The 57,671-nt window shown below is 41.6% G+C and carries 47 protein-coding genes and 1 pseudogene (1 of these 48 running past the window's edge); 14 read left to right on the top strand and 34 right to left on the bottom strand.

The features are described 5' to 3' along the window. Positions 1–5,349 (bottom strand): Rib/alpha-like domain-containing protein (locus QM867_RS04245; RefSeq protein ID WP_414315227.1); only part of this gene is annotated, 5,349 nt, incomplete at its 3' end. A gap of 293 nt (positions 5,350–5,642) precedes the next feature. Between QM867_RS04245 and QM867_RS04250 the strand changes: the two genes are divergently transcribed. After that, a complete protein-coding gene (locus QM867_RS04250; RefSeq protein WP_414315228.1) occupies positions 5,643–7,112 on the top strand; it encodes a M protein trans-acting positive regulator PRD domain-containing protein in 1,470 nt (489 codons plus the stop codon). 751 nt (positions 7,113–7,863) lie between these two features. Then, the gene (locus QM867_RS04255) at positions 7,864–11,559 is read left to right on the top strand and encodes a pullulanase (protein WP_414315229.1); all 3,696 of its coding nucleotides are present in this window, start codon (positions 7,864–7,866) and stop codon (positions 11,557–11,559) included. A 389-nt stretch (positions 11,560–11,948) separates the two neighbouring features. Here the strand turns inward: QM867_RS04255 and tnpA (QM867_RS04260) are convergent. The 3 genes and pseudogenes from tnpA (QM867_RS04260) to QM867_RS04270 form a co-directional block, all read right to left on the bottom strand. After that, positions 11,949–12,413: pseudogene (gene tnpA / locus QM867_RS04260) on the bottom strand (IS200/IS605 family transposase). Between the two features lie 282 nt (positions 12,414–12,695). Continuing rightward, positions 12,696–13,133: an Rrf2 family transcriptional regulator gene (locus tag QM867_RS04265; RefSeq protein WP_414315230.1), complete on the bottom strand. Its 438-nt coding sequence runs from the start codon at positions 13,131–13,133 to the stop codon at positions 12,696–12,698. 71 nt (positions 13,134–13,204) lie between these two features. Further along, positions 13,205–14,044, bottom strand: coding sequence for a metallophosphoesterase family protein (locus tag QM867_RS04270; protein ID WP_414315231.1), 840 nt, complete (start codon positions 14,042–14,044; stop codon positions 13,205–13,207). Between the two features lie 145 nt (positions 14,045–14,189). Here QM867_RS04270 and QM867_RS04275 point away from each other — a divergent pair, with 145 nt between their 5' ends. Next, positions 14,190–14,642 (top strand): universal stress protein, encoded by a 453-nt coding sequence (locus QM867_RS04275; protein WP_049504821.1) that lies wholly within the window; start codon positions 14,190–14,192, stop codon positions 14,640–14,642. 115 nt (positions 14,643–14,757) lie between these two features. On the opposite strand, the gene QM867_RS04280 is transcribed toward QM867_RS04275, so the two are convergent. Continuing rightward, entirely contained in the window at positions 14,758–16,149 is a 1,392-nt protein-coding gene (locus QM867_RS04280) for a Cof-type HAD-IIB family hydrolase (protein WP_414315232.1), read from the bottom strand. Positions 16,150–16,214: 65 nt separating this feature from the next. On the opposite strand from QM867_RS04280, the gene QM867_RS04285 reads away from it, so the two are divergent. Further along, positions 16,215–17,177 (top strand): asparaginase, encoded by a 963-nt coding sequence (locus QM867_RS04285; protein WP_414315233.1) that lies wholly within the window; start codon positions 16,215–16,217, stop codon positions 17,175–17,177. Between the two features lie 304 nt (positions 17,178–17,481). Here QM867_RS04285 and ccpA read toward each other — a convergent pair whose 3' ends face one another. Continuing rightward, on the bottom strand, positions 17,482–18,489 hold the full coding sequence (ccpA, locus tag QM867_RS04290; protein WP_301559553.1) for a catabolite control protein A: 1,008 nt from the start codon (positions 18,487–18,489) through the stop codon (positions 17,482–17,484). 205 nt (positions 18,490–18,694) lie between these two features. Here ccpA and QM867_RS04295 point away from each other — a divergent pair, with 205 nt between their 5' ends. Then, the gene (locus QM867_RS04295) at positions 18,695–19,012 is read left to right on the top strand and encodes a DUF960 domain-containing protein (RefSeq protein WP_315640517.1); all 318 of its coding nucleotides are present in this window, start codon (positions 18,695–18,697) and stop codon (positions 19,010–19,012) included. 44 nt (positions 19,013–19,056) lie between these two features. On the opposite strand, the gene folK is transcribed toward QM867_RS04295, so the two are convergent. The 8 genes from folK to QM867_RS04335 form a co-directional block, all read right to left on the bottom strand. After that, entirely contained in the window at positions 19,057–19,869 is an 813-nt protein-coding gene (gene folK / locus QM867_RS04300; protein ID WP_414315234.1) for a 2-amino-4-hydroxy-6-hydroxymethyldihydropteridine diphosphokinase, read from the bottom strand. A gap of 40 nt (positions 19,870–19,909) precedes the next feature. Next, positions 19,910–20,464, bottom strand: coding sequence for a GTP cyclohydrolase I FolE (gene folE / locus QM867_RS04305; RefSeq protein WP_000380917.1), 555 nt, complete (start codon positions 20,462–20,464; stop codon positions 19,910–19,912). A gap of 1 nt (position 20,465) precedes the next feature. Next, positions 20,466–21,764, bottom strand: a complete 1,299-nt coding sequence (locus tag QM867_RS04310; RefSeq protein ID WP_414315235.1) for a bifunctional folylpolyglutamate synthase/dihydrofolate synthase — start codon at positions 21,762–21,764, stop codon at positions 20,466–20,468. Position 21,765: 1 nt separating this feature from the next. Continuing rightward, complete coding sequence (folP, locus tag QM867_RS04315) at positions 21,766–22,710, bottom strand: dihydropteroate synthase (protein WP_414315236.1); 945 nt, start codon at positions 22,708–22,710, stop codon at positions 21,766–21,768. A gap of 150 nt (positions 22,711–22,860) precedes the next feature. Continuing rightward, positions 22,861–24,060 (bottom strand): phosphoglycerate kinase, encoded by a 1,200-nt coding sequence (locus tag QM867_RS04320; protein WP_001096781.1) that lies wholly within the window; start codon positions 24,058–24,060, stop codon positions 22,861–22,863. Positions 24,061–24,434: 374 nt separating this feature from the next. Continuing rightward, positions 24,435–24,968: a hypothetical protein gene (locus QM867_RS04325; protein ID WP_414315237.1), complete on the bottom strand. Its 534-nt coding sequence runs from the start codon at positions 24,966–24,968 to the stop codon at positions 24,435–24,437. A gap of 294 nt (positions 24,969–25,262) precedes the next feature. Then, positions 25,263–25,727, bottom strand: a complete 465-nt coding sequence (gene tnpA / locus QM867_RS04330) for an IS200/IS605 family transposase (protein ID WP_371560965.1) — start codon at positions 25,725–25,727, stop codon at positions 25,263–25,265. A gap of 228 nt (positions 25,728–25,955) precedes the next feature. Beyond that, positions 25,956–30,959, bottom strand: coding sequence for an endo-beta-N-acetylglucosaminidase (locus QM867_RS04335; protein ID WP_414315238.1), 5,004 nt, complete (start codon positions 30,957–30,959; stop codon positions 25,956–25,958). Between the two features lie 304 nt (positions 30,960–31,263). On the opposite strand from QM867_RS04335, the gene QM867_RS04340 reads away from it, so the two are divergent. Further along, positions 31,264–32,895: a Na/Pi cotransporter family protein gene (locus QM867_RS04340; protein ID WP_414273921.1), complete on the top strand. Its 1,632-nt coding sequence runs from the start codon at positions 31,264–31,266 to the stop codon at positions 32,893–32,895. A 96-nt stretch (positions 32,896–32,991) separates the two neighbouring features. On the opposite strand, the gene QM867_RS04345 is transcribed toward QM867_RS04340, so the two are convergent. The 12 genes from QM867_RS04345 to QM867_RS04400 all read right to left on the bottom strand — a co-directional run bounded on the left by QM867_RS04345 (position 32,992) and on the right by QM867_RS04400 (position 40,662). Beyond that, entirely contained in the window at positions 32,992–33,288 is a 297-nt protein-coding gene (locus QM867_RS04345) for a bacteriocin immunity protein (RefSeq protein ID WP_414273922.1), read from the bottom strand. Positions 33,289–33,312: 24 nt separating this feature from the next. Beyond that, a complete protein-coding gene (gene pepA, locus QM867_RS04350; RefSeq protein ID WP_414273923.1) occupies positions 33,313–34,377 on the bottom strand; it encodes a glutamyl aminopeptidase in 1,065 nt (354 codons plus the stop codon). Positions 34,378–34,480: 103 nt separating this feature from the next. Next, positions 34,481–34,735, bottom strand: a complete 255-nt coding sequence (gene yidD, locus QM867_RS04355) for a membrane protein insertion efficiency factor YidD (RefSeq protein ID WP_414273924.1) — start codon at positions 34,733–34,735, stop codon at positions 34,481–34,483. Then, the gene (locus QM867_RS04360) at positions 34,735–35,460 is read right to left on the bottom strand and encodes a pseudouridine synthase (protein WP_414273925.1); all 726 of its coding nucleotides are present in this window, start codon (positions 35,458–35,460) and stop codon (positions 34,735–34,737) included. The genes yidD and QM867_RS04360 overlap by 1 nt, the downstream gene beginning before the upstream one ends. Next, positions 35,447–36,016, bottom strand: a complete 570-nt coding sequence (gene scpB / locus QM867_RS04365) for an SMC-Scp complex subunit ScpB (RefSeq protein WP_371608208.1) — start codon at positions 36,014–36,016, stop codon at positions 35,447–35,449. Before scpB ends, QM867_RS04360 begins: the two co-directional genes overlap by 14 nt. Before the next feature lie 12 nt (positions 36,017–36,028). After that, positions 36,029–36,763 carry a segregation/condensation protein A gene (locus tag QM867_RS04370; protein ID WP_371608209.1) on the bottom strand — a complete coding sequence of 245 codons (735 nt, stop codon included), beginning with the start codon at positions 36,761–36,763 and terminating at the stop codon, positions 36,029–36,031. Continuing rightward, positions 36,763–37,497 (bottom strand): site-specific tyrosine recombinase XerD, encoded by a 735-nt coding sequence (gene xerD, locus QM867_RS04375; protein WP_414315239.1) that lies wholly within the window; start codon positions 37,495–37,497, stop codon positions 36,763–36,765. Before xerD ends, QM867_RS04370 begins: the two co-directional genes overlap by 1 nt. Further along, a complete protein-coding gene (cbpB, locus tag QM867_RS04380) occupies positions 37,494–37,955 on the bottom strand; it encodes a cyclic-di-AMP-binding protein CbpB (RefSeq protein ID WP_075231968.1) in 462 nt (153 codons plus the stop codon). Before cbpB ends, xerD begins: the two co-directional genes overlap by 4 nt. Further along, positions 37,952–38,473: a metallophosphoesterase gene (locus tag QM867_RS04385; RefSeq protein ID WP_006151436.1), complete on the bottom strand. Its 522-nt coding sequence runs from the start codon at positions 38,471–38,473 to the stop codon at positions 37,952–37,954. Before QM867_RS04385 ends, cbpB begins: the two co-directional genes overlap by 4 nt. Continuing rightward, a complete protein-coding gene (locus QM867_RS04390; protein WP_414315240.1) occupies positions 38,449–39,420 on the bottom strand; it encodes a nucleoside-triphosphate diphosphatase in 972 nt (323 codons plus the stop codon). Before QM867_RS04390 ends, QM867_RS04385 begins: the two co-directional genes overlap by 25 nt. Then, positions 39,417–40,211, bottom strand: a complete 795-nt coding sequence (gene racE / locus QM867_RS04395; RefSeq protein WP_414315241.1) for a glutamate racemase — start codon at positions 40,209–40,211, stop codon at positions 39,417–39,419. Before racE ends, QM867_RS04390 begins: the two co-directional genes overlap by 4 nt. A 205-nt stretch (positions 40,212–40,416) precedes the next feature. Further along, the gene (locus QM867_RS04400; protein ID WP_153224876.1) at positions 40,417–40,662 is read right to left on the bottom strand and encodes a YneF family protein; all 246 of its coding nucleotides are present in this window, start codon (positions 40,660–40,662) and stop codon (positions 40,417–40,419) included. A 283-nt stretch (positions 40,663–40,945) separates the two neighbouring features. On the opposite strand from QM867_RS04400, the gene QM867_RS04405 reads away from it, so the two are divergent. Further along, the gene (locus tag QM867_RS04405; protein WP_414315242.1) at positions 40,946–46,579 is read left to right on the top strand and encodes an SIALI-17 repeat-containing surface protein; all 5,634 of its coding nucleotides are present in this window, start codon (positions 40,946–40,948) and stop codon (positions 46,577–46,579) included. A gap of 110 nt (positions 46,580–46,689) precedes the next feature. Here QM867_RS04405 and QM867_RS04410 read toward each other — a convergent pair whose 3' ends face one another. From QM867_RS04410 to QM867_RS04420, 3 genes are all read right to left on the bottom strand, one after another. Continuing rightward, positions 46,690–47,352 (bottom strand): hypothetical protein, encoded by a 663-nt coding sequence (locus tag QM867_RS04410; RefSeq protein ID WP_248034830.1) that lies wholly within the window; start codon positions 47,350–47,352, stop codon positions 46,690–46,692. A gap of 190 nt (positions 47,353–47,542) precedes the next feature. Then, positions 47,543–48,238, bottom strand: coding sequence for an LrgB family protein (locus QM867_RS04415; protein WP_248034829.1), 696 nt, complete (start codon positions 48,236–48,238; stop codon positions 47,543–47,545). Then, the gene (locus QM867_RS04420) at positions 48,235–48,609 is read right to left on the bottom strand and encodes a CidA/LrgA family protein (RefSeq protein WP_000781321.1); all 375 of its coding nucleotides are present in this window, start codon (positions 48,607–48,609) and stop codon (positions 48,235–48,237) included. The genes QM867_RS04415 and QM867_RS04420 overlap by 4 nt, the downstream gene beginning before the upstream one ends. Before the next feature lie 279 nt (positions 48,610–48,888). Here QM867_RS04420 and QM867_RS04425 point away from each other — a divergent pair, with 279 nt between their 5' ends. The 7 genes from QM867_RS04425 (at position 48,889) to queF (ending at position 52,438) form a co-directional block, all read left to right on the top strand. Then, positions 48,889–49,269, top strand: a complete 381-nt coding sequence (locus QM867_RS04425; protein ID WP_125411151.1) for a MarR family transcriptional regulator — start codon at positions 48,889–48,891, stop codon at positions 49,267–49,269. Positions 49,270–49,369: 100 nt separating this feature from the next. Beyond that, the gene (locus tag QM867_RS04430; RefSeq protein ID WP_000570255.1) at positions 49,370–49,591 is read left to right on the top strand and encodes a DUF4649 family protein; all 222 of its coding nucleotides are present in this window, start codon (positions 49,370–49,372) and stop codon (positions 49,589–49,591) included. Between the two features lie 15 nt (positions 49,592–49,606). Continuing rightward, a complete protein-coding gene (trxA, locus tag QM867_RS04435; protein WP_296174180.1) occupies positions 49,607–49,921 on the top strand; it encodes a thioredoxin in 315 nt (104 codons plus the stop codon). Between the two features lie 201 nt (positions 49,922–50,122). Next, positions 50,123–50,776 (top strand): 7-cyano-7-deazaguanine synthase QueC, encoded by a 654-nt coding sequence (gene queC, locus QM867_RS04440; protein WP_414315243.1) that lies wholly within the window; start codon positions 50,123–50,125, stop codon positions 50,774–50,776. Next, positions 50,776–51,219 (top strand): 6-carboxytetrahydropterin synthase QueD, encoded by a 444-nt coding sequence (queD, locus tag QM867_RS04445; protein ID WP_125415378.1) that lies wholly within the window; start codon positions 50,776–50,778, stop codon positions 51,217–51,219. Before queC ends, queD begins: the two co-directional genes overlap by 1 nt. Beyond that, positions 51,212–51,928 (top strand): 7-carboxy-7-deazaguanine synthase QueE, encoded by a 717-nt coding sequence (gene queE, locus QM867_RS04450; protein ID WP_075231901.1) that lies wholly within the window; start codon positions 51,212–51,214, stop codon positions 51,926–51,928. Before queD ends, queE begins: the two co-directional genes overlap by 8 nt. A gap of 18 nt (positions 51,929–51,946) precedes the next feature. Further along, positions 51,947–52,438 carry a preQ(1) synthase gene (gene queF, locus QM867_RS04455; protein ID WP_248034826.1) on the top strand — a complete coding sequence of 164 codons (492 nt, stop codon included), beginning with the start codon at positions 51,947–51,949 and terminating at the stop codon, positions 52,436–52,438. 217 nt (positions 52,439–52,655) lie between these two features. Here queF and QM867_RS04460 read toward each other — a convergent pair whose 3' ends face one another. From QM867_RS04460 to prmA, 5 genes are all read right to left on the bottom strand, one after another. Further along, a complete protein-coding gene (locus tag QM867_RS04460; RefSeq protein WP_315640473.1) occupies positions 52,656–53,324 on the bottom strand; it encodes an MIP/aquaporin family protein in 669 nt (222 codons plus the stop codon). 109 nt (positions 53,325–53,433) lie between these two features. Continuing rightward, on the bottom strand, positions 53,434–54,225 hold the full coding sequence (locus tag QM867_RS04465; protein WP_075231898.1) for a DUF2785 domain-containing protein: 792 nt from the start codon (positions 54,223–54,225) through the stop codon (positions 53,434–53,436). Positions 54,226–54,460: 235 nt separating this feature from the next. After that, on the bottom strand, positions 54,461–56,257 hold the full coding sequence (pepF, locus tag QM867_RS04470) for an oligoendopeptidase F (RefSeq protein ID WP_414315244.1): 1,797 nt from the start codon (positions 56,255–56,257) through the stop codon (positions 54,461–54,463). Positions 56,258–56,267: 10 nt separating this feature from the next. Beyond that, positions 56,268–57,011, bottom strand: coding sequence for a 16S rRNA (uracil(1498)-N(3))-methyltransferase (locus QM867_RS04475; protein WP_075231896.1), 744 nt, complete (start codon positions 57,009–57,011; stop codon positions 56,268–56,270). 1 nt (position 57,012) lies between these two features. Next, positions 57,013–57,671 carry the 3' portion of a 50S ribosomal protein L11 methyltransferase gene (gene prmA, locus QM867_RS04480; RefSeq protein ID WP_153224903.1) on the bottom strand. It continues 292 nt past the right edge of the window, so only the last 659 of its 951 coding nucleotides appear in the window; its start codon lies beyond the right edge, outside the window; it ends in the stop codon at positions 57,013–57,015.

Raw genomic sequence — 57,671 nt, forward strand, 5'->3', positions numbered from 1 at the left:
TGTGTCTACTGGATCCTTGAAGGCTACTGTTGTACCCTTAGGAAGATCTTTCAAGTTACCGATTGAATCTTCTGCTTTTGGTTCAGTTCCTTTATCTACAGTTTGAGCTTTTGGTGTTGGCTCGTTCTTATCTGCATCTGTTGGTTTTGAACTTGGGTCTGTAACAGTTACTTTAACTGGAACTTCTTCCTTAGAACCATCTGGGTAAGTTACAACTGCTGTCGCAGGTTTTTCACCTGGTGTTGTTGTGTCTACTGGATCCTTGAAGGCTACTGTTGTACCCTTAGGAAGATCTTTCAAGTTACCGATTGAATCTTCTGCTTTTGGTTCAGTTCCTTTATCTACAGTTTGAGCTTTTGGTGTTGGCTCGTTCTTATCTGCATCTGTTGGTTTTTTAGTTACAAATTCTGATAATGGTTTTGTATCTGTAGAACCATCTGTATAGGTTACTACAAGATTTCCTTTGTCATCTTTTGTGACTGATTTAATCTTACCATCTTTATCAACTGGAGTATCTTTTGCGATGTTCGCATCATCGTTATCTTTTTTGTACTCAAGTTGTAATTTTTCTTTGATTTTATCTAACTCAGCATCTGTTACTTTATCTGGATCTGCTACTTCAACTTTATCAGCTGGAGCTGGAGTTGCAATATCGTACTTATCTGTTTGAGATTTAACGATAAAGTGAACATATCCTGGTGTCTGAGTTGCATTAGGGTTTTGATCCAATGCTCTAAAATCAGTAGTTGATGGTGCATTATCATTGTCATTAGCAACAACAAAGCTTGTCCAATGGTTTGGAGCTTTAAGTGTTGTAACACCTGTCATCTTAATAGTAGCTGTAGCACCTGATACAGTACCATCACCATGAGTGACTGCTGAATTCTCGATTTTTCCAGTTGTGAAACCGTAATCTGCCGTATTATCTTTTCCAATACCACCAGGACCACGTACATACATATCTTTAACAGCAGTGTTGTCTGATGCTTTGAATGTTAAATCAGTGTTTTCACCTGTATAAACATAGATTTCTTTCTTAGCTTCATTTGAGTATGGGAGCTCAACTGTTGGAGCTACGTTTACAAATTCTGACAATGGTTTCTTATCTTGAGAACCATCTGCATAGGTTACGACAAGATTTCCATCTGCATCTTTTGTGACTGATTTAATCTTACCATCTTTATTAACTGGAGTATCTTTTGCGATATTCGCATCGTCATTGTTCTTGTTGTACTCAAGTTGAAGTTTTTCTTTGATTTTAGCCAACTCAGCTTCTGTTACATTTGCTGGATCTGCTACAGTAACTTTTTCAGTTGGAGTAGCAATGTCATATTTTTGAGTTTGGCCCTTAAGCATGACACGGAATGCACCTGGGTCAGTTGGGTTTGAAGCACTTGTTGCTCCATTCTCAATTTTCGCACCATCTGTATCCGTTGCAGTTGCATAACGCCATCCTAAAGCTACACCTTTTGGATTTTCACCTCTAGTGGCAGCATCTAAGTCGTTTTGTGTAAATTTCCCTTCTGGTGCTGGAGTACCTGAATAAGTAATGACTGCTGGTGTTTCTGCTGTTGCTGGAGTTTCAGTAGAGATAACATTTGCTTTAAATCCAAATTGAGTGTTAATTTTATTTGCTTCACCTTCAACTGGTTTAAATGCTTGGTTTCCTCCAGCGTTTACAGTAGCACTTGCAATTTTTCCGCTATCATCTTTGAATTTGATATCGAATGAGTTTGCTTCTCCACCGTATACATAAACTTCTTTAGTAGCTTTATTAGAGTAAGGAATCTCTACTGTTGGAGCTACGTTGTCACGTGCAGGAGTTGTTGTATCTTTCGTTACAAATTCTGACAATGGTTTCTTATCTTGAGAACCATCTTTATAGGTTACAACAAGATTTCCATCAGCATCTTTTTCGACTGATTTAATCTTAGCATCTTTGTCAGCTACAGGTTGACCTTTTTTATCTGCCAAGTTAGCATCATCATTGGTTTTAGAGTACTCAAGTTGGAGTTTCTCTTTGATTTTAGCTAAGTCGTCATCTGTTACATTCGTTGGGTCTGCTACAGCAACTTTTTCTGTTGGAGCTACAATGTCATATTTTTGAGTTTGTCCCTTAAGCATGACACGGAATGCACCTGGGTCAGTTGGGTTTGAAGCACTTGTTGCTCCATTCTCAATTTTCGCACCATCTGTATCCGTTGCAGTTGCATAACGCCATCCTAAAGCTACACCTTTTGGATTTTCACCTCTAGTGGCAGCATCTAAGTCGTTTTGTGTAAATTTCCCTTCTGGTGCTGGAGTACCTGAATAAGTAATGACTGCTGGTGCATCTGCTGTTGCTGGTGTTTCAGCAGAGATAACATTTGCTTTAAATCCAAATTGAGTGTTAATTTTATTTGCTTCACCTTCAACTGGTTTAAATGCTTGGTTTCCTCCAGCGTTTACAGTAGCACTTGCAATTTTTCCACTATCATCTTTGAATTTGATATCGAATGAGTTTGCTTCTCCACCATAGACATAAACTTCTTTTTCAGCTTTATTAGAGTAAGGAATTTCTACTGTTGGTGCTACGTTTTCACGTGCAGGAGTTGTTGGGTTAACGAGATATGCTGCTGCAACCTTATCTGTTGATTTATCAGGGTATGTGATTGTAAGGTTACCCTTTTCATCTACACTGTATTGTGAACCTGCTGGAAGACTTGGGTTCGCAGTTTTAACTGAGTTGATGATCTTGTTCTTTTCATCTTCACTAACGTTGTTTGGATTTGCAATATCTACTTTTGTACCTGCAACTGGGTCATACTTTTTAGTAGTCTCAAGAACTGTAACAGTGATTACTCGATCAATCGATACTTTCTGATTACTTGTTGGCTCTGGACTTCCAGTAGCTCTAAAGACGACCTTAGTATCCCCTAGAGGTTGGGTCCATGCAACAGTACCTTTTGCTTCAGCATGGCTGTTTCTTATTGCTGCACTTCCATTAGTAGACAATCCACCCGATGGTTCTACCCCTTTTACATTAAAAGCTGTTTCTGGAACAATTCCGAACCAACGCAAAGCTGTCCCAGCAGCATCACCTGTTAAAGTAAGTTTATCTCCACGATAAAGTGTCACCTTTGTCGTATTGGTGATCATTTGCAACTTATAAGGACCCTTGGTCACCTCATCGTTCGAAATCGGCGTTGGTGTTTTTGTAACTGTAATCGGTGCACTCTTAGCTGACTCTGTTCCACCTGCTGGTGTTGAAGTAGCTGTGATCTCTCCTTCAGGAAGGCTGTTTGTAGGGTGAACAGTTGCTACACCTTTATCGTTAGCTACGGCTTCACCGATCACAACGCCATCTTTGTTGTAAAGTTTAACAGTTGAACCTGCTGGTGCTTTCACTGTTACATCAGCTGGAGTACTTGCTTTACCTGCCAAATCATTGACAATTTCTGGGGCTGATGCTGGGGCTGTAGTTGCGCCATCTACTGCTGGAGTAATTGGTTTTGATGGTTCTGGTTGTGGCTGTGGCTGTGGTTGTGGTGCTGGAGTCTCCTCTTTTGGAGCTTCTTCAACGTTACGTGATTGCCATCCTTGAAGACTTGAGTAGCTACCTTCTTGCATGTTAGAGATAACTCGAGCTGTTGTTCCAGCTTTCATATCTTTGTTCAAGGTCAAGTTGATTGTTGAGTAGAACTTACCATCTTCACTTGAAGCAACACTTGCAAGTGCACTGCTTGAAGAGTTTACTTGCCATTTACCTGGAACAGCATCACGTTTGAGTCCAACTTCTTGCGCCTTGCCATCTTTATCCGTGAATTGGAAGTAAGCTGCTCCTGCATCGTGTGGCACTTTCAAGGTAACGTTTCTATCATTTTCAACAAGATTATTCTGTTGTTTTGATTTAGATGATGGTACGATCTCTGAGTGACCGAGAGAGATATTTACAGGTGTAGCAGCACTTTCTTGACCATTAACTGTTTGGGTAACGCTAATGTTATCCCCAGTAACTAACTGTGGACCACCAGAAACGCTACTATTCAAACCAAAATCAAGTGGGAATGACCATTGTCCGTTTTGTGCAACTTGGGTTTGCTTAGCAGTTTTACCATTGCTCTTGAGATTGATGATAGCACCTGGCTTACCTGTACCTGAGATGGTTGTGTCTGTAGAAGCTACAGTAGGTACTGTAATTGTGTCATTTGTTTGAGTGTAAGTGTTGTTGACTCCTGGTTGTGGTGCAAGTCTTGATGAGATATTAATCCCAACTTCTGGGAAATCTGAAGTACGATTTTTAACAGCTGATGAACCATTCATCCCACCATTTTCTAGTGAGTTTTTTACAATAGCCGTTGCAAAACGAGCAAACAGATTGTGATGGGTCCCTTTAGTCACTACTCTATAGGTAAGCGAATCAGGAACTCCTCCACCAATGTATTTATAATGAGACGCCAAAGCTTTGTGATTGCTCATAGCAGGGAGCTTTCCAAAATCTTTCTCAACGTAATAATCCTCATTCAGACGTCCAGCATTAGGACCACGGTCTACGACAGTAATACTTTGAATTGTATCATCTGATGCGACCACCAAGCCAGCAGCTTGGTGATTCTTATGCTGCGGTACAACACTAATTGTCCAAGTCGTTGTGTCTCCATCCACACTGTAGCGAACTGACTGAAACTGCTTGACACCCGCACCAGCAAATTCACCTTCAGCGACTGATCCGTCAACTGAACGGTATGCTGCACGTGAACTTAGATCACGTTTCCCTCTTGAACGGACTGGTTCAGCTGGTGCGACTGGTTCAGTTGCCGCTTCCGTTACTTCTTCAACTTTAGCTTCAGTGGCTACTGCTGTTGCTTTTTCTTCTTTGGCAGCAAGTTGAGCTACTGCCTCTTTGAGACTAGCGACTGCTGTATCCACTTGGTCTTGGCTAGCTTCTGCATTTGCCAAAACATTTTGTGCTTGTTCAAGTGCTGTGTTCAAGCGAGAAAGAGAGTCTTCTGTCTTTCCTGCTTTGTCCAAGCCTTTTACTTCTTCGACCAACTGGGTCAAAGCTTCTTTGTTAGCTGTTTTAGCAGTAGTGTTTTCCGCTACCACTGCTTTTTCAACTGTTGCTGGCTGAGTCTCTGCCACAGCAGCAGGAGCTTCATAAGTCCCCGTTTCTCCACCATATCCAGGCTTAGCCTCTTTAGCTTTTGAGCCACTCTCAACTGTAAATTCCGATGCTGTGTCTGCATGGACCGTTTGAGTAGCTAAGCTAGCTCCGACCGCAAAAACAAGCGAACAACCAAAAAGGAAATGTTTTCCTTTTTTAATCATACGCCAGTTCTTCTGCTCTGCATTTTTACGATTAAAATACATTCTTATCTCCTATTTATTTTTTATTAGAGTCGCATGTGTTTTACATACGTTACCATTATAAAATATAGAGGCAAAATAGTCAATCACTTTGTTTGTTTAGAAAAAAAAAAAAATCCTAGGTACAAATCATTTCCAAATTTACTCTTTTTTTAGTAAAATTATTATAAAATTTGATAATTTATAAACGATTTTTAAAAGTTTTTTTCGAAAACATGCTATAATAGAGAAAAGCCCTGATAATTTTTTTATCTTTTTTTGTTTATAATACTTTATATTTTCAAGGAGTATTTCCCATGAGAGAACTATTATCTCACAAAGAACAGAGACAATTAAAAATTCTAGAATACTTATTTGAGAACCAAGAATGGATTCATATTGACACCTTGGCTGATATTCTAGATCTGAATGGACGCATCATCAAAAGCGATATCAAAGAAATGCGCGAGCAACTTTCTTGCTTTGATATTTTATCATCAACTGCTGGTATCCGACTAACGAACGAACAGAACTTTGGTATTGAGCGAATTTATAGACACATTTTGCAAGAGTCTGTTAATTTTCAGGTACTCAAAGCTTTCTTCCTATTAGAAGAACCATTTACTTTCGAGCACCTAGTTGAAACGCTTGATATTTCTCTTCCCTCACTTCGTAAGAAGGTTGCTGAGATCAATAATATTTTGCAATCAAAGTATAAATTCAAGCTCAAGGTGACCCCTATTTCAATTATTGGAGACGAAAGAGACATTCGCTTCTTTTTTGCCCAATATTTCCATGAAGCCTATGGTTTCTTCAAATGGCCATTTCCTTTCTCTTCTGAAGATGTGGATGAATTTGTGACTTTTTTTGTCAAGGTCACAGGCTATCCTATCACCTACCAAAATATGTTTCAGCTGAAGACACAAATTGCAGTCAATCTCCATCGAGCAAAGATTTTACCGAGACCTAAAGGGGAAATCGAGTTTGACTCTCTTCGCCCTATTTTTAGTCAACTTTCAAACTTCCAGCAGGAATTGCAATCTCTTGGTGATCGTCTTGGAATCACACTCGATTTTACAACCATTGACCAAATTTTCAGCTCCTATACTCAAGAGGGGATTTTCTTCACGGTCGAGGATTTCCTAGAGGCGCGGAAAGACAATGAGAAAGTCGATCACTCCTATCACTCAGCTCGAGATGTCCTCGACAATCTTACCCGACAGTTTGATGTCCACTTTTCAAATACCGATCAATTGATTTGGCACTTGCATAACACTGCATTTCTAGAGCGTCAAGAAATCAACTCAGAATCTATCATTTCTCATAACAAATCTTATGCACTGAATAAGATTAAAAAGTTCTTCCCAGATTTTTACGAAGCAGCTAGTTTTGAAATGATGCGCTATAAGTCTAGCTTGGGACAAAAGGAGCAACTTCACGCTGTAATCCATCTAGTCTATACTCTTTTAACCCACGCAACTGATCTAATGGAACAACTCCTAAAGCACCAAACCAAGGTTCGTGTTCTTGTTTTGAGTGAGTTTGACTTTGCCCATCCTCAGGCTTTGATTTCACTCTATCAATTTTACACCTCTAGAAACATCCACTTTGAAACATGGGATAAAGCGACACTAAATGTCAATGAAATCATGGAAGCGGGTTACGATGCCATCATTACCAACTTTGATATTGAAGGATTGGTTCATCCGAAACTCATGAACGTCGGTCGCATGGCTAATCTACAAGTCGTCAATGAACTCAATACTCTTTCCATTAGTAAACTTTAAAAAAGCCTCTGTTTTATAACCAAGTAAGCAGACTAAAACATATACAAACGCATAATGTCAGTTATCTTAAAAACTTGATATTATGCGTTTTTATACTCTTCGAAAATCTCTTCAAACCGCGTCAACGTCCATCTGCAACCTCAAAGCAGTGCTTTGAGCTGACTTTGTCAGTTTTATCCACAACCTCAAAACAGTGTTTTGAGCAACCTGCGGCTAATTTCCTAGTTTGCTCTTTGATTTTCATTGAGTATTACTTTCAACAATGGATTCGCACTTGTCGATAAATTTTTGCTCATTTACAACATAGTGGATTGAAATAAGGTATGAACAATTCGATTAGGAAAGTCAAACTAATTTCTAGAAATATTTTTAGCAGTCGTAATCTACTATTCTAGATTCAATCCACTATACATTGTGAATTCTAAAAAAATTGCTAGAAATTGACTTAACTTCTGTAGTAAATTTGTTCAGATTTTATGTAACTATAACCTATATATTTCAGTCTAAGAAAAGACTTTTCCTTGCTTTGCTAGAATATAGCAAGATCTACTGATTAGCTGGTCAATTTCAATGTTTATACTTAGGCTAGGATATTTCTTCAGTAGACTATCAACAAAAAGGGGGATTGGATTTTAATGGAGGATGATTTTTCACCTAGTCTGATTTCTCACCTACAAAACAAAAGAAAACGATTGCATAAAATTTTACTCCATGCTATACTAGGATAGAAATAAATGATAGGAGAGTGTCTATGAAAAACACGTCATCTCAACCAGATAAAAAAATGATTTACAGTATCCGTTCTCTGAAAAACGGAGCTGGCTCTGTCCTTATTGGAGCAAGCTTTATCCTCCTTGCCTTAACAGCACCTTCTGTATCTGCAGCTGAAACTAGTCTTGGCACACAAGAAAATGTAAGCGCTATTAGTGCAGGCCCAGTTACTACAGAAACCAGCCAAGCTGAGGAAAAAATGCCTATTTTGGCCCCAAAAGATGCAAACGCTTCCCTAGAGTCTAAAACATCTGACTCAGTAGCAGTTTCTGAAACAGCTTCAACTGAGGCTACTGCAAGCCTTCCAACCAATAAAGACGAGAAAACAGAAGTATCAAGTCTAGCTGCTGAGAAAGCTTCGCCAGCAGACACTGTATCTGAAAATCCGATCCAAGACAACTACTTCCGTATCCACGTCAAAAAACTTCCCCAAGAAAACCAAGATTCGCAAGGTCTTTGGACCTGGGACGATGTCGAAAAACCATCTGAGAACTGGCCAAATGGCGCCCAGTCCTTCAAGGATGCCAAGAAAGACGACTACGGCTACTACCTAGATGTCAAACTAAAAAATGAACAAGCCAAGAAAGTCAGCTTCCTCATTAACAACACCAAAGGGGACAACCTTACTGGAGATCGTTCAGTAGAGCGCCTCTCTCCAAAGATGAATGAAGCTTGGCTTGATGAGGACTACAAGGTCCACAACTACCAACCGCAGCCAGCTGGAACGATCCGCGTCAACTATTTCCGCACCGATGGTAACTATGACAAGAAATCTCTCTGGTACTGGGGAGATGTGAAGACTCCAAGCAATGGTGAATGGCCTGACGGTACAGACTTTACTGCAAGTGGAAAACATGGACGCTACATCGACATTCCGCTCAATGAAGCCGCCAGAGAATTTGGATTTTTACTATTAGATGAGAGCAAGAAAGGCGATGATGTGAAAATCAGAAAAGAAGATTATAAATTTACTGACCTGAAAAACCACAGTCAAATCTTCCTTAAGGATGATGACGAAACAATCTACACCAACCCTTATTATGTGCACGACATCCGTATGACTGGTGCCCAACATGTGGCTAAGTCCCGTATTGAAAGTAGTTTTTCTACCTTGGTTGGTGCTAAAAAAGAAGACATCCTTAAACATTCCAACATCACTGACCACCAAGGGAATAAAGTGGCTATCTCCGATGTTACAATCGATGAAGCAAGTAAGAAAGTAACCTACATCGGTGATTTCTCTGACACTCAAAACCCATATACAGTCGCCTATGATTCAGATCATTTTACAACTCGTTCAAGCTGGCGTCTCAAAGATGAGACTTACAGTTACGATGGCCCTCTTGGTGCTAACCTTAAAGAAGATGGCAAACGTGTTGATCTGACCCTCTGGTCACCAAGTGCTGATAAAGTTTCTGTTGTCATCTACGATAAGAAAGATCCTGAAAAAGTGGTCGGAACCATCGCTCTTGAAAAAGGAGAAAAAGGAACCTGGAAACAAACTCTGAATGAGAACTCAGGACTTGGTATTAGCAACTATACTGGCTACTACTACCACTACCAAATCGAGCGCCAAGGCAAGACTGTCCTCGTACTTGATCCTTACGCCAAATCTCTAGCAGCTTGGAACAGCGATCTAGCCAAAACAGACGCTGCCCATAAGGTTGCTAAAGCTGCTTTTGTGGATCCAGCAAAACTTGGACCTCAAGACTTGACTTATGGTAAGATTCATAACTTCAAATCTCGTGAAGATGCTGTTATCTACGAGGCTCACGTTCGTGACTTCACTTCAGATCCCGCCATTGCAAAAGATTTGACTAAACCATTTGGTACTTTTGAAGCCTTTATCGAAAAGCTTGACTACCTCAAAGATTTAGGTGTTACCCACATCCAACTCCTTCCAGTCTTGTCATACTACTATGTCAATGAATTGAAGAATCAAGAACGACTGTCTGCCTATGCTTCAAGCGATAGCAACTACAACTGGGGTTATGACCCTCAAAACTACTTCTCCTTGACTGGTATGTACTCAAGTGATCCTAAGGACCCAGAAAAACGTATCGCAGAATTTAAGAACCTTGTCAACGAAATCCATAAACGTGGCATGGGTGCTATCTTAGACGTAGTTTACAACCATACTGCCAATGTTGATATCTTTGAAGACATTGAGCCAAACTACTACCACTTCATGGATGCAGACGGAACACCTCGTACTAGCTTTGGTGGTGGTCGTCTAGGAACAACCCACTACATGTCTAAACGCGTCATGGTAGACTCTATCAAATATCTAGTCGATACCTACAAAGTAGATGGTTTCCGTTTCGATATGATGGGAGATCATGATGCAGCTTCTGTCGAAGAAGCTTACAAGGCTGCACGCGCCCTCAATCCAAATCTCATCATGCTTGGTGAAGGTTGGAGAACCTATTCTGGTGATGAAAATATGCCTACTAAAGCTGCTGACCAAGATTGGATGAAACATACCGATACTGTCGCTGTCTTTTCAGATGACATCCGTAACAACCTCAAGTCTGGTTATCCAAATGAAGGTCAACCTGCCTTTATCACAGGTGGAAAACGCGATATCAATACCATCTTTAAAAATCTGATTGCTCAACCAACCAACTTTGAAGCAGATAGCCCTGGAGATGTGATTCAATACATCGCAGCCCATGATAACTTGACCCTTTTTGACATCATTGCCCAATCAATCAAAAAAGACCCAAGCAAGGCTGAAAACTATGCGGAAATCCATCGTCGTTTGCGCCTTGGAAATCTCATGGTCTTGACAGCTCAAGGAACACCATTTATCCACTCTGGTCAGGAATACGGACGTACCAAACAATTCCGTGACCCAGCCTACAAGACTCCAGTAGCAGAGGATAAGGTTCCAAACAAATCTCACTTACTTCGTGACAAGGATGGTAACCCATTTGACTATCCTTACTTCATCCATGACTCTTATGACTCTAGCGATGCTGTCAACAAGTTTGACTGGACTAAAGCTACAGATGGAAAAGCTTATCCTGAAAATGTCAAGAGCCGTGACTACATGAAAGGTTTGATTGCCCTTCGCCAATCTACAGATGCCTTCCGACTCAAGAGTCTGCAAGATATCAAAGACCGTGTCCAACTCATCACTGTCCCAGGCCAAAATGGTGTGGAAAAAGAAGATGTAGTGATTGGCTACCAAATCACTGCTCCGAATGGAGATATCTACGCAGTCTTTGTCAATGCGGATGAAAAAGCTCGTGAATTTAACTTGGGAACTGCCTTTGCACATCTCAGAAATGCTGAAGTTTTAGCAGATGAAAACCAAGCAGGACCAGTCGGAATTGCCAACCCTCAAGGACTTGAATGGACTGAAAAAGGCTTGAAATTGAATGCCCTTACAGCTACTGTTCTTCGAATCGCACAAGGTGGTGCCATCGTTGCCCCAGCTGTGGAAGAAAAACCAGAATTTGATCTTTCTAGCTTGAATGTCGAACAAGAACAAGGTCAAGCCCAAAACCTAGCAGCAAATCCTGAAACCCAAGAAACTGCTGCAGAGACTCTTTCTCAGAAAGTCCTTCCAAACACAGGAACTGAGAGCAAATCTCTTCTTACTCTTGCAGGAATCAGCCTCCTAGCCCTCCTTGGACTTGGTAGCTTCCTCAAGTCAAGAAAGGAACAATAAAAGCAAGGACTCTATAAATCCAGCAACTTGATAGAAAAACATGTAAAAAGAAGCTGGGATAAAAGTCTTTAAAATCAGAAAAACGCATATTATTCAGATGTTTAAAAAACTTGATAATATGCGTTTTATTGTGGAAAGATTTATACTCAATATTCTACTAAAATTATGTTTGTGTCTCGCCTCTTCAGATTTAAAAAAAGGTTCATTTTGATCAATTTGCTTCAATCTCTTTCTTTTACTAGAGAAAATCATAACCACCCGTCTAACGGGTGGTTTGCACCAGCGCTATAAGCCCAAATTACCAGCCAGCGCCTAAAAACGCTGGCTTTCACGTTGTTCAAGCCTCATTGCTCTTGACTCGTCACTTGCCTCTTAAAGAGGCGTGAGTATTACTTGCCACTATCCCTAAAGGGATCCTCATATTCTTTTACACTTAATTTATCTAGTGCTATATCATGCTTTTTCCTGATCTTGTATGTATTTCCTTATCGTGGCTTCATTAAGCCCTACTGTACTCACATAATAACCTTCTGCCCAGAAATGCCGATTCCCAAACTTGTACTTGAGGTTGGCGTATTTGTCAAACATCATGAGTGCACTTTTACCTTTTAAATAACCCATGAAACTCGAAACACTTATCCTTGGTGGAATACTTACTAACATATGTACATGGTCTGGCATTAAGTGACCCTCGATAATTTCAACTCCTTTATAACTACACAAGCGATGAAATATTTCACCTAAACTACTCCGATATTGATTATAGATGACTTTTCGTCTATACTTAGGGGTGAACACAATGTGATGGAACACATCCACTTTGTGTGTGATAAACTATGAGACTTTTGTACCATGGTTTTCTCCTTTCGCTTTACAATTGGCTTGAACACCTTTATTGTATCGCGTTTGGAGTTTTTTTGGTATAACCTTCGACGCGCACCCGCATAGTGGGTAGTTTATTTGTCTCGCACCTCACAGAGCGAGACGGACTAATAGTCACATAATAAAAAAACTCTTAAAAATAGCATTATGTCAACATTTCTAAGAATTTTTACTATATATTATCCAACCTCTATAAGGGCAATTTTTTTATTACTGATAGGGTATGTCTACATTCTGTCTCTTTCTAGAAGATCTTATTTCTCCATCCTTGCTTCTGCATCTGTCACTACTTGGACAAGGCTTGTTTGACTCAGTTCCTGCTCCATGGCTAGCTGAATCTTTTGTAATTTCTCATCTAAAACCCCATGGATATTGGCTCCTACTGGACAGGCTGGATTGGGATTATCATGAAAACTAAAGAGTTGTCCAGTCTTTCCAAGGCATTCAACTGCTTGGTAAACATCTAATAAGCTGATGTCCTCTAGGTCTTTGATAATCTCTGCTCCACCAGTTCCACGCGCAACTGAGATCAACTCAGCTTTTTTCAGTTGAGATAAGGTCTTACGGATAATGACAGGATTGACTCCAACACTACTAGCTAGAAAATCACTAGTCACCTTGCTTTCTTTCCCTTTTAGGGCAATAATAATCAACATGTGAGTCGCAATGGTAAATCGACTTGAAATTTGCATCTTCTCCTCCTTTTTAAGTAGACTAACTCGTTCTTTTTCTTATATTTATTATATCTCTTGTAGTTGTAATGTCAAGAGTTACCACTAAGCCAGTCATCCAACTCAGCATCATGTCCTTGTTCTTGAGCAATTTCATGAAGTAAGTCTTGATTATGGGTATGGTGAATCCCATTAACTAAGCTTTCATAATAAACTTGGTAGTAGGGTAATTGTAAGTCTTTAGCTAGCTGTAATTCTGCCTCAATATCATAATCGACACGACGAAAATCAGCATCTTTTAAACCTTTTTCATCAAATTCTAAGATCATGTATTGGGCCCGCAAGTCTTTGCGTAAATTTCCAGATAAAAAGAAGGGTTGCCCAATGGAACCTGGATTCAGGATAAGCTGACCACCACTACCATAACGAAGAAACTGCTGATGGATATGACCATAAATGGCAATATCGCAATCTGGATTGGTGACAAGACGATCAAAATCCTCTTGCTTTCCCATATGAATCAATTCTCGCCCCCAGTTTTTATCAGGCAAGTGATGACTAATCCCTAGCTTCAGATCTCCAAACTGGCGATGCACTTGCAAAGGATAGTCCTGCAGTGCCTCAATCTCTTGGCTACTAATTTCTTCCATAATATACTGACACTGGCGCAAGAGATAACGATGGCTAGGTCTGCTTTCATCTAACTTGCGATGACAGGCTCGCCAAAGACTATCTTCCCAATTTCCCAGAACTCTAAGAGTAATGGGTAAAGTGTCCAATCTCTGGAGAATGTTTTTTCGTCCTGTTCCAGGCATTAGGATATCTCCTAATAGCCAATACTCATCAACCCCCGCCTTCTGGGCATCTACCAGAACAGCCTCTAAGGCTGTTGTATTGCCATGTATATCTGATAATACTGCGATTTTTGTCATATCTTTTCCTCTTAGCTTTTCTATTTTTATTATAACAAACTCCAAGTCAAAGTCAAAAAGCACCTATCTTTCCTATCGTTTTTTACTTTACTTTTTTGGTGAAAAGGAATACAATGAAGGTAATAAGAATGAGGAGGTTTTTGCTATGACACAACGTTATGAAAACATCATGGTAGCGGTTGACGGTTCCAAGGAAGCTGACTTGGCTTTCATCAAAGGGGTTCATTCAGCACTACGTAACCAAGCAAAACTAACTATTGCCCATGTTATTGACACACGTGCTCTTCAAAGCATCTCAACATTTGATGCTGAAGTTTACGAAGAATTGCAAGTAGAGGCCAACGATTTGATGGCAGAATACGAAAAGCGTGCAAGAGATGCTGGTCTCACAGACATAAAAGTTGTTATTGAGATGGGTAACCCTAAAACTCTCTTAGCTAAAACAATTCCAGACAAAGAAAAGGTTGATTTGATTTTGGTTGGAGCAACAGGGCTCAATGCTTTCGAGCGCCTGCTAGTTGGTTCTTCATCAGAATATATCCTACGCCATACCAGCGTTGACCTTCTCGTCGTTAGAGATAAGGACAAAACTTTGTAATAAAAAAGAAATGAGGTTGGGATTTTTCTCCTAACCTCATTTTTTTCATAAATTGTTGACGCAGTAGTTGGAGCCAGGAAATCAAAACATCATTCAAGGCTTCCTTTTCTATCGCCTATTTCTTATCGGCTCTTTCCTTGTGGCGTTCATAGGCCTTTATCTGACGCTCAATTTCCTTTTTAATGGCTGGTTCTGGAGCATATCTCTCCTCCCAGTCATCTGGTTTTAGGATTTTGTGAGTAACTGGATCAAAATGAGCTTTTCCATCGGGAAACATTTTACCCATATTGGCTTGATGGACAATATCAAAAATCCTTTCTGGATCCACTCCCATCAAAACAAAGCTACCATAGGTGAAATACAAGGTATCAATTAAGGCATCTACTTGCCCTATCAAATCTTGTTGAGCAGGTGTCTTCTTGACTACTTTCTCTGCTGCTTGATCCAATGCTTGGTGTAACTGTCCAACTGCCCGTTCGAAGTCTTCTTCAGAAGAGCTAGCAGCTCGAACAAACTCGACCAGTTCTTCTATCTTAAATCCCGCTCTATGGGTGGCACCTTCTAAATCCCAAGCCTTTGGTTCTTCCTGAGTTCGTTCATCCATCATGTGGTGGAAGGTCTTGACCTTATTGAAATGATAGTCACGGCTGACAAAGACTTTCTCTGAAGCCAAAACACCAAAGTGTTCCAAGGCCTTGTGAATCCCATCTTGCTGGTTGCTGGTTGTGATATGCTTCGCCACTTCCTTGACACTGCTACTACCATTGCCCATAGCAACTGACATCCCAACACCCGCCAACATTTCTAGGTCATTATCCGAATCACCAAAGGCCATGACTTGATTGAGATCAAAACCATACTCTTTTCCGACTCGGCGAATGCCTTCTAACTTGGAATTTCCTTGGTTGATGACATCGGCTGCAAAAGGATTACTACGAGTTAATTTCAAGTCTTTAAAATCAGCTGCTGCTTTCTCAGATTCTTCTGGCGTCATTAGCATCAAAACTTGATAAATGGGCTGATTCATCAACTGAAGCAAGTCTTCTTCCTTCTGAGGAACGACCTTACTCACCATTCGATTAAAGGAATGACTAACTGTACGAGTCAACATAGAGGGGACAAAACGACTCACTCTTTGTGAAAAAGAACCTAGGCCAAAAGACATGATTTTCGAACCAAGCATGGCATCCTTGGTCCCCAAAGCAATTTCCTTGCCCTCTTTTTTAGCATAGGCAATCAACTGCCGTAAATGAGATTTGGAAAGAGAACTTGTAAACAAGACTCTGTCTTTATTAAAGATATATTGGCCGTTATAGGTTATGGCAAAATCCAGATCTAAATCTTCCATTAAATCCTTAACAAAAAAAGGTCCTCGCCCTGTCGCTACTCCAACAAGCACCCCCTGTTCCTTCACAATCTTAATCGCGTCCTTAGTGGATTTCAAAACACTCTTGCGATCGTTGACTAGTGTTCCATCGATATCAAAAAAAACAGCTTTGACTTCCATCCTACCTCATTCTCCCCTTTTGTGATACAATGATTATACCACATTTCAGAAAGAGTGAGTAAATCATGCCTAAGAAAATCCTTGTTTTACATACGGGTGGTACTATTTCCATGCAAGCCGATGACTCTGGCGCTGTTGTAACTAGCCAAGAAAACCCTATGAATCATGTATCCAATCCACTTGGAGGAGTTGAAGTCCACGCGCTCGACTTTTTTAATCTGCCAAGTCCCCATATTAAACCCAAGCATATGCTGGCCCTCTATCAAAAAATCAAAGAGGAGTCTGATCATTATGACGGTTTCGTGGTTACACATGGGACAGATACCTTGGAGGAAACTGCCTATTTCCTCGATACCATGGAGGTTCCTCACAAACCGATCGTACTAACAGGGGCCATGCGTAGTTCCAACGAACTCGGAAGCGATGGTGTCTACAATTATCTCAGTGCCCTACGCGTAGCGAGTGACGATAAGGCTGCTGATAAGGGTGTCTTGGTCGTGATGAATGATGAAATCCACGCTGCTAAATATGTGACCAAGACGCACACGACCAATGTCAGTACCTTCCAGACTCCTACCCACGGCCCCCTTGGTCTCATCATGAAACAGGAAATTCTCTACTTTAAAACAGCTGAACCTCGTGTTCATTTTGACCTTGATAGGATCCATGGCTTGGTTCCAATTATTCCAGTCTATGCTGGCATGACAGAAGAACTCCTTGATTTGCTTCCTGTTGACCAGCTAGATGGTCTTATTATCCAGGCCTTTGGTGCTGGAAATGTCCCCAAGGAAACATCACAAAAATTGAACGCCCTTATTCAAGAAGGACTCCCAATCGCCTTGGTTTCTCGTTGTTTTAACGGGATTGCTGAACCTGTTTATGCCTATGAAGGCGGTGGCGTTTGTCTACAAAAGGCTGGTGTCTTCTTTGTCAAAGAGCTCAATGCTCAAAAGGCTCGTCTCAAACTCCTCATTGCTATTAATGCTGGCCTTACAGGAGAGGAATTACGAGCCTATATGGAAGGATAATACTCTTCGAAAATCAAATTCAAACCTCGTCAACGTCGCCTTGCCGTAGGTATGGTTACTGACTTCGTCAGTTTCATCTACAACCTCAAAGCAGTGCTTTGAGCAACCTGCGGCTAGTTTCTTAGTTTGCTCTTTGATTTTCATTGAGTATAAAAAAGTCGGTGAGATATAAATTACTAGATCAAATCTTGTTTTCTAGTCACCCCCGCAAGCCTTCTACCATCAACTTGATACTTGAACCATTGACCAAAAAGTTTTTACTACTAAAAAGCGAGGTCGGGATTTTTATCCCGACCTCTTCTTGTTAATCTTTACGAGTTGAATGACGTTCTACCAAACCATGTGGCAAAAGAACTTCACGCTCTTCTAACTCTTCCTTATGCATAATCTTCGTCAACATACGCATACTAATAGCACCAAGGTCATACAAAGGTTGCGCAATGGTGGTTAGGTTTGGACGAGTGTAACGCGCGATTTGTGAATCATCACTGGTGATAATTTCAAAGTCTTCTGGTACAGAAACCCCCTTGTCAGCAAGTCCGTTCAACACACCTGCTGCCAGTTCATCTCCTGTTACGATCGCTGCTGTTGCTTTAGAAGAAATCAAACGCTCTGCTAAGGCATAACCATCATCATAACGGTATTTTGATTCGAAAACAAGACCTTCACTATAGTTGATTCCCGCTTCTTTCAAAGCATCTTTGTAACCAGCCAAGCGAATCTTACCATTAATATCATCCACTAATGGTCCGCTAACGAAGGCAATTTTTTTGTTTCGCTTCAAAAGATGGCGGACTGCATCAACTGTAGCATGTTTATAGTCAATATTGACACTTGGAAGTTGGTGTTCTACGTCCACTGTTCCTGCAAGAACCACAGGTGTGCGTGAGCGTGAAAACTCTGAGCGAATCTTCTCAGTTAAATGATAACCCATGAAGATAACGCCATCCACCTGTTTAGAAAAGAGAGTATTGACCACAGATACTTCCTTTTCATCATCCTCATCACTGTTAGCAAGGACGATGTTATATTTGTACATTTCCGCGATATCGTCAATCCCTTTAGCAAGGGTAGAGAAATAAGTGTTTGTGATATCTGGAATGACGACTCCAACTGTTGTCGTCTTCTTGCTTGCTAGACCACGTGCTACTGCATTAGGGCGGTAGTCAAGGCGATCAATGACTTCTAGAACTTTCTTACGGGTGTTTTCTTTGACGTTCTTATTGCCATTGACAACACGGCTGACAGTCGCCATTGACACTCCCGCTTCTCGGGCAACGTCATAAATTGTTACTGTATCATCTGTGTTCATTCCGTTTCCTTTCTACTTTGAAAATTTTGTTTTCATGACTCCACTGTTTCCATTTTACCACTAATTGTAAGCATTTTCAAGCATTTGATGAAGATTCGTTGAAAAAATTTCAAAATCATTCTCATCTTTTTAAAGGTAGTTGACTTTTCTTGATTTTTCTAGCAGTTTGCAGTATGATAATAAAAAAATCAATTAGGAGATAGGGATGGCTTTTACAGATTCTCATAGACGATGTGCCAGTTTCGGTGTGGTGACCAATCTACCCGATGATGTTATCGACTCAATCTGGTATATAATCGATCATTTTTTAAAGCATGTTTTTGAGCTAGAAGATGAATTGGAATTTCGACTTTTGAATCATGAAGGCTCCATCACTTTTCGTTTTTCTAGTCAACATCTACCAACTACGATTGACTTTGATTTTAATCATCCCTTTGATCCACTCTACCCACCAAAAGTTCTGGTGCTAGATATGGATGGCAAGGAAACTATTCTCCTCCCTGAAGAAAATGATCTATTTTAAAAACTCTAGTCTCCTCTGTAAATACTTCGGAAACTAGAGTTTTCTTATTTTTTCAATTCTTGATACAAGTGACGAATTGGTTGTCCCAAGACTGGATGGATGAAATGAGGTGCAATTTCCTGCAGAGACTCTAAGACAAAGAGTCGCTCAGCGATATAAGGATGCGGCAAAATGAGGTCGTTTGTATAGATGATCTGATCCTCTACAAAGAGCAAATCTAGGTCAATCAAGCGAGGTCCCCAATGCACCTCTCTGATCCGTCCCATTTCTGCCTCAATAGCTAACAAGGTTTCTAACAAGATTGGAGCAGGCAACCAGGTTTCCACTTCAATGACTTGATTGGCAAAGCTATCCTGATCCACACCACCCCAAGGCTCGGTCGTCAAGACACTAGACTCTTTGAGAATGTGGATGCCTCGAGCTTGCATTTTGTCAATCGCTTGCTGGAGATTAGCCGCCTTATCCCCCATATTGCTTCCTAAAGCGATAAAGGCACGCTGTTTGCGACGGTGGATGGTTACTGAACAAGTATCCAGCGGTAGATGGATAGGCGCCCAAGGTTTTTTGAGTTCCAGTTTAATTTCTTGAACTATTGGATAGGTTTCAAAAGTGCGCTCTACTAGTTTGTAGGCTACTGTTTCAATCAAGTCCTCAGTATTTTCCTGAAACCATGTCGTCCATTGCTGGCAAAGTTCTCCGTAATGGACAGAAGCAGTTAAATCCAAGTCTGTCGCCGCCTTGGTCATATCATAGGATAGGGTGGCTGAAACGACAAACTTCTGCCCCAGTTCCTTCTCACTAGGAAAGAGTCCATGAAAGGCGAAAAGTTCTAGGTCTTTAATTCGCAGTTGATCCATAACTAGTCCTTTCTAGAAAAATCCGCTTAATGCGGATTTTTTAAAGTCCCATGAGACGATAAGCTTGATCACGAAGATCCTTATCTGTCTCAAATAGACCACGAGCCACTGTTGTCAAGGTTGCAGTTCCTGGTTTTCGAACACCGCGCATACTCATACACATGTGTTCTGCTTCAATGACAACGAAGGCTCCCTTGGCTCCCAAATACTCCATCAAGGCATCAGCCACTTCGATATTCAAACGCTCTTGAATCTGTGGCTTTTTAGAGTAGACTTCCACCGTACGAGCTAACTTTGATAAGCCTGCTACACGCCCATCAGGAATGTAGGCAATATGAGCTCGACCATAAAATGGTAAAAAGTGGTGTTCACACATGGTATGGAAAAAGATATCCTTTTCCACTACCATATTGTCATCGATAATCTCAAAGGATTTTGACAGGTGCTCTTCTGCAGTTTGCCCAAGACCTGAAAAAATCTCTTGGTACATACGAGCAACACGGGCAGGTGTTTCCTGCAAACCTTCACGATTTGCATCCTCACCAACTGCCTCGATAATCATTTTTACAGCTGCTTCAATTTTTTGTGTATCCATTCTAATTTTTCCTCTCCATTAGGTAGGCTCTCACTTGGGCTAAAAAGTATAATGAACCCGTGATAATCCTAACTGTTTTTTTCTCTTCATTTTCTGATAATTTTTGGTCTAGAAATTTTTGCCAATCTTGGTAGTTGAGATTTCTAGAATCAGACATCTCTTTCAAGACTTTTTCATCCGTCGCCCGACTATCCTCAAAATGAGTTAGCGTAATCTTAGTACCGGGCAAGGTTTCTAGCAAGTCCAACATATCCTCCAAGGCCTTGGTTTTGATACAAGTAAAGAGGATTTCCTTCTGATAGTCCGTAAAGCGTTCTTTCAAGGTAGCCAACAAGGCCTTGATGGCATGAGGATTGTGTGCTCCATCCAAAATCATCAAGGGTTCTCTAGAAACAACTTCCAAGCGTCCAGGCCAGCTTGTTTCTTCTAAAGCTTGAGCCACTAAAGCATTATCTGGCAATTCTCGACCAGTCGCTTGGCAATAGCTATCTAACAAGGCCAGCGCCATCCCAGCGTTCTCAATCTGGTGCAAACCCAGCAATCCTGTTTGGAAACGACCTTGTCTAACAGCACTTGTATAGTCAAAGACCTCTCCAGTCACAATACTCTCATGATGGCTTACCTGATAATCTCTTCCATAAAAAATTCTAGCAGCCTGTTTTTCCTCTGCAATTTGGTCTATCACAGCCAAGGCTTCTGGGACAATATGACCAGTCACTAGAGGAATTCCTTGTTTGATAATCCCTGCTTTCTGCTCTGCTATGGCTTCCAAGCCATCCCCTAAAAGCGCTACGTGATCCAGCCCAATGGTCGTGATGCCTGTTAGAATAGGCTGACAAACATTGGTACTATCCAAAAGTCCGCCCATACCAACTTCCATAATCGCTACATCGACCTGCTCTGAGGCAAAGTAATCATAGGCTATAGCAGTGATAATCTCGAATTCTGTCGTTCCTTGTAAGGCTTGAGCGTACTCCCCTTCAAGTAGCGAACGATAATCCGCCATCAAGGACTCTAATCTTGCTTCTGGAATAGATTCCCCATTAATGGCAATCTGGTCAGTATAATGAATCAGATAGGGTGAGCTAAAGACTCCAACTCTTAGCCCCATCTTTTCCAGCATATTTTTCAAAAAGGCTATGGTAGATCCCTTGCCATTGGTTCCACCGATGTGGATAACCTTAAGCTTAAGATGGGGATTGCCTCGTAAAGCTAAAAGCTCTACCATTCTTTCCAAGCCGAAATGCGGTTGGTCTGTCCGGTAGTGGGCAATCCACTGATTGGTTTCGTTTTTATTCATCTTACTTATATTGTTTCAAATCTAAATTTTCCGCATGGTCTGCCAGACGGATAGCAGACGCAATTTCGACTGCCATCTTGTGGCTGCCTACATCGTGCACGCGCACCACTTCCACACCTTGTCTAGCAGCAATGCTGGTCACATGAGCCGAAGCCGTATCACGATTTCGGAAACCAGCTTCAGTATCTGGATTTACTTCAAATCCATTTTCTTCAAGGATATTGATGACAAAGCGCTTGCGAGAGACTCCTAAAAAGATAGGATAGCCCATTTTGTGCAATTTTCCAAGATCACGTAGGAGGATGAGATTTTCCTTTTTGGTCAAGCCAAAGCCAATCCCTGGATCCAGCATGATGTTTTCTTTCGAAATCCCTGCTTTTTCCGCTCTTACTAGAGCACGATCAAAGAAAGTTGACATCAATTCTTCAACTGATAGTTGTTCAAAGTCTGCTAAGTCTTCTTTTGTAAAAGGCTCTCCAAATCCAAAATGAGGGAAGATAAGTGAACTAGGGTGCTGAGGACGTGCCATAACTGGATTAAACATGATGACTACCTGAGCTCCAGCCTTAGCAACCACCTCTGCCATCTTCTCATCACCCATAAGGCCTGTAATGTCATTGACTATATTGGCACCAGCATTTAAAGCTGCTTCTGCCACCTGACTCTTCCAAGTATCGACCGAAATCAGAACATCACTTTCTTGACGAATAGCCTGAATGACTGGAACCACACGCTGGATTTCCTCTTCAATCTCTACATAGCTACTTCCAGGTCGAGTGGATTCCCCACCGATATCTAAGATAGTGGCACCTTCAGCTATCAATTTTCTAGCCTGCTTCAAGGCTTCCTCAACGGCAAAAAACTTCCCCCCATCTGAAAAAGAATCAGGGGTGACATTGATAATTCCACAAATAGATGTTTTTCTAAGATTCTCTCTTTTTATCACACTAGTCTCTCAATTTTCATTTAGATTGGTATCTCTCTATTTTACTGTTTTTTTTGGATTCTGTCCAATTATCTTTCAGTTCCTTAATATCATTAAGACTACAAAAGAGCGCAAAAAAAGGAGAACCTGAGTCCTCCTTTTTCTATATTCTTATTTCTCAGTCAATGCTGCAAGTCCTGGAAGAACTTTACCTTCAAGGAGTTCCATTGAAGCTCCACCACCAGTAGAGATCCATGAGAACTTGTCTGCACGTCCAAGGTTGATCGCTGCGGCAGCTGAGTCACCACCACCGATGATTGATTTAACGCCTGGTTGTTTCACGATAGCATCCATCACACCGATTGTACCAGCTTGGAAGTCAGGGTTTTCAAATACACCCATAGGTCCGTTCCATACAACTGTTTTCGCACCAGTCAAAGCTTCGTCAAATTTAGCGATAGATTTTGGACCGATGTCAAGACCAAGGAAACCTGGGTCTACTGCTTCACCTTCAGTGTCTTTCACTTCAGTGTAGTCAGCAAATGCGTTTGCTTCTTTTGAGTCAACTGGCAAGATTAATTTGCCGTTTGCTTTTTCAAGAAGAGCTTTAGCGACATCCAATTTGTCTTCTTCTACAAGTGAGTTACCGATTTCGATACCTTGTGCTTTGTAGAATGTGTAAGTCATACCACCACCGATAAGAACTTTATCAGCTTTTTCAAGCAAGTTTTCGATAACACCGATCTTGTCTGAAACTTTTGAACCACCAAGGATAGCCACGAATGGACGTTCTGGAGCTTCAACAGCTTCTTGGATGTATGCAATTTCGTTTTCAAGAAGGAATCCAGCAACTGCTTTTTCAACGTTTGCTGAGATACCAACGTTAGATGCGTGTGCACGGTGAGCCGTACCGAATGCATCGTTTACGAAGATACCATCTCCAAGTGATGCCCAGTATTTACCAAGTTCAGGATCGTTTTTAGATTCTTTCTTACCGTCAACATCTTCAAAACGAGTGTTTTCAACCAAAAGAACTTGTCCATCTTCAAGAGCGTTGATAGCTGCTTCCAATTCAGCACCACGAGTTACACCTGGAAGGAATGTAACTTCTTGACCCAATTTAGCAGCCAAGTCAGCAGCTACAGGAGCAAGTGATTTACCAGCCTTGTCTGCTTCTTCTTTTACACGTCCAAGGTGAGAGAAAAGAATCGCACGTCCACCTTGTTCAAGGATGTACTTGATAGTTGGAAGAGCTGCAGTGATACGGTTGTCATTAGTAATCACGCCATCTTTTACAGGTACGTTGAAGTCAACACGAACGAGAACTTTTTTCCCTTTCAACTCAACGTCTTTAACAGTCAATTTTGCCATTTGGAAAGACTCCTTAATTTTTTTTACGTGTTAATTATATCACAAAATCAATAAAAGAGATAGCAAAACCTTAAACTTTTATCCTGAAACAGGTCTCTCCAGTAATTAAAACTCAATCTTTACTCTCTGTGAAAATTCCTCACTGTTTTTATCTTCATCTATGGTATGTTGCTCATTTATAGAGAAAGAGCTACTGTCTGGAGTTGTGTCTTTATTTTTTGAACTAACTCTTCAGAAACCGTTCAATTTTTAAAAATCTATTTTGAAAGTTTTGCATGGCGATAGAAAAACTCTCAGAAATATCAGCATCGCATTTCTAAGAGTTCAATCACTTTTGTTCAGTTTAATTTCAAATTAAAGACCTATCTGCATCTCTAATTAAACCTGTCTTGATACTTTTTATTAAATAACCACTGCAGATTGATGAGGGGTTTACTCTGTACATCAAGTATGGGTTTAAGGGTTTCTCTAATCTCTCCTTTTATCTTTGTTTCATCAATTGTTGCAGTATCAATTTCTTTATACTCTTTATCGAGGGCCCACTCAAGCTCAAAATTTTTATTAAACTTATAGGACACATCGTTTTTATCACTGTAACTATAACCTCCAACAGACTCTCCAAAACTTGTAGGATAACCACTTGAATCGATAGAATTTTCGATAAAATTCGCTCCATCATCATAGCGAATACCTTCAATTTTCGGAGTATAAATCTCCCCCATGTTTTCAATCAACATGACTAAGTCGGGTTCTGTTCCTTCCTTATGAGGCATCCGTTGCGCATAATAGACTGAGTTAGATAGCAAATTGATAGTGGTAACAGCATACATACTCGCTCCTATAAATACTACTAAGCCAATGCTCACTACTACAATGATTACAGCAATGACTACTTTTAATGCTTTCATCTTCTTTTTCCTTTCTTATTCCCAAACCAATTCTTGATGGGATTAACGATAAGTAGCTTTTAAAACTCAATATACATAATCAATCTTCAAAGCAAAACATGCAGATATCTCACTACAACAATCCTTATGAAATAATAAAAATCTTAACATAATCATTCTAAGAATCATAACCACCCGTCAAACGGGTGGTTTGTACCAGGGCTATAAGCCCAAATTACCAGCCAGCGCCTAAAGACGCTGGCTTTCACGTTGTTCAAGCCTCATTGCTCTTGACTTCTTAAAGAGGCGTGAGTATTACTTACTACTGTCCCTAAAGGGATCCTCATATTCTTTCACACTTAATTTATCTAGTGCTATATCATGTTTTTCCTGTTCTTGGATATATTTCTTAATTGTGGCTTCATTGAGTCCAACCGTACTCACATAATAACCTTCTGCCCAAAAATGCCGATTCCCAAACTTGTACTTGAGATTTGCGTGTTTGTCAAACATCATGAGTGCACTTTTGCCTTTTAAATAACCCATGAAACTTGAAACACTTATCCTTGGTGGAATACTTACTAACACATGTACATGATCAGGCATTAAGTGTCCTTCGATAATCTCAACACCTTTATAACTACATAATCGGTGGAATATTTCTCCCAAACTACTTCGATATTGATTATAAATGATTTTTCGTCTATACTTAAGGGTGAACACAATGTGATATTTACACATCCACTTTGTGTGTGATAAACTATGTGCCTTTTGTGCCATATTTTTCTCCTTTCGCTTTACAATTGGCTTGAACACCTTTATTGTATCGCGTTTGGAGTTTTTTTGTATAACCTTCGACGCGCACCCGCATAGCGGGTGGTTTATTTGTCTCGCACCTAACGGAGCGAGACGGACTGAAAGTCACATAAATGCAAAAAGGCAGGAGCCAAAAATGGCTCTTGCCTTTTAATACTATTATCTTGTCAGACAGTAATTTAGAAGTTCAACTTACTCTTCTTTTTTCTTTTGTGCGAGAAGTCCAAAACCACCTAGAACTCCAACTAAGCCAAGAGCAAGGAGATTCGCATCTGCTCCTTCACCTGTACTTGGAAGTTGTGTTCCTTCAGGTTTTTCAGCTTGTGCTTCTGCTTTTGCTGGTTCCTGCTTAGCTGCTTGTGCTACTGGAGCAGGTGCAAGAGGTTTGTTATCTTGGGTATCCACTTTTGGCCCAATCTCAACAATCTCAGTAACAGTTTCTTTGACAAGTTCTGTACCCTTAAGACTGCGGTTGCCTTCTGCATCAACTTCTACAAGATTTCTACGAAGTCCTTCCATTCCAGCTTGAACTAGACGGCGTTCACCTAGTAAAAGATCTGCTGTTGGACGCTCTTGGTGATTGAAAGCTACGGCTTCTTCTTTCACTTCCAATTCTAGTTTTTCGAGAACAAGATTCCCAGAACCGTCCAATGGTTGAACACTACTTTCTACCCTAGTCCCAACTTCAGTAATCTCAGCCACTGCTTCCTTGACTACCTCTGTCTTAAGAAGTGTGCGATGGCCTTTAGCATCTATCTCAATCAAGTGACGGACTTGCCCAGCTTCACCAGCTTGAACCACACGGCGTTCACCTAATAAAAGATCTGCTGTTGGACGCTCTTGGTGATTGAAAGCTACGGCTTCTTCTTTCACTTCCAATTCTAGTTTTTCGAGAACAAGATTCCCAGAACCGTCCAATGGTTGCACACTACTTTCTACCTTAGTACCAACTTCAACAATCTCAGCCACAGCTTCCTTAACTACTTCTGTTTTAAGAAGAGTACGGTTACCTTTGGCATCTACTTCAATCAGACGACGAGCCTGCCCTTCTACACCTTCCTGAACGATTCTACGTTCACCCAACAAGAGGTCTCCTGACGGACGTTCTTGACGCTCGAAGGCTTGAGTTTCTGTTTCAACCACTAGTTCAGGTAGAGCTTCAAATGTTGGAGCAGTTTCACCTTCTTCTAAGCTACCCACATGGTGGCTTTCTTCTGCAGGAGCTAGTTTCTTATTCAGCTTTTCTTTCATGTCCGCAAAGGCTGCTGGAGTTGGCGTTTGTGAAGATAATAAAGCCTCAGCTTGCGCAATCAACTCAGATTGAGGATCTTTTTTAAGAACGAATTCAAGCAAGCTTTCCAATTCTTCTCTAGCAGTTTGATAACGTTGATTGCCATCCAAATCAGCACCTGCTTGTTTCAAGTCATTCAAGGCCTGGTTGACTGCTTCTTGACTAGCATCATGATTTTCTAAGATGGCTTTAGCTGCATCAATCTTCTCAACTAGAGCTGCTTGTTTTGCTGCATCCGCAAATGTATAAGCTAATGTTTCTTTGCGTCCTTGAGCAGATGTGATTTCTTGTTTCAGATATTCGTCGTTAATGGCTGCCTTAGGTGATACTAGAACATCAAATTCGACAGTTTGTCCTTGATAGTGCAACTCAAGTTTTTGACGGCCTGTCTTTTGAGAATCATAACCTGTAATTTCGACTCCTTGGTCTGTAAAGCTATGTTCAGTCTCCGTCTCATCATCATACAAGACCTTGAAACGTCCTTCTGATAAGTCTAGAGCATCACCTACCAAGTAGTCAATTTTCGGTTGCTTGCTAATATACAAGGCTGCGACTTCTTTTGGACCAGTTTCTTCACCAGTCACTTGAACCTTGAAACTTCCTGCAACTGGAAGACCAAGATAGGTTACTGTTAACTCTTGTTCGCCATGATGGTGAGCGTCGTAGCCATTAACAGTAACTCCTGCATGACTAAGGTTGATGACTTCATCTGATTCTTCACCTTCGTATTTGACACGGAGAAGACCACCTTTAAGATTCAATTCCTCACCAACTTGATAAGTTGCCTTTTTAGGTGCTGCTTCTAGACTAACAGCCTTAATCTTTCTTTCATCCTGAGGAATCGTTACAGCAAGGGTATTACTGATTTCTTTACCTGGCAATTGTGTACGGTAGTATAGAAGGCTCGGACGTTTTTCAAAGCTCAATGGATCTGTCGCCAAATCTCCTCCAACTGCTGTATTTAAGGTAGCGATTGGAGTTTGTGAATCTGCCTTGTCATAGACTGTGATGGTAGCCCCAGCAGGAACTTCTGAGAATCCAAGCTGAATCTTATTGTCCGTTAGGACACGCGCTGCCACTTTAGCCATTGGAATGTTTTGACTCTCCGTATCAAGAGCTTCATACATCTTCCAGTTGTAGATACGAATGGCTTTCCATGGTGTTCCATTGTCAGATGTGATAACATTCAAACGCCAGTCTTGGGCCGTAATTGGACTATCGAGGGTAATATCTGAAACATGGGCTTTATTACCACGAACGGCTTTAGCTAGTTTCCATTCTCCAGCTTCATCCTTGTAGTAGAGGTCGAAGTCCTTAGTATTCATCAATCCGTCATTGACAGATTCTCCACCAGCACCGGCATGGTCCATAACCCATCTAACAACACGGCGTGGTTGTGTCAAACGGATATCAACACTACCACTCAACTGAGCAGAAGACCATTTGTCAGATAGGCTGGTGATGGTACCATTCAACATACCTTCGATACCTTCACCGCCTTCTGTGTCTGGGAAGGTACTTCCGATAACAGTAGCTCCTGGAACGATGTTTTCTGCTAGAGGTCTTGGAAGACTGGTATCTTGGACCGTCATTCCCCAGTCAAAGTTTGTGATTGCAGCTTCAGAGCGAAGGCCATTCTTCCCAACTGCGACAACCTTCAATTCTTGACTAGTGCCAGTTGCACTAGCTGAACGGCTAACTTTTGGTAGGTAGATAGTAGTGGCAGATGAGCCTGTCAATAGGCGCCAAGCATCGCCATCCTTTTCATAAACTTCATAGAAGTCAGCATCTTTGTTACCTGTAAATTGGACAATAGCTTCCGCTTCTTGGGCATTTTTGAGAGATTGTTTGGCTACTTTAAGAGCTGTTGGTGCTTGAGGAGCCTCTTGATTATCTGACACAGTCAACTCACCCAAGTTAAATTGATAATCCTTAAGGGCAGCAGTATTTTGAAAAGTGAGTTTGATACCGTAAATGGTCTGACCTGCCAAGGCACTCAAGTCAAATTCGTCTTTTGTCCAATCGTCAGATAGAGTCAGCTCTTTACGAGCATTCTCGCCACCATAGGTATAGTTTTTCTGAGTCGCAAACTCTACATAGACCTTGCTTCCCTTACCACCTTTATGGGCAACACGAAGTTTTGTTTTATCTGTTACTTCCAGTTTTGTAGAGTAAAGACGAACATCTTGGTTGGTATTTTCAGCTAAATCACCCGCAAATTTGAGTGAATTTCCGCCATTGTAGGCATCTTCAAAGTCATAGTCAGCTTGGAGTTTGGCAGCTGAAGATGTTTGCCACCAACGCCATGTAGGCAAGATACCTGATACAGAACGATAGTTCCATTCAGAATCCTTGGAAACTTTACCGTCCACAAACCATTTTTTACCATGTCCTGTGTTAAAGGATGTTGTAAAGGTACGGCCTACTGCTGGTGTGCGGTCAGCTACGAGGTTGGCAATCCCGTACCAGTCCTTGTCATCTGGTTTTTGACCAGTTGGATCTCCTTGGTAACCTGTGAAGAAGATATTTTCATTCTTATGATAGTCTTCACCTGTTTTCCCAAGACTCGTGATAGTATCTGGGGCAAAAAGTCCAAGTGATAAGCGAAGTTTGCCGTTCTCATCAAAAAGGGCATCCCATTTCACTTTTGTCTTGTAAGAACCACCTTGTTGCAATTCCAAACCTGCAAAAACATCATACTGACTGCGTTCTAGCCATTTAGCCATAGCTACAGAGTAATCATTTTTCTCTTTAGTCCAGTTAAAGTTGGCAAAGAAGTGGTCTGCAGGAACCTTGTCCCCTTCTTTTTGCATGAATGGATAGTTGTATTCACCAAGTCCATCTTCGTGATAACGACCATATTCATAGGTCATGGCATCGTACCAAGAATACTTGACAGGATGGTTGACTTTGGCAGCATATTCCTTGGTATAAAGCATGAAGTCACGCATTTTCTTACCAAGAGGTGTTACGATATCACCTGTTGTTTCTTGGTTGATAAAGTAGCCGTCAAATCCATAATATTTGGCCAAATCAACCAACTTGCGAGCGATAGGGAATGTTCCGTCTTCGTCTTGTTGAAGGGCTGCAGCAAATTTTTCTTGGTCTGCAATACTGTTAGACCAGTTAAAGAACAAAGTTCCTAATACAGGAACACCATTACGGTGACCAGCATCAATCACGTCTGGAGTTGGAACAAGCCCTTCCCAGAAGACCATGGAATTCAAGTATTGCCAGTAGTCAAAAGCATAGGCCTTAAACTCTTCACCACCTACAGAAGCATGGTCTTTAGCCTTAGAGTTAGTATTGGCAAGGGCTTCAACCTTGGCATCCTTATTAGCTTTTTCATTGACAACATGTCCACGATAGCGCTTGGCTAGTTCTACTGAAGATCGGTTAATAGCATCGTCTTCACGGGCACCTGGTTCCCATTTCAACAAATCTTCCCAAGTGTCAAACTTAATTTCTTTTGGTCGAAGACTTTTTTCTTCTTTCTTAGGAACGTCAGAGACTGTTGCTTTTTCTTCTGGCTTATTTTCTGTAGTAGCAGGCGTTTCTTCAACCTTAGGAGTTTCAGCAGCTGGGCTAGTTGCTTCCTTATCAGCTGCAGTCAATTGATCCAAACTTGGTTTTTCTTCTAAAACTGGTTGCTCACTTTCCTTGTCTTCCCTTGCTTCTAGCTCTTTCAATACTTCTGGTGCTGGTGTAGTTGCTTCTGCTGGAGTAGTGGTTGACGGTTGCTCTGAAACTACTGCTGTAGTTGTTGTCCCATTTTCTGGAACGACAGACTCTTCAGCCAAAGCTGGACCTGCAAATAGAACTGAACCAATCATCAATGAGCAGGCACCCACTGACAATTTTCGAATACTATAGCGACAACGTTTTTCAAAAAATGGATTCTTCATCTTTTTCTCCTTTGACTTCCTCCTGAAAGTAAGCGCTTTATTTTTGAATTAAAAAAGTAGCTGTTCCAAAAATACACAGAACAGGTCATTTTTATTTTACGATATTTAGAAAAAGAGTCAACACTGGCCCTTTAAGAACTATAAAGAAGTGAAGAATTAATATAAATTAGACAATCATCTGCCATTTTTCGAATAAAATCAACATTTTTCTAAAAAAAGAGCATTTACTACTTGTTAGATTTACTTTTATCCTTTAAAATAGAATGGGAGAAATTCCGCGATTATTTTTCGGAGGAAAAAGAAAATGTCCATTAATTGGCAGGAAATTATTTTTCACTTTTTAGGTGGTCTGGGACTGTTTTTGTATAGTATCAAGACCATGGGAGACGGTTTGCAACAAGCTGCTGGAGATCGCCTTCGTTATTACATTGACAAATACACAAGTAATCCCTTCTTAGGGGTCTTAGTGGGGATTGTCGTCACTGCCCTCATCCAGTCAAGTACAGGTGTAACGGTTATTACGGTTGGACTGGTTAGTGCTAGTCTCCTCACCCTTAGACAGGCCATCGGGATTATCATGGGAGCCAATATTGGAACGACCGTAACGTCCTTCATCATCGGTTTCAAACTTGGTGAGTATGCCCTTCCCTTGATTTTCCTTGGAACCATGTTCTTATTCTTTACAAAAAACCGTACTGCAAATAATATTGGACGTATCCTTTTTGGTGTGGGTGGTATCTTCTACGCCCTCAACCTCATTAGTGCTGGGATGAGCCCTCTTAAAGACTTGCCTCAGTTTAAGGAATACATGATTACCTTGGGGCAAAATCCTATCTTGGGAGTTGTGGCTGGTGCTGTCATTACCGTTCTGATTCAGGCATCTTCTGCAACCATCGGGATTCTACAAGGTCTTTATGCAGGTGGATTCCTCGACCTCAAAGGGGCACTACCAGTCCTATTCGGAGATAATATCGGTACAACCTTAACAGTTATTATCGCAGCAGCCGGAGCAAATATTTCTGCTAAACGAGTTGCAGCAACACACGTTACTTTTAACGTTTTAGGAACCATCCTCTGCTTAATCTTGTTAGGCCCATTCACTGCGATGATCGAGTACTTCCAGGCACTACTTCACCTCTCACCCGAGATGACGATTGCCTTCTCACACGGTGCCTTCAACGTAAGTAACACCATTGTACAATTCCCATTCATCGGTGCTCTGGCTTACTTTGTTACTAAGCTAATCCCTGGTGAAGACGAAGTTGTTAAATACGAACCTCTTTACTTGGATGAACAACTCATCAAGCAAGCCCCTTCTATCGCCCTAGGAAATGCCAAGAAAGAACTCTTGCACCTAGGAAACTATGCGGTTAAAGCATTTGACCTTTCTTATGACTACATCATCAATTCTGACGATAAAGTAGCTGAAAAAGGACACAAGACGGAAGAAGCTATCAACACAATCGACGAGAAATTAACACGTTACCTCATTAGTCTATCTAGTGAAGCATTGAGTCAAAAAGAGAGTGAAGTCTTAACCAACATCCTTGATTCTTCTCGAGACTTGGAACGTATCGGTGACCACGCTGAAGCTTTGATTAATCTTAATGACTACTTGCAACGCAAGAATGTTCAATTCTCTAACTCAGCCTTAGAAGAGTTGGAAGATATTTACCGTCAAACAAGCGATTTCGTTAAAGATGCTCTTGAGAGTGTTGAAAACAATGACCTTGAAAAAGCTCAAGCTCTTATTGAACGCCATGAAGCCATCAACAAGATGGAACGCGTCCTTCGTAAGACTCACATTAAACGTCTCAACAACGGCGAATGTTCTACCCAAGCTGGTGTCAACTTTATTGATATTATTTCACACTACACTCGTGTGTCAGACCACGCTATGAACCTGGCCGAAAAGGTTTTGGCAGAACAAATTTAATAGATAAGAAGCCACCTTGACTTAGGTGGTTTTTTCATCTCTTACTCGAGAGTATCTTTTCTAACGTATAGAAAAATGCTTTGATTCACAATGGAATCAAAGCATTTTAAATAGTTCTCCAATCATAATGGAAGATGCAGCTGCGCCCTTGTACCTAGCTTCTTCCTTTTGGATAAAGCGGGCCAGATTGACTAACTCTGGTGCTGGTGTTTTGGGATTTTGGAGTAATTCGAGTGTAACTAAACCTGAAAGTCGTACCGCCAATAATCGCTCATTGGTGCTGGGCAATTGCTTGGCAGTTTCTAGGAGTGCAGCCACTAAATCTTCACTCAAGTTTTGACGGGCATGATTGTAAAGGTCCCGTATCAAGGTTTCTAGGTTTGGTTCTTCCATACCTATCACCTCCATCTTTTTAGTTTAATAATTTTTAATCAAATCAACCGTTGAACGATCCAATTTCTTCACCAAGGCTTGTAGGAAAGCTTGGGCTTCAAGGAAATCATCCATTGCATAAAGTGTTTGGTGAGAGTGGATATAACGGGCACAAACACCGATTGTTGTTGATGGTACTCCACCATTTTTCAGATGAGCTGCACCTGCGTCAGTTCCACCTTTTCCACAGTAGTATTGGTACTTGATTCCGGCTTCTTCAGCAGTTGTCAAAAGGAAATCTTTCATCCCTGGGAGAAGCAAGTGACCTGGATCGTAGAAACGAATCAAGGTTCCATCACCAATCTTACCTTGGCCACCATAAACATCTCCAGCTGGTGAGCAATCTACAGCAAGGAATACTTCTGGGTCAAATTTTGTTGTAGATGCATGAGCACCACGAAGTCCGACTTCTTCTTGGACATTAGCCCCAAGATAAAGTTCATTGCCTAGTTTTTGGCTTGACAAGTTTTCTGCCAACTCGCTAACCATGAGAACTCCGTAGCGGTTGTCCCATGCTTTTGAGATGATATTTTTTTCGTTAGCTGTTAGGATTGCGCTACTGTCTGGAACGATTGTGTCCCCAGGACGGATACCAAAACTTTCAGCCTCAGCCTTATCCGCAAAACCACCGTCAAAAACGATATCTGAAATAGCTGGCATGGTTGGTCCACCTGTCCCACGAGTCAAATGTGGAGGTACTGAACCTGAGATGACTGGAATTTCACGTCCTTGACGCGTAAAGAGTTTAAATCGTTGGCTGCTAACAACCATCGGGTTCCAACCACCGATTTCAACGACTCGGAAGGTTCCATCTGGTTTGATTTCACTCACCATAAAACCAACTTCATCCATGTGAGATGCTACCAAGACGCGAGGTGCATTCGCAACTTCTGAATGTTTGATACCAAAAATACCACCCAAGCCATCTGTCACTACTTCATCCACGTGAGGTGTAATTTTTTCACGAAGATAAGCGCGGACAGGTGCTTCATGACCTGAGATAGCGGAAAGTTCTGTTACTTCTTTGATTTTAGAAAATAATGTTGTCATTTCTATCCCTTCTTTCTTTCAACCATTTTACCACTTTTTATAGGAGAAAGGTAGTGGAAATCAACATTTTACCAAGTAACTTACTCTTATAACAATAAAAGAATCACAAATGTGATCCTTCTTCTCTTGTATTTCGCTTTAATGAAAAATGATCTGGTACTGGATCTTTACCCGTTTCAGACCAAGGATGGCAACGTAATATCCTAGCCAAGCCCATCAAAACTCCCTTGAATCCATGTTTTTCAATAGCCTGAATCATATAGTTTGAACAACTAGGCTCAAATCTGCAAGACGGTGGAAAGGCTGGCGAGATAAAGCGTTGGTAAAAGCGCACTGGCGCAATTAAGATTTTTTTCATTATTTATTATTTGTTACAGCCATGTTGTGTAGTTGGCTGATTTCTTTTTTATTAAGACGGCGTGATTCTCCTGGACGAAGTCCTGTCAAGTCTAGATGACCAAAACGAGTTCGAGAAAGTTTATCTACTTGGAGACCAACTGCTTCAAACATCTTTTTAACCTGGTGATTGCGTCCTTCATGAATGGTTAGCTGGACAACCGAACGGTTTTTAACAGGATCTACTTTTAGAATTTCATAAACAGCTGGCTTGGTTTTCTTGCCTTCAATCTCAACTCCACGAGTCAAAGGACGAAGATTTTCCTTGTTAGCTACACCTTTAACACGCGCAACATAGACCTTGTCAATCTCATTTCGAGGGTGAATCATCTCGTCTGTAAAGTCCCCATCGTTGGTCAAAATCAAAACTCCAGATGTATCCCAATCCAAACGCCCTACCGGATAAATCCGTTCTTTAACATTGCGTAAAAGGTCAACAACAGTCTTGCGGCCCTTGTCATCTGTCACGCTGGAAATTACACCACGTGGTTTATTGAGCAGATAATAGACCTTTTCTTCGTTGTAGATGGGTTGGCCTTCAACTTCGACCTTGTCTCCTGACTTGATAGTCGTCGCTAGTTCACGTACTACCTCACCGTTGACAGTCACCAAGCCCTGCTTGATCAACTCTTCTGCTTTTCTCCTACTGGCCACACCTGCGTGGGCAATATATTTATTGATTCTCATCTTCTTCTATCCTTTCACCAAATAATTGGCTTTCTTGTGCTTGAATATCAAGCTCATCTATCACTGGCAATTCTTCCAAATGATTAATACCCATGTAATCCAGGAAATAATCCGTCGTTACATAGAGATTAGGGCGTCCAAGAACTTCTTTTTTCCCGTCTTCTTTTATCAAGTCAAAGGCTTGCAACTTAGCTAGCGCTCCACTTGAATTAACCCCCCGGATAGCATCGATCTCTATCCGTGTGATAGGCTGCTTATAAGCAATGATGGACAAGGTTTCAAGGGCAGCCCGAGACAGGCTCTGATTGATAGGTGCCTTAGAGTATTCTTTCAAAACGGCTGCGAATTGAGGCTTGGTTACCAATCTGTAGGCACCACCTGTCTCAATCAAGGCTAAACTGGAATCCTGGTCTTTTTCATACTTTTTGGCTAATTTTTCTAAGCTTTGCTGGATACCAGTCGGTGGCAAAGAAAGGAGCTCAGCCAACTGGCGAATCCTAATCCCCTCTTCACCCGCTACAAACAAGAGCGCTTCTATTTCTGCTAAAGTACTCATATTCCCTCTCTATCAAGCTTGACTCTGCTCTACTTGATTTTCCTCATTCTTTTTCAGGAGATAGATATCTCCAAAGCTCTCTTTTTGAATCAAGAGAATTTCTTGGGTTTTAATCAACTCCAAGGTTGCTAAAAATAGTGTGATGACCTCTTGTAAATCCTTGGTTTCTTTAAACAAATCCTGCAAGCATAATTGCTCACCTTCAACCAAGGCTTCTCGGACGATAACCATCATATCCTCAATCTTATACTCATCTCGTAAGATTGTTGTGTGACTTTTCGAGAATTCTTCCTTTTTCTTGGTCAGTAAGGTTGAAAAGGCTAAGAAAAGATCAATCGTCGTCTTATCATGCACAAGTTCAGCATCCTCATAAATCAACTCTGTCGGCGCTTTTGAGTAATATCGAGCTCGTTCTTGATGCTTCACTTCCAACTGCTCTCCCAAAAGTTTAAACTTACGGTATTCTTCGATTTGAGAAAGGAGATCCTGCTCTAGGTCATCCTCTAAATCCGTCACTTCTGCAACCTTTGGCAAGAGCTTGCGACTCTTGATTAGCATGAGTTGACTAGCCATGACCATGTATTCACCTGCCACCTCTAAACGCATGGCTTGTAAGGTCGAGATATAAGCTAGATATTGCTCGATAACCTCTGTAATCGGCACATCATAGATATCCATCTGGTACTTTGAAACCAAGTGTAGGAGCAAGTCCAAAGGCCCTTCAAAATCTTTTAATTTAATATCCATTATCTATATTTTTCCAAGGTCATGACTGTCTTTAATCCTAATTTTTTAGCAATTTCGTACAAGTCAACCTTTTCTTCGATTTGTCTTAATATAAACTGTTCTCTCAATTCTTGGGCAGATAAGGCTGAAAAACCTTTTTCCTTTAGAAAGGCTTCTAACTGACGAAAGGCCCACTGACGAGAATAGGGCTTCCCAGCTTTTTCAAAGAGGTAGCTCTGTCCCATCAAAGGTTCTAACTCCGCAAGCAGGTTTGTGGGAAGGCTCAAGATTCTTTGTTGAGAAGCTTTATTGACTCTCAACACTTGAAAATCTAGGTTCACATCACTTGTTTTTAAGGCTAGAATTTCACTTGGTAAGAGGCCCAATTCAACTATCAGTAAGGCCAACAAGCGTCCCTCTGGATAGGCACTTTCTTGCCAGAAAGAACTGAGATCTAAAAGTTCTGACTGAACTTGCTTTTTCTCAGCCTGTTTCGGCAATTCTAAACGATAAAAGGTAGCAATTTTCCCCTTCTGGTATAAAAAGTAAAGAAATTGATTGCAAGCAGAAACCTTACGCTTTTGGGCACTGATTTTAAACTGAGATAGTTGAGCTTGGTAGATTTTTAAACTTGTCTCAGAGATTCGTTCTCCTACAAGGTCTAAAAATTGCTCCAAGTCATACTTATAGGATTGCTTAGAATTTACAGACAAACCTTGTTTTTCTTTTAAAAATGCTGAAATTCCTTCTCTCATTTGCTTCGAATCTCATATTCCTTACTAAAGTCATGCAAGAGAGCATTGACAGCCTTAAGGATAGACTTCCGTGTGATAATGCCTTGGAAGATACCATCCTTGTCAACGACTGGTAGGAAAGACTCATCCACTAACTTATGTAAAACATCCGTCAGTGTATAGTCTGGACTGACAACTGCTACGTCCTTCTTGGTCATATGTACGATATCCGTATCTGCCATGGCTTCCTGACTCAAGCCCTGCTCCATCTGGTAGGCTAGAATGTCTCTAAGTCCAATGGTTCCGACAAATTCTTTCTCATCAGTAACTACTGGCACTCTGGTATAGGTCATCTGGCTAAGGAGGAGAGTTGCATGATCTGCATTGTGGGTATCAATGAGCACAGCCAAATTTTCAGCAGGAGTTAAAAAGGTTTCCTCTTGCTCCAGTAAAAACTGTTCAAACTCTTTGGCAATCATCGAGCAAACTCCTTGGATAAGCCTGGATAGACCTCATGGTCCCGTGTCAAAAAGTCCACTTTAAAGTAGCTATCATCAATCTCCACACGGGCATAGAGACATTCTCTGATAGTTCCACGTGGTTGACTGATAGAACCAGGATTTAAAAAGAGGGTCTTCCCTTCCATCCAAGCATTTGGAACATGCAAGTGCCCATAAAGACAGATATCTGCATCTTCCTCTTGAGCCCAAAAATCAAGCTTTTGGAAATTGAAGTTAATATCAAACAAATGTCCATGAGTCTGGATAATCTTGGTAGGACCCAGTTGAGTCACCAAACGTTCTGGATAGTCTGAATAAAAGTCCATGTTTCCTCTGACTACCTGGATTCCTTCCCAGAGTGGTGAATCTGGGCGAAGTTCCGAGTCACCATCGTGAAAAATGGCATCAACTTTCCCAAGATAACGGTCACGGATTTCTTCTACAATCAAGCTATCTCCGTGGGAGTCACTCATTACAATGATGGTTTGCTTTGCCATGATGGAAATACCTCCAAAAGTTTCTTAACGGCTAAGGCACGGTGGGATTGACTATTTTTTTCTTCAAGGGTTAATTCGGCTGATGATTTGCCAGTTTCTCCTACTAGGAAAAGTGGATCATAACCAAAACCATTTTCACCCTTAGGTTCAAAGTTAATGTAGCCTGGCCAGTCAGCTTCGACAACCAAGCTTTCCTTACCTGGGCTAGCTACGACCAGGGTTGTATGGAATTGAGCTGAACGGTCCTTTAGTTCAAAGACCATAGCCAACTCGTGCAAGAGTTTAGCATTATTTTCTTGGTCAGTAGCCCCTACTCCTGCAAATCGAGCTGACCAGACACCTGGTAATCCACCGAGAACATCGACTTTAAGACCAGAGTCATCAGCTAAAACCATCTTGCCTGTTAATTTAGAAATAGTTTCTGCCTTAAGGCGGGCATTTTCTTCAAAGGTCATGCCTGTTTCTGCTACTTCAGGCAGGTCAGGATAGTCATTGAGATTTTCCACATCGTAGCCTAGCTTGTCAAAGATAGCTCGAAATTCCTTGGTCTTGCCCTCGTTACGAGTCGCAATCAGTAAAGTTTCTCTGACCTTGTTTGTCTCAAAGAAGGCTTCCACATCGACTCCTTCTTTAGGCAATTCCACATGCAAGAGTTGGCCATGTTCAACTAAGAGCAAGGCACCCTGACGTTGAATGACTTCTAAGTTTCGGTCCGCTTCTTGGTTGAGAATATCTACCACAAAAGAGAGTAGTCGATAGGCTGAACCATATCGTAAAACGGTAACTGAAAGCGGAAATCCTCGCTCCTCATCTCGAAAGATTTTGGCTAAATCAAACAAAGGAAACTCTAAGTCATCATCCGTCAAAGTCCGAATGCCACCAAAAACACTGTAGGACCCGACATACCAGTCCTGGTCGTCCTTGTATTCATAAATTTTGTTTGTCATAATGTTACATGCTCCACATGAATCTCTTTTTCCAGCCATTCTGCTCCTATCTGGGTAAAACTTTGGCTATTTGCAGTTGTATAAAAACGGTGTTGAAGAGGCGCCGCATATCGGCTACGGTTAATCTCAAAGTAATTGAGCAAGACTGAGATATCACGTACACACTCAGCTCCACTATCGATCAGCTGAACCTTAGGCCCCATGACATTTTGGATGATAGGTCTAAGGAGCGGATAATGGGTACAGCCTAAAATCAAGCTATCTACTTTTCCGACCAAGGGGCGCAAGGTTTCATAAACGACTTTCTTGGTCACACTGGTCGATAGAGCACCTGACTCGACCAAGGGAGCAAACTTAGGGCAGGCCAAGCTTTCCACTTGTAAATCTGGGTCTAGATCATGAATCTTTTGTCGATAAATATCTGATTTTACCGTCATCGGAGTTCCAATCACACCGATCTTCCCACCTTGACTTGCTTTGATAGCTGCTGATGCACCAGGCAAAATCACACCCAGTACTGGAATATCCAACTTAGCTTTAATCTCTTCCCAGACGACTGCCGTTGCTGTATTACAAGCAATGACAATCATCTTAACATCCTTGGTCAAAAGAAAGTTGACCAGCTGCCAAGTATATTCACGAATCTGCTCAGCAGGCCGGGGACCATAGGGAGCCCGTGCCGAATCTCCAATATAGACGATTTCTTCATGGGGAAGCTGGCGCATGAGCTCACGCACAACCGTCAAGCCCCCGACACCCGAATCCAAAAAACCAATTGGTCGATTATCCATACAGTCTTCTTTCTAGTATTTTTTCTGATTGATAGTTCATTATCATTACATTTCTTCCTGAAATTTCTGACAGACTGGGTAGCTCCCGACTGTCTCCCTCTTAATCATAATCAAATATCAATAGAATGCAAGGAAAAAGTCTTATCCTTAAATATAAGTCAAATATAGTGAGAAGTCTGGAACTTTCATCCCAGACTTTTCCTATTTATTTCTTTTTATTGTTAGCAAAGGCTGCTTTTTGTTGGCGAATGATTTGGTGGTACACTTGTTGTACCTTAGCTTCGCTTGGCTTTTGACCATTTGCACTCAAGAGAGTACGAACTGCTTCTGCGTTCAAACGTGGGTTATCCGCAAATTCTTTTTCGATTTGCTTACGTACCAAGTACATTCCTCCAAGAGCTCCCCCTAGAAAAGCTAAAACAATCAAGACAATTGCCAAAATAAGATCCATAATATTTCTCCTGTTTCTTTTTGAGTCTTCTATATTATACCATAAAGTCCCCCGCCTGACTAGTTTGATTTACGCTTACATCCACTGTGATTTCCTAAGTAATTAGCAGATACTTCATACTTAGTAAAACTTAGTAAAATAAGCCCATTTTCCTTGAAAGCCCTTGCAATAATTCCATTTATTTGTTATATTAAGATTATCCGAAAAAATCACATATATTTCTGAAGACTTATTTTTTTAAAAGAAAATGTATGCGCTTCCATACGAGGGAAAGGAGAATTTTGTGGATAAAAGATATTGGGAAAAATCCTGCAAGTATAGCATCCGAAAATTGAGCATCGGAGCTGCCTCTGTTTTACTAGGAGCTGTTTTTTTAGCAGCACAGGGTGTGGCTGCTGATGGTATCGAGATTCCGGAAAGTGAGGCAACAATTACTGAAACCTCTGCTAAACCGGATACGAAAGTTGAGGAAGTTATTGCTTCTAACACAGAGACTCAGCCTATAGCTGAATCATCTGAGAAGCAAACCATCGCAGAGCCAGAATTACCTCAAACAAGTAGTCAGTCAGATACTAGCACAGCTACTCCTCCTGCTGAAAATAAGGAGAGCGAGAAACCAGAACTTCCTGTGAACAAACAAGAACATTACGAACTACATTACAACCAACCAACTGCTCCTTCCTATGACGGATGGGAAAAACAAGCCCTGCCAGTCGGAAATGGAGAAATGGGTGCCAAAGTCTTTGGTTTGATTGGTGAAGAAAGAATCCAGTACAATGAAAAAACACTTTGGTCTGGAGGCCCGCAACCAGATAGTCAAGACTACAACGGCGGAAACTACAAAGATCGCTACAAGGTCTTAACAGAAATCCGTAAAGCCTTAGAGGACGGTGACCGTCAAAAAGCCAAACGCCTAGCTGAAAGAAATCTCGTTGGGCCTAATAATGCCCAATATGGTCGCTACTTAGCCTTCGGTGATATCTTTATGGTCTTTAACAACCAGAAGAAAGGGTTAGATACTGTCACAGATTATCACCGTGGCTTGGATATTTCTGAAGCTATCACAACTACCTCTTATACCCAAGACGGGACAAGCTTCAAACGCGAGACCTTCTCTAGCTTCCCAGACGACGTCACTGTTACCCACTTGACTAAAAAGGGAGATAAGACGCTTGATTTTACCCTTTGGAATAGCTTAACAGAAGACCTAATTGCTAACGGACAGTATTCTTGGGATAATTCTAATTACAAAAAAGGGACTGTCAGTGTAGATTCTAATGGTATTTTGCTCAAGGGTACTGTTAAAGATAACGGCCTTCAATTTGCCTCTTATCTTGGTATCAAGACTGACGGACAAGTCACTGCTCAAGATGGTTATTTGACAGTTACAGGAGCAAGTTATGCAACACTGCTACTTAGCGCCAAGACTAATTTTGCTCAAAATCCGAAAACCAATTACCGCAAGGATATTGATGTAGAAAAAACTGTCAAATCTATCGTTGAAGCTGCTAAAGCCAAAGACTATGAAACTCTAAAAAATGACCACATTAAGGACTATCAAAGTCTTTTCAACCGTGTTCAATTAAACCTCGGCGGTAGCAAGTCTAATCAAACTACAAAAGAAGCTCTTCAAACCTATAATCCAACAAAAGGCCAAAAGCTAGAAGAACTCTTCTTCCAATACGGACGTTACCTCCTGATCAGCTCTTCTCGTGATCGGACAGACGCCCTTCCTGCAAACTTGCAAGGAGTCTGGAATGCTGTAGATAATCCACCATGGAACTCTGACTATCACCTCAATGTCAACCTACAGATGAACTACTGGCCTGCCTACATGAGCAATCTTGCTGAAACAGCCAAGCCAATGATCAATTACATTGACGATATGCGCTACTATGGCCGTATCGCTGCTAAAGAATACGCAGGTATCGAATCCAAAGAAGGTCAAGAAAACGGTTGGTTGGTTCATACTCAGGCGACACCATTTGGCTGGACAACTCCTGGTTGGAATTACTATTGGGGTTGGTCTCCTGCTGCCAATGCTTGGATGATGCAGAACGTCTATGACTACTACAAATTCACAAAGGATGAAACTTATCTCAAAGAAAAGATTTATCCAATGCTCAAGGAAACAGCCAAGTTCTGGAATTCCTTCTTGCACTACGACAAGGCTAGTGACCGCTGGGTTTCTTCTCCATCCTACTCACCAGAGCATGGAACTATCACTATTGGGAATACCTTCGACCAGTCTCTAGTTTGGCAACTTTTCCACGACTACATGGAAGCAGCCAATCATCTGAAGGTCGACCAAGATTTGGTGACAGAAGTGAAGGCTAAATTTGATAAGCTCAAACCACTTCATATCAACCAAGACGGCCGTATCAAGGAATGGTACGAAGAAGACAGCCCGCAATTCACCAACGAAGGCATTGAAAATCACCACCGTCACGTTTCTCATCTGGTCGGACTCTTCCCTGGTACCCTATTTAGCAAGGATCAACCTGAGTACCTTGAGGCTGCGCGTGCTAGCTTGAATCACCGTGGAGATGGTGGTACTGGATGGTCTAAGGCCAATAAAATCAACCTCTGGGCTCGTCTTCTAGATGGAAATCGTGCCCACCGTTTATTGGCTGAACAGCTCAAATCTTCAACCCTAGAAAACCTCTGGGATACGCACGCGCCTTTCCAAATTGATGGTAACTTTGGCGCAACCAGCGGTATGGCAGAAATGCTCCTTCAGTCTCACACAGGTTATATCGCACCATTACCAGCCCTTCCAGATGCTTGGAAAGACGGGCAAGTTTCTGGTCTTGTAGCCCGTGGCAACTTTGAAGTCAGCATGAAATGGCAAGAAAAGAATCTTGAATCCCTCACCTTCCTTTCAAATGTTGGTGGAGATTTGGTTGTAGACTATCCAAATATTGAAGCTAGCATTGTCAAGGTAAACGGTAAGGAAGTACAAGCTACCCGTATCAAAGATAACCGTATTCAGCTTGCTACTCAAAAGGGCGATGTCATTACCTTTGAAAACTTCCCTGGACGTGTGACTCGTTTGACAGCTGTTCGAAAAGATGCCATGACGGCTGAACTTGACTTTAACCCAGTCAAGGGAGCAAGTCATTATGTCATCCAACGAGAAAGCAAGGATGAAAATAGCCAAGCTTCTACTGTCCGTGAGTTTATCACCAACCAAACTCACTTTATCGATCGCTCAATTGATTCTAGCCATGCCTATACCTATACTGTTAAAGCTATGATGGGCGAACGTTCAACACCAGTTTCAGATGCTGCTTCTATTGATGCCTTTAGTGAGTTGGTAGATGACCGTGACAAACGCATTCAGTACGGCTCTGCCTTTGGAAATTGGTCTGACACAGAACTATTTGGTGGAACAGAGAAATACGCTGATATCTCAAATGGAAATTATTCTGATAAAGATGCGACTGCAACCATTCCATTCAATGGACCTGGTATTGAAATCTACGGACTCAAGTCATCTCAATTGGGACTTGCTGACGTTAAAATCGATGGCAAGTCTGTTGGAGAACTTGACTTCTATACAGCAGGAGCAACTGAAAAAGGGGTATTGATAGGACGCTACACAAATCTATCCTCAGGTCCTCATTTGATGACCATCACTGTTAAGCGCGAGCACAAAGGACGTGCCAATGAGCGTGCAAAAATTTCTCTCGATTACTTCAAAGTCTTCCCAGGACAAGGAGCAACTGTTGAGAAAATCGACGACCGTGACCCTCGTATCCAGTATGGTTCCATGTTTAAGGATTGGAGCGATGCAGAACTCTATGCTTCTACAGAAAAATACGCTGACATCAACGCTGATGATAGCCTCGCTTCTGAAGCCACTGCAACCATTCCATTCTCTGGAACAGGTATCCGAATCTATGGATTAAAAACAGCATCACTAGGAAAGGCACTTGTCACACTGGATGGAAAAGAGATGCCAGCTCTTGATTTCTACACTCCGGGAGCGACTGAAAAAGGTGCATTAATTGGCGAATTTACCAATCTAGCAGATGGCGATCACGTTCTTACTTTGAAAGTAGATCCGAATTCTCCCCAAGGACGAAAGAAAGTTTCTCTTGATTCCTTTGATATCTTAAAAGCTCCGTCCGTGTCACTCGATAGTCCAAGCCTTGAAGCCGTTAAGAAAGAAGACAAGACTGTTACTCTAACCTTACCAGCTGGTAATTGGGACGCTATCGCTGTGAAATTCCCTGGCATCAAAGATCCTCTTCTACTCAGAAAAATCGATGAGGACCATCTTGTCACATCGGGCGAACAAACAGTATTAACCATTAAGGACAACAAGGTTCAACTAGATATTCCTGAGGCTACAGATCGTAAAGCTGGCAATTCGATAGAAGCTTATGCCATCAAAGATACAACAACTACTAGTCCTGTTGTAACTGTCTTTCCTAAGGACGAAACTGCTCCAGTTGAAGAAAAAATCCTTACAAGTAAAGGGGATGAGCCTGCTCCAGTTGTAACCATTCCTGAGTACACAGATCCTATCGGCACTGCAGGTGACCAAGAAGCACCTTCCGTAATAATTCCTGAATACACTGAACCTATCGGTACTGCAGGAGACCAAGATGCGCCTTCTGTAGTAATTCCTGAATACACAGAACCTATCGGCACTGCAGGTGACCAGGAAGCACCTTCTGTGGTAATTCCTGAATACACCGAGCCTATCGGAACTGCTGGGGAGCAAGAAGCACCTTCCGTGGAAAGACCTGAATACACTGGTCCTATCGGAACTGCTGGGGATCAGGAGGCACCTTCTGTGGAAATTCCTGAATACACCGGTCCTATCGGAACTGCTGGGGATCAAGAAGCACCTTCCGTGGAAAGACCTGAATACACTGGTCCTATCGGAACTGCTGGGGATCAGAAAGCACCTACTGTGGAAAGACCTGAATACACTGGTCCTATCGGAACTGCTGGGGATCAGAAAGCACCTACTGTGGAAAGACCTGAATATACCAAACCTATTGGAACTGTGGGAAATCAGGAAGCACCTACTGTGGAAATCCCCGAATACACTGAGCCTATCGGCACAGCGGGAGACCAGGAAGCACCTTCCGTTGTAATTCCTGAATATACCAAACCTATCGGGACTGCAGGAGACCAAGAAGCACCTTCCGTGATAATCCCTGAATATACTGAATCTATCGGGACTGCAGGAGACCAAGAAGCACCTTCCGTTGTAATTCCTGAATACACTGAGCCTATTGGAACTGCAGGAGATCAAGAAGCGCCTTCTGTGGTTATCCCTGAATACACTGAGCCTATAGGGACTGCAGGAGACCAAGAAGCACCAAGCATCACACTTCCTGAGTTTAAACTCAAAGTAATGAAAGATAAGACCACAAGAGCTCAAGTTATTAGTGGAACAACTGAACTCGAAGGAGCAAGTTATCTTGACAGTCAAAAAGTTGAAAACAAAGAACTCTTAGGCAAGATATACGATGCTTATGCCCTTCAACTCAAGGATAAAGATGGCAAATTAGTTCAACCAAAAGGTGCTGTACTCGTTCGTTTACCAGTTTCAGGTGCTGTCCAAGAACTCTATCAGTTGACTCCGACAAAAGACTTAAAATCACAAGAGTTCACCATCCGAGATGGGTATCTTGAGTTTATCGCTCTTGACCTGAACACCTATGCTATTGTTTACAAGACAGAAGGATCAACTATTAAACCTATCCCAGTTCATATGGAAGAAAGAAACCTAGAAACTACAAAACCATTGGTTGAAAGTAATGATGTCAATGACAAAGCCTCTACGAATGAAAAACAACTTCCAGCTACTGGTGAACAGACTAGTCCCCTCCTCTTTATGGCGAGCCTCAGCCTAGCCCTCTCGGCTGCCTTCTTACTAAAAGGTAAGAAAGATTAAACATTGTCCCCCCAGGAATAAAAATTTATTCCTAGATAAAAAAGGATGGAAAATCATTCCATCCTTTTTCTGTTTTAACCTTATCAATAAAGTCACTGACAATCAAACACCTAGAAATCAAGCCCCAGAATAATCCATTCATCTACATAATCCCAAAAAGGGATTGGGTAAATGGGTAACTCATCCTTTGACCAGAACACTCCACCTTGACTCATTGGTTTAGATAAGTCTAATACGAGATACTTTCCCATACCATTGCTAAAAAAATTGTAATAACTGGAAATGTCATTTGTTAACTGATCCTCAAATTCCCAATCATAATCAGCTATTGGTTCAATCATATCTAGATCGTCTAAGCCCATGCTTTTACTGGTATAGTCATTAAACCCTTCATGAATATGTGTATAGAAATCACGGATACTCCCGTCAAGTTCTAGTTTTGACTGATTAAAGTGGTCTGTAAACTCTCGGTCCGAAATCGGTATTTTACCCTCATAAAATACTAGACTCTTGCTCTGATAAGTTCTAATGGAATAAAGCAAGGAATAGGTAGGTCCAATTTTGATAAGGTCTATAGCCTCCAGAAACTCTTCTAGATAAGAGATCGTATTGCTGAGTTCTTCAGCTAGATATTTTTTCCATTCTCCTAGGATGATTTGTTTTCTTTTAGAAAAATCTGATGTTTGAAACGCATCCCGCCAATATTGTGGAATAGGATGATTGGACAGATTTTTAAAATTAGATAAAATCTCGACCAGCTCTCCAGATATCACATATTTCTTTAAAAATTTAATTTTTCATTCATAAACTATCTCTATTCATTTCTGTAAAATCCCCTTGACGCCACTTTTCTTCAACTCTTAAGTCCTAGATAGATAGATATAGTTTCGGGTCACAGGACAATCTTTTTCATCCTCACCCTAAAATAAAACCGATGTTCTCCAAATTCTTAACCCTTGCTTTTTAACTCAAGATCAAATTAGCTACAATAGGACTGATAAATACATAGAGAACACCTGTAACACCAATAGCTAATCCTCCCATAGCACCTGCAACTGGTCCATAGCGAAAGGCCGTTCCAGTTCCAACAGCGTGTCCTGTTCCACCCAGGGCTAGTCCAACAGCTACTGGATCGTCTATTTTTAGCCATTTTAGAAGTGTTGGTCCGATTACACTGGTCAAAATACCAGTCGCTACGACAACTACTAGAGTCACAGTAGTCAAGCCCTGCAACTTTTCTGTGATTCCCACTGCCATAGCAGTCGTTACTGACTTAGGAAAGAGGGAAATAGCTAGGAAAAAGTCCATACCAAAGATTTTGGCCACAAGGGCTGTGAAAGAGGTATTGACCACTACCGCCAGCAAACTACCAAAGAGAATACTGCGAGCATGATGCTTCATCAAGTGGAAACTCTTATAAAGGGGAATTCCTAGAGCCACTGTTGAAGGAACAATCAAGTTGTTAAGATAAACCCCACCTTGGTAGTAATCTTGGTAGGAAATGCCAGTTACCTTTAGAAAGATGATAATAAAAATAGCTGACAGCAACAAGGGAGTCGTTAAGGGATGAGGATAGCGTCTGAAAATCATCATTCCCCCAAGATAGGCTAAGATGGACAGGGCGATCCCAAAAAGGGGATTGGATACAAATTCGCTCATTTAGCACCTCTTTCTTCGTAGTCACCTTCATAGCGTTTTTTGATAAATTGAACCACAAGCGCAATCAAGATGATATTGATTACTGCCGCAAAAAAGACAATCAAGACAATAGGTAGGAGATAGGGAGCAATCACATCAAACTTTTCCATAATTCCAACCGCAGGAGGTAGAAAGAGGATGGTCATGTTGGCCAGCAAAAAGTTCCCCACCATATTGACATGGCGGATACGCAGCCACTTGAACTGCAAGGCTAGAAAAAGAATAATCAAGCCGATAATACTGCCTGGAATGGGCAAATGAAAGAAACTAGAGATCCCCTCTCCGATTAGAGAAATCACAAAAAGAATCATTAATTGAACATATAATTTCATCCTAAACTCCACGAAATAGACTTCTTGCATACCAGTTTACTCTTTTTTCAGAAAATTTCAAGGAAATACACAAAAGTTAATAAAAATAGGGAGAAAAGGGAATATAGACAATTAAAGACTAGTGAAAACAGCGTAATTTAGGATAAAAGATTCAGTGTCCTTCTTGCCAGCTTTCTTGAAAAGTAGTATAATTATTGCATGCGCAATCATCTTGTGATACAAAGACTGTCCGTGAATGGACATTCTTCTATTTATAACTCTAAAAAGAAAGGAGATACTATGACCTATTTGGAAAAATGGTTTGACTTCAATCGGCGTCAGAAAGAAATTGAAAGTCTCTTGGAAGAGACCGTTGCTAATCAGAGTGAACAAAGTCTGACCTTGAAAGAATTTTACCTGCTCTACTATCTGGACTTGGCCCAAGAAAAATCTCTACGACAGATTGACCTGCCAGATAAGCTTCATCTGAGCCCGAGCGCTGTTTCTCGGATGGTGGCTCGCTTGGAAGCTAAAAATTGCGGTCTGCTTAGTCGCATGTGTTGTGATCAAGATAGACGCTCTAGCTTTATCTGCCTGACAAGTGATGGGCAAAAAACACTGGCCTCTCTACAGAAGGCTGTCGAAGAAAGCTTGGAAACTGGTTTGGATTTCTTGATTTAAGATGATTTTAGAAAAAAGTTGCGTGCGCAATCATTTTTCTTGACATTCTCTTTTACAAGGAGTAAAATAAAGTCATCATTAAAATAAAGGAGTTTTTAAAATGATTGAAATTACCTATCTAGATGCCAGCAAGAACGAAAGAACTGTAACCTTCGAATCTTATGAAGACTTTGATCGTTCACAACAAGCTTGCCTTATCGGCGTCGCAGACTACTACCCTGTTCAAAAATTGACTTACAACGGTCATGATTTGGACTACCATGGAACTTACGGAGATATCTTCTTCTATCTCAAGAAACAAGATTTAAGCCAATATAACTAAAAAAGGAGAAATACAATGGCAAAAGCAATTACAGATGCAACATTCGAACAAGAAACAAAAGACGGTTTGGTCTTGGTAGACTTCTGGGCAACTTGGTGTGGTCCATGTCGTATGCAAGGTCCAATCTTGGACAAATTATCTGAAGAACTTTCAGAAGATGTTTTGAAAATCGTTAAAATGGACGTTGATGAAAATCCAAACACAGCTCGTGCTTTTGGAATCATGTCTATCCCAACTCTTCTCTTCAAAAAAGACGGCCAAGTTATCAAACAAGTTGCTGGTGTTCACACAGCAGAACAAATCAAGGCCATCGTTGCTGAATTGAGCTAATCATATTAGAGACCAAGTACTTGCTCTGGTCTCTTTTTTCTTGCCCTTTGCCATTTTTCAAAAAATATGCTAGACTATAGGTAGAATATTACGATGTTTGGGACATGCCATCGCTAAAAAAAACCTTGACTTGGTATTTTTTAGCTCCCTCAAGGGAGCTTTTTGCGTGCTCTGAACATTCCCCACTTTGGAAGGAGTACTATGAAACGTCAATCAGCCTTGGTCGTCTTTAGTGGCGGTCAAGATTCTACAACCTGCCTCTTTTGGGCTAAAAAACACTATGAAACGGTCGAAGCCGTCACCTTTGCCTACGGCCAACGCCATCATCTCGAAATTCAAGTCGCTAGAGAAATTGCTGAGGAACAGGGGATCCGTCATCATATCCTAGATATGTCTCTGCTGGGACAAATCACTGAAAATGCCCTGACCTCTGATATGGAGATTGAGCAAAAAGAGGGAGAGGTTCCCAATACCTTCGTTGATGGTCGCAACCACCTCTTTCTATCCTTTGCGGCAGTTCTTGCCAAGCAACGTGGCATTAAAGACATCGTGACAGGTGTCTGTGAGACAGATTTCTCTGGCTACCCTGATTGTCGAGATGTCTTTGTCAAATCCCTTAATGTGACGCTCAACCTTGCCATGGATTACGACTTCGTTATCCAAACACCTCTCATGTGGCTGGACAAGGCTGAAACTTGGGAATTAGCTGACCAACTCGGTGCCTTTGGCTATGTTCGCGAAAAGACCTTGACCTGCTACAATGGAATTATCGGCAGTGGCTGTGGGGATTGTCCAGCCTGCCACCTACGTCAACATGGGTTAGATGTTTATCTCTCACAGAAAGGAGAGGCCTAATGTTTTTTGCACCCAAAGAAATCAAACAGGAAACAGGGGAATCTCTTGTCTACAATCCTCACAGAACCTTAGTATCAAAAGAATTTACCTTTGATGCCGCCCACCACCTCTTTCACTATGAGGGAAAATGCAAATCTCTGCATGGTCACACTTATCATCTGCAGATTGCTGTCAGTGGATTTTTAGATGAACGTGGTATGACCTACGATTTTGGAGACATCAAAGCGATCTACAAGGACTACTTAGAACCCCACTTGGATCATCGCTATCTCAATGAAACTCTTCCCTATATGAACACGACTGCTGAAAATATGGTTTACTGGATTTTTCAAACTATGAACCAAGAGTTGCCAGACGAACGTGGTCTCCGTTTGGAATACGTTCGCCTCTATGAGACTCCGACTGCCTTTGCGGAATTTAGACGGGAGTGGTTAGATGACTAGGGAACGTGTCCTCAAACTACCAGTTCTGGAAATTTTTGGCCCAACCTTTCAAGGTGAAGGTCGTGCTATTGGGCAGAAAACCATGTTTGTCCGCACTGCAGGTTGCGACTACCACTGCGACTGGTGCGATTCTGCCTTTACTTGGGATGGTTCTGAAAAACCAACTCGCATGACAGCTGATGAGGTCATTGCTGAATTAGATAAATTGGGGAGCTACGACTACGTTACCTTGTCTGGCGGAAATCCTGCTATCCTAGCAGCTAACATGGCTGAACTGGTCACCAAGCTCAAGGAACGCGGTGTCACTCTAGCTGTTGAAACTCAAGGCTCCCGCTGGCAAAATTGGTTGAAAGATATCGACCAGGTCACTCTCAGTCCCAAACCTCCTTCATCCAAGATGGAAGTCAACTTTGAGACCTTGGACTTCATTGTTTCCCAACTGGATCCAAACAAGGTCACCTTTAAAATCCCTGTCTTTGACGATGCAGATTTGACCTTTGCTAAAGGGATACAAGAACGCTACCAACCAGATGTCCTCTTCTTATCGGCTGGAAATCCTGAACCCAAGGCTACAGGAAATATTGTCCAAGACCAACTGGACCGCCTCAAAGAACTCTGGGAACGCGTTGCTACTGACGATAGCTGGGGCAATGTCCGCGTCCTTCCTCAACTCCATACCCTCCTATACGATAACCAACGTGGTGTTTAAGATTAGAAAGAAAAAATCATGTCACAACAAGAAGAAATGAAAAACCTTAGCCTACTAGGCAATAAAGAAACCAACTACATTTTCGACTATCAACCAGAAGTCCTCGAATCTTTTGACAATCGTCATGTGGAAAATGACTATTTCATCAAATTCAACTGTCCTGAATTTACCTCCCTGTGCCCTATCACTGCTCAGCCAGATTTTGCAACGATTTATATTTCCTACATTCCTGACAAGCTCTGCGTCGAGTCAAAATCCCTCAAACTCTACCTCTTTAGTTACCGAAATCATGGGGATTTTCACGAAAACTGTATCAATACCATCGGGAAAGACTTGGTCAACTTGCTAGACCCTCGCTATTTAGAGGTCTGGGGAAAATTCACTCCACGCGGTGGCATTTCAATCGACCCTTACTACAACTACGGTAGACCTAGAACCAAGTATGAAGGATTGGCAGAACAACGCCTCTTCCAACACGACCTTTATCCAGAGAAAATTGACAACCGCTAAACTCATACTCAATGAAAATCAAATAGCAAACTAGGAAGCTAGCCGCAGGTTGCTCAAAGCACTGCTCTGAGGTTGTAGATAAAACTGACGAAGTCAGCTCAAAACACTGTTTTGAGGTTGCAGATGGACGCTGACGTAGTTTGAAGAGATTTTCGAAGAGTATCATACGAAAAAGCCCTGTTCCTCAAGCTGAGGAGCAAGGCTTTTTGAGTTTCAATTATTCTTCAGTTCCAAGGAAGTTTTTAGCAACAAGAGCTGCAAGAACTCCACCAACGATTGGTGCAAGGATGAAAATCCAAACTTGTTGAAGGGCTGCGCCACCTACCAAGACAGCTGGAGCCAAGCTACGAGCTGGGTTTACTGAAAGTCCAGTGATGTTCAAGCCAGCTAGAATCAAAGCTGTCAATGACAAACCAATGACCAAACCAGCGATTGCGCCATTCCCTTTGCTTGCTGATGTTACAGTCATGATCACCAAAACAAACAAGAATGTTGCGATTGTTTCAAACAAGAAACCACCAAAGACAGTTACTCCGTTTGCCAAGGCATTTTCACCAAGACTTGCAGTTGACATACCTGAATTTGCCAAGAGGAAGAGTACAGATCCAGATGCAAGGAAAGCACCGACTACTTGACCAAGAATGTAGTTTACAAGCTCTGAAGATGACAAACGTTTGTTAACAAACATAGCGATAGAAACAGCTGGATTCAAGTGAGCACCTGAAACAGTTCCGATTGAGAAAGCTGCGACTACGATTGCCAAACCAAAGGCAAGAGCAATCCCAAGGTGTCCAAGACCTTCAACACCATTTCCAAAAACAACAGCTCCTGTTCCGATGAACACAAGCATAAAAGTACCGATTAATTCAGCAACAAATTTTTTCATATTAAGTCTCCTTTTTTCAAACTATGTATTAGTCTATCAGAAGAAGGAAAGGGTTTCAAGAAATGTGCTTGGAAATTTTGTGCAAATTTTCACATTTGATAATCAAAATCTAATATTGGAAAGATTGAATAGCTTTTTTCAAGTCATCTTGTAAATTATTTCTCTGGTCGAGTTGAACATAGACTTCTAAGAGACAGGATCTGAAATTGGAAAATTGATAAAAATCTTCCCTCTCTTCTATCTGGAAATCAAGTGACTTTATCCAAGAAGCCAGTGTCGCTTGCTCCACCTTGCCTTGCAAAATAGGTTCGTAAAGGACTCTGGCCAAGCGCCAGTCCTCATCATCTATAAATCGAACCGAAATTCTTTTAAATAGTTGGCCAAGTATGTCAAATACTTCATGAACTCTATTTTTAGAAAAGTCTGGATGACAAACAACTTCAGTCAAAAGATCAGCCCCATGAGCAAAAGCATGCACCCAACCATACTGACTTGAAAAACCTGTCGTATCCTCTTCTTTTTCAAGGTAATGCAAACCTTGATCGAGCATCGTATTTCTGATATCAGTTTTTAGCTCTCGATAAAAAAGAGACTGTTCATTACCATCAGCAGATAAGAGATTGGCATAAATAAGGGCCCTAAAAGAACGTTCAAGCGTTGAAGCTCCTGTCTTATCAATCTCTTTATCTAGCCCATCATCAGAGACAATCTCAGCAGCAATCAACTGAAATTGCTCCTTGATAAATAACTCTTCTTGAATCCCCCTAGCCAAACTGGTAAAAACCAATTCATCGCGAATCTCTGGACTAGTATCCCCTATGTGCTCAAGTAGCCACAGGAGTTCTTCTTGACGATAACTCGGTTTTTCTTCTACTACTTTTCTTTTCAATTCTGGATACATCTGCCTACCTCTTTTTATGAGTTGTCAAAAAATCATCCGCAGATGACTTTATATTAAATTCTTAAGGAAATAGAATCTGGGATAACTGGTCTAAAATGAAGTAAATAACTATCAGTAGCAGCTCTACAGCAAGTTCAAATTTAACATCACGACCTTCAACGGCGTTTTTGAAAATAGCTACAGCTAGTCCAATACAAACCCAGGAGCATTATTCTAGAACAACCTTTCTATTCCTTTACTCCCCCAACTGGGCACTATAGGCAATAATTTGGTCAACCGTGTCTGACAAGAATTGAATCGTATCACGGAGTGGTTTGTCTGTTGAGATATCCGCTCCGATAATCATTGCTGATTCAAGTGGTGTTTTGCTACCTCCTGACTTGAGGAGATTGAGCCAATCTTCAGCTCCATTTTCAGAATTTTTTAGATGCAAGTAACCCGCTGTTGAGATAACCAAACCTGCTGAATAGGTATAACTATACAAGCCCATGTAATAGTGAGCTTGGCGCATCCAAGTCAAGGCTGCATCATCGTCAATTTCAATAGCATCTCCCAAGAAATCCGTCAAGACTTCCTTCATAATGCTATTAAGTTTGCTTGCTCCGAAAGTTTCTCCTTCTTCAATCAGTGTATAAACCTTACGTTGGAAGGCTGCTTCCAAAAGGTGGGTGATGAAATTATGGAAGTAGGTATCTGTCAAACGGTGAGCAAGAGCAAAACGTTTTTGACGTGGGTCGTCAGATTGGTGTTCCAAGTAATCACTTAAAAGCAATTCATTGAAGGTTGACGGTGCTTCGACATAGTAGGTCGACATGTGGGCATTAAAATAGCTTTGGTGATTGTCTGAAAAGATGAATTGACCAGAATGCCCGATTTCATGAATCAAGGTATAAACATCGCTCAAACGACCTGTCCAGCTCATGAGAACGTATGGATGCACACGGTATGGATCAGCTGCATAGCCACCAGAATCCTTGCCGCTATTGGCAGCAAAGTCCACCCAGCGTTCTTCTTGATAGCGAGCAACTTCCTGACAATATTCTTGTCCCAAAGGTTCTACTGACTTCATAACCAAATCATAGGCATCATCAATGCTAACCTCTGGATTGAGAGCACTGTCCAAGTCCAATTTCCAATCAGCAAATGTCATCTTTTCAAGACCATTGACCTTGGCAACATGCTTGAGGTATCGCTGAGCAACTGGCGCAAAGTCCTTCATGATGAGGTCAATCTGACGATCAAACATGGCACGGTCTACTTCTTGTTCAGCCAGAAGATAATCAAAAACTGAGCCGTATCCCTTCATATCTGCCAATAGTTTTTCAGATTTGACTTGGGCTAAATAGGCTGCCGCAGCCGTATTTTGGTGCTTACGAAGTCCTTCTGAGAAGGAACGGAAGGATTTCTCACGAACCTCAGCATCCTCGTGATTTTGATAGAAATTCTCATAAGTAACAAAGCTGTTTTTGTAGGTTTTGCCATGAGCTTCAAAATCGGCCATTTCAAAGTCACCAGCTCGCATCTTAGTGTAAATGTCCTGTGGACTGTAGAAAACTTCACCCAGATTGATCAAAGCCTTCTCCACATCAGCCCCTAGATAGTGGGCTTTTTTGATTTTGGCTTGACGAATGGCTGCAGTCAAATATGGCAAGTCACCCAAACGGTCCAAGACTTCTTCATCTGCTGCTACCAAGGCATCATCAAAGAAGGCCAAGGCTACGCTGGCATCTGTTTCAAACTCCATCCCAGCCTGGGCGATATTTGCAAAATCTTCATTGCTGTAGTCTGTCGTCTGAGGCATAAAGGCGTAATTACCTATATGACTCATCTGAATATAGATTTGTTCCAATTCTGCAAAGGCCTTCTCGAAATCTTCAAAAACGTGAAGATTGCCCTTGTAGTCACGACTAAATTGATTGATGTCTTCACGCACCTTTTCTATCGCACGCAAGAAATCCTCACGGTCTTGATATAGGGCTGTTAAATCCCAAAGTTCCTTTTCAGGAAATTCTGAACGGTGTTTTTGTTCCATCTTCTTCCTCTTATTTCTCTAATTCTAGCAATACACTGATGGCTGATAAGGCATAAAGCGGCGCTGTCTCTGCTCTTAGAATCCGAGGGCCAAGTCCTGCTAGAACAGCTCCTTTAGCCTCAAAACTCTCAATTTCCGCAGGTGAAAGACCACCTTCTGGACCAAAGACAAAGAGCAGTTTTGCTCCTTTTTCAAGACCCGAGACTGCTTGTATAAGCGCAGCTGCTTCTCCTTCTTTAGCCGACTCTTCATAGGCAACCACGATGCGGTCAAACTGGTCCAGTTGTGCTAGAAAATCTGCCTTTTTCTCAAAAAGGGTGATACTTGGAACGAAGTTACGCTTGCTTTGCTCGGCTGCTCCAAGGGAAATTTTTTCTAACTTCTCGACCTTTTTGCCCAATTTTTTGCCGTCCCACTTGGCAACGGACCAGTCAGCAGGGAAGGCCCAAATCTGACTAGCACCGAGTTCGGTTATTTTTTGAGTGATGAACTCCAGCTTGTCCCCCTTGGGAAATCCTGATGCTATGGTCACTTGGACTGACAGTTCCACATTATCAGGTAACTCTTGGACCAACTCAAACTGACGATTTTCCACATCCAGCACGCGCGCCAAGCGCTTGATCCCATCATCAAAAACTAGAGTAACCTCATCATCTTCCTTCAGGCGCATAACCTGAAACATGTGCTTGCTGGTCTCCTTGTCCTCGATGGTGACAGGTGAGCTTGCCAAACCTTTAACAAAATACTGCTGCATGCTAGCCTCCAATCACACCAGAGATATCTTTGGTCTTCTTGAAGACACAGGCATTCCACTCCCCTTGAATCATGTGGGTTTCAAGGAAGAATCCTGCTGACTCAGCCGACTCACGCACCATGTCCCACTTGTCCTTGATAATGCCACTCATAATCAGGTAACCTTCGTCCTTAACCAAACGATAAGCATCATCTGTCAGATGAATAAGGATATCTGCTAGGATGTTAGCCACGATGACATCTGCCTCAATCTCTACGCCCTTGAGCAAATCACCTGGCGCTACATGGATGTTTTCCATACCAGGATTGAGCTCAATATTTTCCTGAGCGACACGAACCGCCACATCGTCCAGGTCATAGGCGAAAATTTCCTTGGCTCCTAGGAGTGAGCTTGCAATAGAAAGAACCCCTGAACCAGTCCCTACATCTAGCACCGTTTCCCCACCACGAAGAACCTGCTCCAAGGCAAAAAGGCTCATCTTAGTCGTCGGGTGGGTTCCTGTCCCAAAGGCCATCCCTGGATCTAGCTTGATAATCTTCTCGCCAGCAGTCGCCTCATAGTCCGTCCATGACGGTACGATGGTTAGGTCATGGGTGATACGAGCTGGTTCATAGTATTTCTTCCAATTATCTGCCCAGTCTTCCTCAGCCAAGGCAGTCG

Source organism: Streptococcus infantis, from assembly GCF_047463635.1.
Lineage (GTDB): Bacteria > Bacillota > Bacilli > Lactobacillales > Streptococcaceae > Streptococcus > Streptococcus infantis_W.

Bases quoted from the DNA above. Each gene is read 5' to 3' on its own strand.
- QM867_RS04425 (WP_125411151.1), top strand. From the start codon at position 48,889: ATGACCTATTTGGAAAAATGGTTTGACTTCAATCGGCGTCAGAAAGAA.
- folE (WP_000380917.1), bottom strand. From the start codon at position 20,464: ATGGATACACAAAAAATTGAAGCAGCTGTAAAAATGATTATCGAGGCA.
- pepA (WP_414273923.1), bottom strand. From the start codon at position 34,377: ATGACAACATTATTTTCTAAAATCAAAGAAGTAACAGAACTTTCCGCT.
- queC (WP_414315243.1), top strand. From the start codon at position 50,123: ATGAAACGTCAATCAGCCTTGGTCGTCTTTAGTGGCGGTCAAGATTCT.
- QM867_RS04360 (WP_414273925.1), bottom strand. From the start codon at position 35,460: ATGAGAATCAATAAATATATTGCCCACGCAGGTGTGGCCAGTAGGAGA.
- queF (WP_248034826.1), top strand. From the start codon at position 51,947: ATGTCACAACAAGAAGAAATGAAAAACCTTAGCCTACTAGGCAATAAA.
- QM867_RS04250 (WP_414315228.1), top strand. From the start codon at position 5,643: ATGAGAGAACTATTATCTCACAAAGAACAGAGACAATTAAAAATTCTA.
- ccpA (WP_301559553.1), bottom strand. From the start codon at position 18,489: ATGAACACAGATGATACAGTAACAATTTATGACGTTGCCCGAGAAGCG.
- QM867_RS04415 (WP_248034829.1), bottom strand. From the start codon at position 48,238: ATGAGCGAATTTGTATCCAATCCCCTTTTTGGGATCGCCCTGTCCATC.
- QM867_RS04370 (WP_371608209.1), bottom strand. From the start codon at position 36,763: ATGGATATTAAATTAAAAGATTTTGAAGGGCCTTTGGACTTGCTCCTA.
- QM867_RS04390 (WP_414315240.1), bottom strand. From the start codon at position 39,420: ATGACAAACAAAATTTATGAATACAAGGACGACCAGGACTGGTATGTC.
- QM867_RS04310 (WP_414315235.1), bottom strand. From the start codon at position 21,764: ATGAATAAAAACGAAACCAATCAGTGGATTGCCCACTACCGGACAGAC.
- folK (WP_414315234.1), bottom strand. From the start codon at position 19,869: ATGGATCAACTGCGAATTAAAGACCTAGAACTTTTCGCCTTTCATGGA.
- trxA (WP_296174180.1), top strand. From the start codon at position 49,607: ATGGCAAAAGCAATTACAGATGCAACATTCGAACAAGAAACAAAAGAC.
- pepF (WP_414315244.1), bottom strand. From the start codon at position 56,257: ATGGAACAAAAACACCGTTCAGAATTTCCTGAAAAGGAACTTTGGGAT.
- yidD (WP_414273924.1), bottom strand. From the start codon at position 34,735: ATGAAAAAAATCTTAATTGCGCCAGTGCGCTTTTACCAACGCTTTATC.
- xerD (WP_414315239.1), bottom strand. From the start codon at position 37,497: ATGAGAGAAGGAATTTCAGCATTTTTAAAAGAAAAACAAGGTTTGTCT.
- QM867_RS04335 (WP_414315238.1), bottom strand. From the start codon at position 30,959: ATGAAGAATCCATTTTTTGAAAAACGTTGTCGCTATAGTATTCGAAAA.
- tnpA (WP_371560965.1), bottom strand. From the start codon at position 25,727: ATGGCACAAAAGGCACATAGTTTATCACACACAAAGTGGATGTGTAAA.
- cbpB (WP_075231968.1), bottom strand. From the start codon at position 37,955: ATGATTGCCAAAGAGTTTGAACAGTTTTTACTGGAGCAAGAGGAAACC.
- QM867_RS04320 (WP_001096781.1), bottom strand. From the start codon at position 24,060: ATGGCAAAATTGACTGTTAAAGACGTTGAGTTGAAAGGGAAAAAAGTT.
- QM867_RS04340 (WP_414273921.1), top strand. From the start codon at position 31,264: ATGTCCATTAATTGGCAGGAAATTATTTTTCACTTTTTAGGTGGTCTG.
- queD (WP_125415378.1), top strand. From the start codon at position 50,776: ATGTTTTTTGCACCCAAAGAAATCAAACAGGAAACAGGGGAATCTCTT.
- QM867_RS04265 (WP_414315230.1), bottom strand. From the start codon at position 13,133: ATGCAAATTTCAAGTCGATTTACCATTGCGACTCACATGTTGATTATT.
- queE (WP_075231901.1), top strand. From the start codon at position 51,212: ATGACTAGGGAACGTGTCCTCAAACTACCAGTTCTGGAAATTTTTGGC.
- QM867_RS04400 (WP_153224876.1), bottom strand. From the start codon at position 40,662: ATGGATCTTATTTTGGCAATTGTCTTGATTGTTTTAGCTTTTCTAGGG.
- QM867_RS04285 (WP_414315233.1), top strand. From the start codon at position 16,215: ATGCCTAAGAAAATCCTTGTTTTACATACGGGTGGTACTATTTCCATG.
- QM867_RS04385 (WP_006151436.1), bottom strand. From the start codon at position 38,473: ATGGCAAAGCAAACCATCATTGTAATGAGTGACTCCCACGGAGATAGC.
- QM867_RS04255 (WP_414315229.1), top strand. From the start codon at position 7,864: ATGAAAAACACGTCATCTCAACCAGATAAAAAAATGATTTACAGTATC.
- racE (WP_414315241.1), bottom strand. From the start codon at position 40,211: ATGGATAATCGACCAATTGGTTTTTTGGATTCGGGTGTCGGGGGCTTG.
- scpB (WP_371608208.1), bottom strand. From the start codon at position 36,016: ATGAGTACTTTAGCAGAAATAGAAGCGCTCTTGTTTGTAGCGGGTGAA.
- QM867_RS04295 (WP_315640517.1), top strand. From the start codon at position 18,695: ATGGCTTTTACAGATTCTCATAGACGATGTGCCAGTTTCGGTGTGGTG.
- QM867_RS04345 (WP_414273922.1), bottom strand. From the start codon at position 33,288: ATGGAAGAACCAAACCTAGAAACCTTGATACGGGACCTTTACAATCAT.
- QM867_RS04270 (WP_414315231.1), bottom strand. From the start codon at position 14,044: ATGACAAAAATCGCAGTATTATCAGATATACATGGCAATACAACAGCC.
- QM867_RS04280 (WP_414315232.1), bottom strand. From the start codon at position 16,149: ATGGAAGTCAAAGCTGTTTTTTTTGATATCGATGGAACACTAGTCAAC.
- QM867_RS04475 (WP_075231896.1), bottom strand. From the start codon at position 57,011: ATGCAGCAGTATTTTGTTAAAGGTTTGGCAAGCTCACCTGTCACCATC.
- QM867_RS04460 (WP_315640473.1), bottom strand. From the start codon at position 53,324: ATGAAAAAATTTGTTGCTGAATTAATCGGTACTTTTATGCTTGTGTTC.
- QM867_RS04465 (WP_075231898.1), bottom strand. From the start codon at position 54,225: ATGTATCCAGAATTGAAAAGAAAAGTAGTAGAAGAAAAACCGAGTTAT.
- QM867_RS04275 (WP_049504821.1), top strand. From the start codon at position 14,190: ATGACACAACGTTATGAAAACATCATGGTAGCGGTTGACGGTTCCAAG.
- QM867_RS04325 (WP_414315237.1), bottom strand. From the start codon at position 24,968: ATGAAAGCATTAAAAGTAGTCATTGCTGTAATCATTGTAGTAGTGAGC.
- QM867_RS04420 (WP_000781321.1), bottom strand. From the start codon at position 48,609: ATGAAATTATATGTTCAATTAATGATTCTTTTTGTGATTTCTCTAATC.
- QM867_RS04430 (WP_000570255.1), top strand. From the start codon at position 49,370: ATGATTGAAATTACCTATCTAGATGCCAGCAAGAACGAAAGAACTGTA.